Source organism: Paractinoplanes lichenicola (assembly GCF_016785085.1).
Classification (GTDB): domain Bacteria; phylum Actinomycetota; class Actinomycetes; order Mycobacteriales; family Micromonosporaceae; genus Actinoplanes; species Actinoplanes lichenicola.
This window is the reverse complement of sequence record NZ_JAENHO010000021.1, coordinates 1-57,671: the sequence shown is the minus strand read 5'-3', so window position 1 is coordinate 57,671 and position 57,671 is coordinate 1. Positions and strand designations below refer to the sequence as shown.

General features: G+C 71.1%; 45 protein-coding genes and 2 pseudogenes (1 of these 47 running past the window's edge). 19 read left to right on the top strand and 28 right to left on the bottom strand.

What is annotated here, in order from left to right; translation table 11 throughout:
• From JKJ07_RS46130 to JKJ07_RS46090, 8 genes are all read right to left on the bottom strand, one after another.
• Window positions 1-538, bottom strand: the 5' portion of a protein-coding gene (locus tag JKJ07_RS46130) for an ABC transporter ATP-binding protein (protein ID WP_203078134.1). It extends 164 nt beyond the left edge of the window; the window shows 538 of its 702 coding nt (coding positions 1-538); it begins with the start codon at window positions 536-538; its stop codon lies off the left edge, out of view.
• Window positions 535-1,719 carry an efflux RND transporter periplasmic adaptor subunit gene (locus JKJ07_RS46125; protein ID WP_203078133.1) on the bottom strand — a complete coding sequence of 395 codons (1,185 nt, stop codon included), beginning with the start codon at window positions 1,717-1,719 and terminating at the stop codon, window positions 535-537. The genes JKJ07_RS46130 and JKJ07_RS46125 overlap by 4 nt, the downstream gene beginning before the upstream one ends.
• Window positions 1,720-1,840: 121 nt before the next feature.
• The gene (locus JKJ07_RS46120) at window positions 1,841-3,376 is read right to left on the bottom strand and encodes a sensor histidine kinase (RefSeq protein ID WP_203078132.1); all 1,536 of its coding nucleotides are present in this window, start codon (window positions 3,374-3,376) and stop codon (window positions 1,841-1,843) included.
• A gap of 1 nt (window position 3,377) precedes the next feature.
• Entirely contained in the window at window positions 3,378-4,130 is a 753-nt protein-coding gene (locus JKJ07_RS46115; protein ID WP_203078131.1) for a response regulator transcription factor, read from the bottom strand.
• An 81-nt stretch (window positions 4,131-4,211) separates the two neighbouring features.
• Entirely contained in the window at window positions 4,212-5,549 is a 1,338-nt protein-coding gene (locus JKJ07_RS46110) for an efflux RND transporter periplasmic adaptor subunit (protein WP_203078130.1), read from the bottom strand.
• 268 nt (window positions 5,550-5,817) lie between these two features.
• Complete coding sequence (locus JKJ07_RS50830; RefSeq protein ID WP_307834794.1) at window positions 5,818-7,125, bottom strand: RNA polymerase sigma factor; 1,308 nt, start codon at window positions 7,123-7,125, stop codon at window positions 5,818-5,820.
• The gene (locus tag JKJ07_RS46095; protein WP_203078129.1) at window positions 7,122-7,529 is read right to left on the bottom strand and encodes a YciI family protein; all 408 of its coding nucleotides are present in this window, start codon (window positions 7,527-7,529) and stop codon (window positions 7,122-7,124) included. Before JKJ07_RS46095 ends, JKJ07_RS50830 begins: the two co-directional genes overlap by 4 nt.
• A 13-nt stretch (window positions 7,530-7,542) precedes the next feature.
• Complete coding sequence (locus tag JKJ07_RS46090; protein ID WP_203078128.1) at window positions 7,543-8,034, bottom strand: pyridoxamine 5'-phosphate oxidase family protein; 492 nt, start codon at window positions 8,032-8,034, stop codon at window positions 7,543-7,545.
• A 393-nt stretch (window positions 8,035-8,427) separates the two neighbouring features.
• Between JKJ07_RS46090 and JKJ07_RS46085 the strand changes: the two genes are divergently transcribed.
• Window positions 8,428-8,979 carry a hypothetical protein gene (locus tag JKJ07_RS46085; RefSeq protein WP_307834793.1) on the top strand — a complete coding sequence of 184 codons (552 nt, stop codon included), beginning with the start codon at window positions 8,428-8,430 and terminating at the stop codon, window positions 8,977-8,979.
• Window positions 8,980-9,034: 55 nt separating this feature from the next.
• On the opposite strand, the gene JKJ07_RS46080 is transcribed toward JKJ07_RS46085, so the two are convergent.
• Entirely contained in the window at window positions 9,035-9,508 is a 474-nt protein-coding gene (locus JKJ07_RS46080) for a hypothetical protein (RefSeq protein WP_203078127.1), read from the bottom strand.
• A 113-nt stretch (window positions 9,509-9,621) separates the two neighbouring features.
• Window positions 9,622-10,614 carry a LacI family DNA-binding transcriptional regulator gene (locus JKJ07_RS46075; RefSeq protein ID WP_203078126.1) on the bottom strand — a complete coding sequence of 331 codons (993 nt, stop codon included), beginning with the start codon at window positions 10,612-10,614 and terminating at the stop codon, window positions 9,622-9,624.
• 56 nt (window positions 10,615-10,670) lie between these two features.
• Between JKJ07_RS46075 and JKJ07_RS46070 the strand changes: the two genes are divergently transcribed.
• Both JKJ07_RS46070 and JKJ07_RS46065 read left to right on the top strand, forming a co-directional pair.
• On the top strand, window positions 10,671-13,091 hold the full coding sequence (locus JKJ07_RS46070) for a glycoside hydrolase family 3 protein (protein WP_203078125.1): 2,421 nt from the start codon (window positions 10,671-10,673) through the stop codon (window positions 13,089-13,091).
• A 65-nt stretch (window positions 13,092-13,156) separates the two neighbouring features.
• On the top strand, window positions 13,157-13,813 hold the full coding sequence (locus tag JKJ07_RS46065) for an FHA domain-containing protein (protein ID WP_203078124.1): 657 nt from the start codon (window positions 13,157-13,159) through the stop codon (window positions 13,811-13,813).
• 6 nt (window positions 13,814-13,819) lie between these two features.
• Here the strand turns inward: JKJ07_RS46065 and JKJ07_RS46060 are convergent, their stop codons facing one another.
• Window positions 13,820-14,563 (bottom strand): SDR family oxidoreductase, encoded by a 744-nt coding sequence (locus JKJ07_RS46060; protein WP_203078123.1) that lies wholly within the window; start codon window positions 14,561-14,563, stop codon window positions 13,820-13,822.
• Window positions 14,564-14,680: 117 nt separating this feature from the next.
• Between JKJ07_RS46060 and JKJ07_RS46055 the strand changes: the two are divergent.
• Window positions 14,681-15,538, top strand: a pseudogene (locus JKJ07_RS46055) (LysR family transcriptional regulator); the annotation flags it as partial.
• Between the two features lie 18 nt (window positions 15,539-15,556).
• On the opposite strand, the gene JKJ07_RS50820 reads toward JKJ07_RS46055, so the two are convergent.
• From JKJ07_RS50820 to JKJ07_RS46035, 5 genes are all read right to left on the bottom strand, one after another.
• Window positions 15,557-16,909 carry an MFS transporter gene (locus tag JKJ07_RS50820; protein ID WP_236031295.1) on the bottom strand — a complete coding sequence of 451 codons (1,353 nt, stop codon included), beginning with the start codon at window positions 16,907-16,909 and terminating at the stop codon, window positions 15,557-15,559.
• Window positions 16,910-16,936: 27 nt separating this feature from the next.
• Window positions 16,937-18,727 carry a LamG-like jellyroll fold domain-containing protein gene (locus JKJ07_RS46050; RefSeq protein WP_307834792.1) on the bottom strand — a complete coding sequence of 597 codons (1,791 nt, stop codon included), beginning with the start codon at window positions 18,725-18,727 and terminating at the stop codon, window positions 16,937-16,939.
• A gap of 269 nt (window positions 18,728-18,996) precedes the next feature.
• A complete protein-coding gene (locus tag JKJ07_RS46045) occupies window positions 18,997-19,560 on the bottom strand; it encodes a histidine phosphatase family protein (RefSeq protein ID WP_203078121.1) in 564 nt (187 codons plus the stop codon).
• Between the two features lie 51 nt (window positions 19,561-19,611).
• Window positions 19,612-20,199, bottom strand: a complete 588-nt coding sequence (locus tag JKJ07_RS46040; RefSeq protein ID WP_203078120.1) for an FMN reductase — start codon at window positions 20,197-20,199, stop codon at window positions 19,612-19,614.
• Entirely contained in the window at window positions 20,196-21,281 is a 1,086-nt protein-coding gene (locus JKJ07_RS46035) for an LLM class flavin-dependent oxidoreductase (RefSeq protein ID WP_203078119.1), read from the bottom strand. The genes JKJ07_RS46040 and JKJ07_RS46035 overlap by 4 nt, the downstream gene beginning before the upstream one ends.
• 591 nt (window positions 21,282-21,872) lie before the next feature.
• Between JKJ07_RS46035 and JKJ07_RS46030 the strand changes: the two genes are divergently transcribed.
• Genes JKJ07_RS46030 through JKJ07_RS46015 form a run of 4 tightly spaced genes read left to right on the top strand, consistent with a single transcriptional unit; the run spans window position 21,873 to window position 26,436 of the window.
• Window positions 21,873-22,655, top strand: a complete 783-nt coding sequence (locus tag JKJ07_RS46030; RefSeq protein ID WP_203078118.1) for an SCO2525 family SAM-dependent methyltransferase — start codon at window positions 21,873-21,875, stop codon at window positions 22,653-22,655.
• A 43-nt stretch (window positions 22,656-22,698) separates the two neighbouring features.
• Window positions 22,699-24,561, top strand: coding sequence for an SCO2524 family protein (locus JKJ07_RS46025; RefSeq protein ID WP_203078117.1), 1,863 nt, complete (start codon window positions 22,699-22,701; stop codon window positions 24,559-24,561).
• 1 nt (window position 24,562) lies between these two features.
• The gene (locus JKJ07_RS46020) at window positions 24,563-25,480 is read left to right on the top strand and encodes an SCO2523 family variant P-loop protein (protein WP_203078116.1); all 918 of its coding nucleotides are present in this window, start codon (window positions 24,563-24,565) and stop codon (window positions 25,478-25,480) included.
• On the top strand, window positions 25,465-26,436 hold the full coding sequence (locus JKJ07_RS46015; protein ID WP_307834791.1) for an SCO2522 family protein: 972 nt from the start codon (window positions 25,465-25,467) through the stop codon (window positions 26,434-26,436). The genes JKJ07_RS46020 and JKJ07_RS46015 overlap by 16 nt, the downstream gene beginning before the upstream one ends.
• Here the strand turns inward: JKJ07_RS46015 and JKJ07_RS46010 are convergent.
• Together JKJ07_RS46010 and JKJ07_RS46005 are read right to left on the bottom strand one after the other, a co-directional pair.
• Window positions 26,421-27,374, bottom strand: a complete 954-nt coding sequence (locus tag JKJ07_RS46010) for a DUF6879 family protein (RefSeq protein WP_203078115.1) — start codon at window positions 27,372-27,374, stop codon at window positions 26,421-26,423. The two genes, JKJ07_RS46015 and JKJ07_RS46010, sit on opposite strands and share 16 nt — an antisense overlap.
• On the bottom strand, window positions 27,371-28,312 hold the full coding sequence (locus JKJ07_RS46005) for an SCO2521 family protein (RefSeq protein ID WP_203078186.1): 942 nt from the start codon (window positions 28,310-28,312) through the stop codon (window positions 27,371-27,373). Before JKJ07_RS46005 ends, JKJ07_RS46010 begins: the two co-directional genes overlap by 4 nt.
• A 288-nt stretch (window positions 28,313-28,600) precedes the next feature.
• Between JKJ07_RS46005 and JKJ07_RS46000 the strand changes: the two genes are divergently transcribed.
• Window positions 28,601-29,563 carry an FAD-dependent oxidoreductase gene (locus JKJ07_RS46000; RefSeq protein WP_203078114.1) on the top strand — a complete coding sequence of 321 codons (963 nt, stop codon included), beginning with the start codon at window positions 28,601-28,603 and terminating at the stop codon, window positions 29,561-29,563.
• Between the two features lie 39 nt (window positions 29,564-29,602).
• On the opposite strand, the gene JKJ07_RS45995 is transcribed toward JKJ07_RS46000, so the two are convergent.
• The 4 genes from JKJ07_RS45995 to JKJ07_RS45980 all read right to left on the bottom strand — a co-directional run bounded on the left by JKJ07_RS45995 (window position 29,603) and on the right by JKJ07_RS45980 (window position 34,379).
• A complete protein-coding gene (locus tag JKJ07_RS45995; RefSeq protein WP_203078113.1) occupies window positions 29,603-30,931 on the bottom strand; it encodes a carbohydrate-binding protein in 1,329 nt (442 codons plus the stop codon).
• A 64-nt stretch (window positions 30,932-30,995) separates the two neighbouring features.
• Window positions 30,996-32,066: a winged helix DNA-binding domain-containing protein gene (locus JKJ07_RS45990; RefSeq protein WP_203078112.1), complete on the bottom strand. Its 1,071-nt coding sequence runs from the start codon at window positions 32,064-32,066 to the stop codon at window positions 30,996-30,998.
• 33 nt (window positions 32,067-32,099) lie between these two features.
• A complete protein-coding gene (pgi, locus tag JKJ07_RS45985; RefSeq protein WP_203078111.1) occupies window positions 32,100-33,737 on the bottom strand; it encodes a glucose-6-phosphate isomerase in 1,638 nt (545 codons plus the stop codon).
• A 57-nt stretch (window positions 33,738-33,794) separates the two neighbouring features.
• The gene (locus JKJ07_RS45980) at window positions 33,795-34,379 is read right to left on the bottom strand and encodes a TetR/AcrR family transcriptional regulator (protein ID WP_203078110.1); all 585 of its coding nucleotides are present in this window, start codon (window positions 34,377-34,379) and stop codon (window positions 33,795-33,797) included.
• A 67-nt stretch (window positions 34,380-34,446) separates the two neighbouring features.
• Here JKJ07_RS45980 and JKJ07_RS45975 point away from each other — a divergent pair, with 67 nt between their 5' ends.
• Together JKJ07_RS45975 and JKJ07_RS45970 are read left to right on the top strand one after the other, a co-directional pair.
• A complete protein-coding gene (locus JKJ07_RS45975; RefSeq protein WP_203078109.1) occupies window positions 34,447-35,259 on the top strand; it encodes an SDR family NAD(P)-dependent oxidoreductase in 813 nt (270 codons plus the stop codon).
• A gap of 45 nt (window positions 35,260-35,304) precedes the next feature.
• Window positions 35,305-37,342, top strand: a pseudogene (locus JKJ07_RS45970) (ArnT family glycosyltransferase).
• A 372-nt stretch (window positions 37,343-37,714) separates the two neighbouring features.
• Here JKJ07_RS45970 and JKJ07_RS45965 read toward each other — a convergent pair.
• Both JKJ07_RS45965 and JKJ07_RS45960 read right to left on the bottom strand, forming a co-directional pair.
• Complete coding sequence (locus JKJ07_RS45965; RefSeq protein WP_236031282.1) at window positions 37,715-40,426, bottom strand: putative bifunctional diguanylate cyclase/phosphodiesterase; 2,712 nt, start codon at window positions 40,424-40,426, stop codon at window positions 37,715-37,717.
• A gap of 224 nt (window positions 40,427-40,650) precedes the next feature.
• Window positions 40,651-42,177 (bottom strand): CBM96 family carbohydrate-binding protein, encoded by a 1,527-nt coding sequence (locus JKJ07_RS45960; RefSeq protein ID WP_203078108.1) that lies wholly within the window; start codon window positions 42,175-42,177, stop codon window positions 40,651-40,653.
• A 162-nt stretch (window positions 42,178-42,339) separates the two neighbouring features.
• On the opposite strand from JKJ07_RS45960, the gene JKJ07_RS45955 reads away from it, so the two are divergent.
• Complete coding sequence (locus tag JKJ07_RS45955; protein ID WP_203078107.1) at window positions 42,340-43,518, top strand: dipeptidase; 1,179 nt, start codon at window positions 42,340-42,342, stop codon at window positions 43,516-43,518.
• Here JKJ07_RS45955 and JKJ07_RS45950 read toward each other — a convergent pair.
• Window positions 43,515-44,195, bottom strand: a complete 681-nt coding sequence (locus tag JKJ07_RS45950) for a response regulator (RefSeq protein ID WP_438871513.1) — start codon at window positions 44,193-44,195, stop codon at window positions 43,515-43,517. The genes JKJ07_RS45955 and JKJ07_RS45950 overlap by 4 nt on opposite strands.
• Window positions 44,196-44,215: 20 nt before the next feature.
• Complete coding sequence (locus JKJ07_RS45945; RefSeq protein ID WP_203078105.1) at window positions 44,216-45,448, bottom strand: sensor histidine kinase; 1,233 nt, start codon at window positions 45,446-45,448, stop codon at window positions 44,216-44,218.
• A gap of 131 nt (window positions 45,449-45,579) precedes the next feature.
• On the opposite strand from JKJ07_RS45945, the gene JKJ07_RS45940 reads away from it, so the two are divergent.
• From JKJ07_RS45940 to JKJ07_RS45925, 4 genes are all read left to right on the top strand, one after another.
• Complete coding sequence (locus JKJ07_RS45940) at window positions 45,580-46,479, top strand: ABC transporter ATP-binding protein (protein ID WP_203078104.1); 900 nt, start codon at window positions 45,580-45,582, stop codon at window positions 46,477-46,479.
• Window positions 46,476-47,258 carry an ABC transporter permease gene (locus JKJ07_RS45935; RefSeq protein WP_203078103.1) on the top strand — a complete coding sequence of 261 codons (783 nt, stop codon included), beginning with the start codon at window positions 46,476-46,478 and terminating at the stop codon, window positions 47,256-47,258. Before JKJ07_RS45940 ends, JKJ07_RS45935 begins: the two co-directional genes overlap by 4 nt.
• 69 nt (window positions 47,259-47,327) lie before the next feature.
• Window positions 47,328-47,594, top strand: a complete 267-nt coding sequence (locus JKJ07_RS45930; protein ID WP_203078102.1) for a hypothetical protein — start codon at window positions 47,328-47,330, stop codon at window positions 47,592-47,594.
• Between the two features lie 39 nt (window positions 47,595-47,633).
• Window positions 47,634-49,811: an immune inhibitor A domain-containing protein gene (locus tag JKJ07_RS45925; RefSeq protein ID WP_203078101.1), complete on the top strand. Its 2,178-nt coding sequence runs from the start codon at window positions 47,634-47,636 to the stop codon at window positions 49,809-49,811.
• Here JKJ07_RS45925 and JKJ07_RS45920 read toward each other — a convergent pair.
• Entirely contained in the window at window positions 49,793-50,488 is a 696-nt protein-coding gene (locus JKJ07_RS45920) for a cyclase family protein (RefSeq protein WP_203078100.1), read from the bottom strand. The two genes, JKJ07_RS45925 and JKJ07_RS45920, sit on opposite strands and share 19 nt — an antisense overlap.
• 57 nt (window positions 50,489-50,545) lie before the next feature.
• Here JKJ07_RS45920 and JKJ07_RS45915 point away from each other — a divergent pair, with 57 nt between their 5' ends.
• Entirely contained in the window at window positions 50,546-51,175 is a 630-nt protein-coding gene (locus JKJ07_RS45915) for a MerR family transcriptional regulator (protein ID WP_203078099.1), read from the top strand.
• Complete coding sequence (locus JKJ07_RS45910) at window positions 51,172-53,616, top strand: VIT domain-containing protein (RefSeq protein WP_203078098.1); 2,445 nt, start codon at window positions 51,172-51,174, stop codon at window positions 53,614-53,616. The genes JKJ07_RS45915 and JKJ07_RS45910 overlap by 4 nt, the downstream gene beginning before the upstream one ends.
• A 42-nt stretch (window positions 53,617-53,658) precedes the next feature.
• Here JKJ07_RS45910 and JKJ07_RS45905 read toward each other — a convergent pair whose 3' ends face one another.
• Complete coding sequence (locus tag JKJ07_RS45905) at window positions 53,659-55,404, bottom strand: alpha/beta hydrolase (protein WP_203078097.1); 1,746 nt, start codon at window positions 55,402-55,404, stop codon at window positions 53,659-53,661.
• A gap of 267 nt (window positions 55,405-55,671) precedes the next feature.
• On the opposite strand from JKJ07_RS45905, the gene JKJ07_RS45900 reads away from it, so the two are divergent.
• Window positions 55,672-56,655 carry a ricin-type beta-trefoil lectin domain protein gene (locus tag JKJ07_RS45900; protein ID WP_203078096.1) on the top strand — a complete coding sequence of 328 codons (984 nt, stop codon included), beginning with the start codon at window positions 55,672-55,674 and terminating at the stop codon, window positions 56,653-56,655.
• Window positions 56,656-57,671: the final 1,016 nt, after the last annotated feature.

The following is a 57,671-nucleotide window of genomic DNA, read 5'->3' as shown; positions in this document are numbered from 1 at the left end:
AGCGGGTGTCGAGGTTGCCGGTCGGCTCGTCGGCCAGCAGCAGGGCGGGCTCGGTGACCAGCGCCCGGGCCACGGCGACCCGCTGCTGCTGGCCGCCGGAGAGCTGGTTGGGCTCGTGGCGCGCCCGGTCGGCCAGCCCGACGAGGTCGAGCGCGGCCATCGCCCGGCGGCGGCGCTCGCGGGGTTTGACCCCGGCGTACGCGAGCGGGAGCTCCACGTTGGCCACTGCCGACGTACGGGGAATGAGGTTGAAGGCTTGGAAGATGAACCCGATGAGCCGGTTGCGGGCGAGGGCGAGCTGCCGGTCGGCCAGGCGGCTGACGTCGACGCCGTCGAGCAGGTAGGCGCCCGAGGACGGCACGTCGAGCGCGCCCAGGATGTTCATCAGGGTCGACTTGCCGGAGCCGGACGAGCCCATGATCGCCACGTAGTCGCCGCGCTCGACGGTCAGCGACACCCCGCGCAGCGCGTGCACGGTCGCCTCGCCCTCGCCATAGATCTTCTTGAGGTCGCGGACGTCGAGGACCGGCCGGCTCATCGTCCGCCCCCGCCCGCCGGGAAGCCGCCGCCGCCGGGACCGCCGCCGCCACCGAGGTTGCCGCCGAAGCCCCCGCCGCCGGGGAAGCCGCCCTGCTGCCCGGCGCCCGTCGTGGTCGTCGTGGCGGTCAGCACCACCTGCTCGCCGGCGTCGACCCCGGAGGTGATCTGGGTGGCGCTGTCGCCCTCGAGCCCGATCTCGACCTGCCGCACCTGCTGGGCCCCGCCGGCCACGACGGTGACCGAATGCCGGTTGCCGACCGTGGTGATCGCGGCCGAGCTGACCATCACCGCGTCGGCGACGCTGCCCGTGGTGACCGCGACGCTCACCGTCTGACCCGCTTTGGCGCCGCTCGGCACCTTGTCGAGCGAGAGCGTCACCCCGTACGTCACCACGGTGCCGGACGTCGTCGCCGAGGGGTCGACAGCGCTCACCTTGGCCGTGGCCGTCGTGCCGCTGAGCGCGTTCCACGTGACCGTCGCGGCCTGCTTCTCCTTGAGCTTGGTCGCGTCGGCCTCGGCGAAGGCGGCCGTGATCTGCATCTTGGTCAGGTCCTGGATCTCGACGAACCCGCTGCTGCTACTGCTGCTGCTCGACTGCTCTCCCCCGGTCTGCCCGCCGCTCGACTGGGTGCTTCCGCTGCTGCTGCTGCCCAGCGTGCCGTTCACCGCGGTGACCGTGCCCGCCATCGGCGCTTCCAGCACGGTGCCGTCGACCGCCGCCTCCGCCTCGTCCACGGCCAGTTCGGCCTGCTGCACGGCGTTGTCGGCGATGGACGTGTCGGAGCCGGCGTCCTCGGCCCGCTCCAGCGAGTCCCGGGCGGCGTCGAGGTCGGCGTTGGCCGCGTCCAGGGAGCGCTGCGCGTCGGCCGGGTCGACCTTCGCCAGCACCTGCCCCTTGGTGACTTTCTGGCCGACCCGCACATTGATCGCGGTTACCGTGCCGCCGGTGCCGAAACTGGCCGTCGCCGTGCTCGCGCTCTCCACCGTCCCGTCCGCGGTCACGGTCTTGGTGACGGTCCCCTGCTGAACGGCGACCGTGCGGGTCGCGGCGTTCGCGGCCGGGGTGGCGTCAGGCCCGGCGAGGGTCCGGTAGGCCCAGAAACCCCCGGCCGCGAGGACGACGCCGAGAGCGGTGTTGACCACCACCACGGGACGTCGCAGGTTGAGGCGCGCTGACATGCCGGACACTGTGTCGGCCCGTCCTCGGAGCAGCTTCCGCACAACCTCGGAGCCACCTATGAATTAAGGCCTGTTTCGTGGCTGGGGCGGGGCTGCTGCCACCCCAGCCACGAAACAGGCCTTAAGTCGGCAGCAGCACCCGGAAGGTCGCGCCGCCGCCGGGGGTGGGTTCCAGCTCGACCCAGCCGCCGTGGCCGTGCACGAAGGCAGCCACGATCGACAGGCCCAGGCCGGAACCGCCGCCCTTGCCGCGGTAACGGCTGGAGTCGGCGCGATAGAGGCGCTCGAAGACGCGCGGCGCGTGCTCCTCGGGGATGCCGAGGCCGTTGTCGCTCACCTCGAGCAGCGCGAACCGGTCGGCGGTGGGTGACTGCGGGCCCGAGACGACGACGCCGGGGGCGGGCGGCCGGGGCGCGGACAGCCCCACCCGTACGGTGATCTCGGTGTCGGGCGGCGTGTGCTGCAGGGCGTTGGCCACGAGGTTGGTCGCGATCTGACGCAGCGCGTGCTCGTCGCCCAGCACGGTCGGTGGCTCGAACGTCTCCTCGTCGTCGTTCAGGCTCACCAGGTGCACGACCCGTTCAGGCGCGCGGGCGTGCGCGTCGCGGACCGTGTCGACGGCGACCTCGAGCAGGTCGACGGGCTTGCGGGCGAGCGGGCGCTGCTGGTCGAGCCGGGCCAGCATCAGCATGTCCTCGACCAGCAGGCTCATCCGGCCGGCCTCGGATTCGATGCGGTCGAGGGCCGGGCCGGGCGCCACCCCGCCGCGGCGGTGCAGCTCGGCGAAGCCCTTGATCGAGGTGAGCGGGGTGCGCAGCTCGTGCGAGGCGTCGGCCAGGAACTGGCGCATCCGGCTCTCGGAGGCCGTACGGGCGCTGACCTCGGCCTCGATCCGGCCCAGCATCGAGTTGAGGGCCAGACCCAGCCGGCCCGGCTCGGTGTGCGGGTCGGCGCCGGTGACGCGGCCGCTGAGGTTGCCCCCGGAGATGTCGGTGGCCAGGCGTTCCATGTCGTTCAGGGGGCGCAGGCCCAGCCGTACGACGAAGGCCGCCCCGAGACCGAGGAGCGCCAGCACGAGCAGGCTCACCCCGCCCAGGATCAGCATCAGCAGGTTGATGGTCTCCTTGAGGTCGACCAGGGAGACGCCGCCGACCGCGAACCCGCCGATCCGGTCGTTGCGCACGGCGATCATCCGCCACTTGCTGCCGTCCGCCGCGACCACCGTGTACGGCTGGCGGAAGCCCGGCGAGTCGGCGGCCTTCTCCAGCGTGGGCACCGCCGGCAGGTCGTCACCGGCCGAGGAGATGCGCGTGACCTCCACCAGGCCGTTGCCGACGAACAGGTATTTCAGCTGGTCGGGACCGAGGATCTTGACGTGGCCGCCGCCGCCCGGCGGGCCCGCGAAGACGTCGACCTGCCCGCTGCGGCGCACCTCGTCGGACTCGGGCACGGCCTGCGACAACGGGCCGGCCATGATGCGCAGCTGGTCGTCGATGCGCTCCTGCAGATAGCTGCGGATCAGCACCAGACCGGCGACGTTCGCGACGAGCAGCCCGAGCGCGGCCAGCCCGGCCACCACCAGCACCAGGCGCGAGCGCAGGGTCCAGTGCCGCCAGCGCCGCAGGCCCTTCCAGTTCCCCCGTGAAAGCGTGATCATCTCAGTCGTCGCTGCCGCGGGGCAGGCGCAACGCGTAGCCGACGCCGCGCACGGTGTGGATCAGCGGCGGCTCGGTCTTGTCGATCTTGCGGCGCAGGTAGTACACGTACGACTCGACGATGCGGCCGTCGCCCCCGAAGTCGTACTTCCACACCCGGTCCAGGATCTGCGCCTTGCTGACCACCCGGCCCGCGTTGACCAGCAGGTATTTGAGCAAGTTGAACTCGGTCGGCGAGAGGTCGACCGGCCGGCCCGCCCGGCGCACCTCGTGGGCGTCCTCGTCCATCTCGAGATCCGCGTAGCGCAGCACACCCCGCTCGCCGGGCGGCTGGAGGCCGGGCTGGGTGCGGCGCAGGATGGCCCGGATCCGCAGCACGACCTCCTCCAGGCTGAACGGCTTGGTGACGTAGTCGTCGGCGCCGGCCGAGAGCCCGGACAGGCGATCCTCCAGGGCGTCGCGGGCGGTCAGGAACAGCACCGGCACCCGCGAGCCGGTCGCCCGCAGCCGCTTGGCGATCTCGAAGCCGTCCAGGTCGGGCAGCATCACGTCGAGCAGCACGAGGTCGGGCTCGAACTCCTGCACCGCGACCAGCGCCCGGTGACCGGTCTCGGCCACCCGCACGTCGAACTCGACGAGACGCAGGGTCGCGCTGAGCAGCTCGGAGATGTTCGGCTCGTCGTCGACGATCAGCACCCGGGCGGCACGGGCCGGGGCCTCGCCGAGAGCTATCGAGGAGCGGGAATCAGTCAGCACCCCGAAGGAGTATCAACGGCACCTAGGAATTCCCTATGAACTTGTGCTGAGTCAGCTGGGTCCCTGTCAACTTGCTGACAATCACCACGACCGTACGATCTCGTCGCCCTCGGCCAGGCCCTTGGTGATCTCGGTGTATTGATCGCCACGCAGGCCCACCGAGACCTCCGTACGGGCGCCGTCGCGGAGCACCGTGCCCCGGTCACCCGCCACATCGTGCACGGCGGTGGTCGGCACGCGCAGCGCCTCCTCGGTCGCTCCGGTCGTCACGCGCACCGAGGCACTCTGCCCGACCAGCAGATCCTTGGGCGAGGAATCGAAGGACAGCAATACGCCGAACCGGACCAGGGTGCCGTCGCTGGTGCCGACCGGGTCGACCTGCACCACGGTGGCCTGGAACTCCTGGCCCGCGCGGTCGGCCAGCGTGACCACGGCCGGCTGCTCGACGGCGAGCCGGTCGGCGTCGGCCTCGGGGAAGGCCGCGCTGATCTGCATGTCGTAGACATCGGCCAGCGTTATAAATGCGTTACCTGCCGTGACCTGGCTCCCGACCTTGCCGCCGACGGTGAGAATCCGGCCGGCGATGGGCGCCTTGATCGTCGCCCCGGCCAGGGCCTCCTCGGCCTTCTCGAGCGCGGTGGTGGCCTGGGTGACCCGCTGCTGCGCACTCAGAATGGCGTCCCCACTCTGCTGTCCACGCTCGGTGCCGCAGGCGCCGCCGCTCTCCGCACCCCCGGTCGGGTTGCCGCCGGTCGGAGCGCCGCCCGTCGATCCGCCCCCGCCAGCCGACGTGCCACCCCCTGTCGCGCCACCTCCCGACGCGCCACCTCCCGACGCGCCACCTCCACCCGGCGAACTACCCCCATCCGACGCGCCACCCCCACCGGGCGAGCCACCCCCACCTGTGGGGCTCGCGGTCTTGGTCGGCGTGGTGGTCGTGGGGCGAGCCGACGGCGTGCCACCGGCGGTGGGTGTGGCCGATGGCGACGGATAGGCCGCCGGGACGTTCGCGGCGCAGGTGGGTGCGGCCGACGCGGCGTCCTCGGCTTCGTCCAGCGCGTCCTCGGCGTCGTCGAGGGCGTCCCGCGCGTCGTCCACGGCCTCGGCGGCATCCGTGTCGTCAACTTTGGCGAGCGCCTGCCCGGCCGTGACAGTGGTCCCCGCCCGTACGGAAATGCTCTCCACCGTGCCCGCCACCGCGAACGACAAGCTACGCGTCTGCGCCGGCTGGACAGTCCCGGTCGTCGCGACCGCACTGGTCACCGCACCCCGGTCCACCGCCACCGTCGCCGCCGCGACCGGCTTGGCCACCGCGTCAGCCGTCAGCGCCCGCACCACTCCGAAGGCCACCAGCGCGAGCACCACGACCGCCGCCGCACCCCAGACCCAGCGCCGACGACCGGCCAGTGCTTCACCCATGGCCCGGAAGTGTGGCCGCCGGTCCTCGCGACCGCCTTCAACCCACCTCGGAGTTGCCTCGGAGCCGAGCCGCCACCCGGGTGAGGTCGTCGCGCCTCAGGGCCGGGCAGCGGCCCAGGTCAGGTGGTTGCGCGTCGGGCGCGGGGCGTGATTGGGGTCAGGTGGTCGCGCCCCGGAACCGGGCAGCGGCCCAGATTAGGTGATCCCGACTCGGACCGGGCCGCGACCCGGGTCAGGTCGTGGCGCGTCGGAGCCGGGGCGCGACCGGTCAGGTGGTTGCGCCGCGGAGGCGGGCGGCGGCTCGGGTGAGGTGGTCGCGTTCGGGCATGTTGGTGGCTGCGTAGGCGGCCTCGGCGTAGAGGTCGGCTGCTCGTTCGCGGTCGCCTGCTCGTTCCAGCAGGTAGGCGCGCACCGCGAGGTAGCGGGGCACCGCGGGGTCGACCTTGTCGAGTTCGGCCAGGCCGGCTTGGGGGCCGTCGGCCTCGCCGATGGCGACCGCGCGGTTGAGTCGCACCACCGGGCTGGCGGTGAGCTCGAGCAGTTCGTCGTACCACTCGACGATCTGGACCCAGTCCGTCTCGGCGGCGCTGGGGGCGTCGGCGTGCAGGGCGGCGATCGCGGCCTGGGCCTGGTATTCGCCGAGCCGGTCCCGGGCCAGCGCGGCCTGCAGGATGTCGACGCCCTCGGCGATCAGCGTGGTGTCCCAGCGCGACCTGTCCTGCTCGGCGAGCGGCACGAGCCGGCCGCCGGGGCCGGTGCGCGAGGCCCGGCGGGCGTGGTGCAGCAGCATCAGGGCGAGCAGGCCGGCCACCTCGGGCGCGTCGGTCGCCGCGGCCAGCTGGCGGGTGAGCCGGATCGCCTCGGCGGACAGGGTCTGTTTCGTGGCTGGGGTGGGTGCGAGGCCGGGTCCAGATTTCGTCTGGTGGTGGCCCGGGGAAGCCTGGCTCCCGGGGTTGGAACCGGGCTTTCCCGGGACGCCGCCAGGCGGGATCTGGGCCCTGCCGCAGCCCCGCCCCAGCCGCGAAACAGACCCTGGGTCGACGTCGCCGCCGTAGCCCTCGTTGAACACCAGGTAGAGCACGCGCAGCACGGTGCCTAGCTCGCCCGGGCGGTCCAGCGGCTGCCCGGCTAACTGGCGTTTGGCCCGGGTGATCCGCTGGGCCATGGTCGCCTCGGGGACGAGGTAGGCGGCTGCGATCTGCCGGGTGGTGAGGCCGCCGACCGCGCGCAGGGTCAGGGCGACGGCCGTCCCGGGTGACAGCGACGGGTGTGCGCACAGGAAATACAGCCACAACGAGTCGTCGGTGGACTCGGCTGGACCGGGCACGGGCTCGGCCTCGACGGCTAGCTCCCGCCGCTGCCGGGCGGACTCCGATCGTACGGAATCAAGGAACTTGCGCCAGGCGGCGGCGACCAACCAGCCCTGGGGGTCTCGGGGCGGGTCGTCGGGCCACGTCTCCAGCGCGCGGATCAGGGCCTCCTGCACGGCGTCCTCGGCCGCGGCGAAGTCCGCCCCGCGCCGCACGACGATGCCGATCACGGCGGGGACGAGCTCGCGGAGGAGGGCGTCGTTCACTCGGTGACCGTGGGCGGCGCGGTCATGAACGGGCGGACCTCGAGCCACTCCTGGATCGGCCGGCCGCCCGCGCCGGGGGCGTCCGACAGCTCGGCGGCCAGCTCCAAGGCCCGCTCGTACGACTCCACGTCGATGATCATCCAGCCCGCGATCAGATCCTTGGTCTCGGCGAAGGGGCCGTCGGTGACGGGCGGCCGGCCCGCGCCGCCGGAGCGGACGAACGTGCCCTGCGTGGAGAGCGCCTGCCCATCGACGAACTCACCGGTGGACTGGAGCTTCGCGGCCCAGTCCTGCATGTAGCGGACGTGCGCGGTGACCTCGTCCGGGGTCCACCGGTCCATCGGCACGTCGTTGGTCGGCGCTGGGGCGCCCCGGTAGTGCTTGAGCAGCAGATACTTGGCCATCGGAACAGTCCTCTCAGAGCTTCGCGGCGCGCTCGCGGACGAGCTGCTCGACCGCGGTGGGCAGGGTGGTCTCGAAGTCGATCAGTTTGGCCCAGGTCGGGGTGACGACGATGCGCACCATCCCGTCGTACAGGGAACGCACCTCGGCCTCCCACCCGACGCGCTGCTCGGGCGTCATCTTGTAGCTGCCGTTCATCTGCAGGAACTCCTCGGGGATGCCGTCGACGACGTCGAGCTCGGCCCGGCCGCGGATCAGCAGGATCTTGGGCGGGTGCACCTCGGTGTCGATCGTCAGGGCGACCGCCGGGTTGTGCCGCAGCGAGGGCAGCTTCGGAGAGTTCTTGGTAGTGCAGAGGACGATCTGCGCGCCGTTCCAGGTGAAGGCGATCGGGATGCTGCGCGGGGTGCCGTCCTTGGCCACGTAGGCCAGCCGGGTCAGGTCGCGGGCCAGCAGTTCCCGGCTGAGCGGGCGGGTCAGGACCTCGGTGATCTCGTGCTGTTCCATCGTCGTCGGCTCCTTGTGATGTCGTCTCGCATCGGGGACGAAGCCGACGCGGGGATCTCGACATCAACCGCGGAACTTTTTCCGAAGGCGCCCGCGGCCGGGCCCGACGGGGCGCGACCGGGAGGTGCGGGGCGCGGCCGGGAGGTGCCGGGGCGCGACCGCGAGACGCTGGGGCGCGACCGCCAGGCGCCGGGGCGCGACCGGGAGGTGCCGGGGCGCGACCGCGAGACGCCGGCGACAGTCTCCGCCGGGAGCGACCACAGGCTCCGCACAGCGGCTTCGAGCGAACTCCGAGGCGGCGCCGACGCGGTGGCGAGGTCGGGCCGCTTGGGTGGGGCGGCATCAGAAACCGGCACAGCGTCCGGCGATCTTTGGGCGCGGAAAGAAGGCATCGTGTTCAGAGACAAGTCTTACCGCCGCGCGGCGGGGCTGCTCGTCGCATCGGCTGCGATGGCGCTGGCCGCGGCCTGCGGCGGCGATTCCGGGGACACGAACGGCGACGGCGCGAACAGCGGCGGGCAGAACGGCGCATTCACGGCGTATACGGATTGCCTCAAGAGCAACGGCGTCACGATCACGATGCCGTCGGGCGGTCCCCGCGAGGGCGGCCGGCCCTCTGGCGCGCCGGGCGGATTCCCCTCCGCAATGCCTCGGCCCTCGGGCAGCGCCGGCCCAGGCGGTCGTGGCTTTCCTGGCGGCGGCATGTTCGGCAAGCCGGACGACGTCGACGACGCCACCTGGCAAAAAGCGCAGGAGGCCTGCTCATCTCTCCGCCCGTCGGGGCGCCCCGGCGGCCGGGGCAACGGCCAGAACGCCGCCTATCAGAACTGCCTCGAGGAGAACGGCGTGACCGACCCGTCGAAGCTCGACACGACCGACGCCACGGCCAAGAAGGCGATCGAGACCTGCAAGGTGCTGCAACCCACGACCGCGCCCAGCGCCTGACACATTCTCCGCGTCGGCGTTGCCGCACCCCCCGTTGTGGCAACGCCGGCGCGGTTCAGGCCCGGCGGCCCTGGGTGTCGAGGCGGGACCAGCGGTCGGCCAGGTCGCGCCGGCGGCAGGCGACCAGATGCCCGGCCAGGATCGCGGGCTGCCCGCCGCGCACGCAGGCGTCGGCCCCGGCGGTGAGCACCGCGGCGACCAGCTCGGCCGGGGCCTCCTCGTCGACCAGAGCGACGATCATCGTGCGGCCCGGCAGCACCCGGCGGGCGGTGGCGACCTCGCGCTCGGTGGCCCCGGCGAACAGCACGATCTCGTCGGGGCGCAGGTCGTCGAGGTCGCCGGCCCGGCGCACGGACCAGCCGCGGGGCAGATGCTGCGGCAGGCCGGCCACACGCCCCGGATGGCCGAAGTACGCCACGGCGGGCAGCGGTCCCCGCGTACGGGGAAGGGTTGCGGGGTTGATCGGCAGGTCGGTCGCCGTGGCGGTGAAGTCGTGCGTCGCCGTGTTGCGATTGAGCTGAACCAGCATGGCGTTCCCCCTGAGTGCGAACCGTTCTGACACCCCACACGATTCGCCCGCCGGCTGAGTCACCCGTGTGCTCTGCCTGTGCGTTTGTTGTGCACTTGATCGATGCCGGTTGATCAGGCGGAGACCCGGCGCACGACCCGCACGATGTCGGCGGCGGGCAGGTCGGGAGCGGCCCGCCCGCTGATCGCGGCGACGACGGTGGCCGCCAGGTGGGCCCCGACGACCGTCTGATCCGTGGTCACGGTGGTCAGCGGCGGGTCGGCCAGGCGGGCCGGCGGGATGTCGTCGACCCCGATCACCGCGAGGTCGTCCGGCACCGTCAACCCTTCCCCCCGTACGCCGGCCAGGACCGCCAGCGCCACCTCGTCGTTGTACGCGCACACGGCCGTCACCCCGGTCGCGCGCCACCGCCGTACGGCCTCGGCGGCGGCCGCCGGGTCGAGCGGGACGGTCAGCCCGACCGGCGTGGGCAGCCGCAGACCGGCGCAGGCGGCCCGCACCCCGGCCAGCCGCGGCTCGGCGAAGAACCGCACGCGCTCGTCGTCGGGGTAGGCGAAGCCGAGGCGGGTGTGCCCGGCCTGGGTGAGGTGCTCGGCCTGGCGGCGGCCGACCAGCTCCTGCGGCACGGCCAGCGAGCGGCCCTTGCGCCGGCTGACCGCCTCGACGATGGCGACCCCGGCCGAGCGCATGGCGGTGATGTCGGCCTCGGAGAACTCCGTGTACGCGATCACGGCGGCCGGGGTGATCGCCTTCCAGAGCTCGGTCATCGGGCGCTCCTCGCGGTTGCCCGGGTGCACGACCAGGGTCAGGCCGTGCCGGGTGAGCGCGGACGAGAGCCGGCCCAGCATCGAGCCCACCTCGGGGCCGATCGGCCAGTCGGGCAGCAGGCAGAGCACCACGTCGGAGCGGCCGGTGCGCAAGGTGCGGGCGGCGGCCGAGGGGGAATAGCCCAGGCGCGCGGCCGCGTCGAGCACCCGGGTGCGGGTGCCGGCCGAGATAGTCTGGCGGGGCGTGTCGTTGAGGACGTAACTGACCGTGGCCCGCGAGACCCCGGCCAGCCGGGCGACGTCGGCGCTGGTGACCCGTTTGGTGGTTGACTCACTCATGGGATCGCCGCCTCCTCGTACTGACAATCCCAACTTACACGTGTAACCATGAGGAGATGAGTTCCGACCTCGTCGCCCTCGTCAAGTCACTCGACCTGCGCGCCAAGGTGCGCCTGCTCACCGGCGCCACGGCGTTCACGCTGGCCGACGAACCGGCGATCGGGCTGCACGAGATGCGCTTCTCCGACGGGCCCACGGGCGTACGGGGGCTGAAATTCACCGGCGGGCGGGTGGTGACCCTCTTCCCCAACGCCACGCTGCTCGCCTCCACGTGGGACGAGCAGACCGCGTACGAGGTAGGCAAGCTTCTCGCCGAGGAAGCCGCCGCGCAGGAGATCCACGTCGTGCTGGGCCCGACGATCAACCTGCACCGCTCCCCGCTGGGCGGCCGGCTGTTCGAGGCGTACTCGGAGGATCCGCTGCTCACCGGGCGTCTCGCCGCCGCGTACGTGCGGGGGATGCAGGACAGCGGCGTCGCGGCCTGCCTCAAGCACCTGGTCGCCAACGAGAGCGAGACCGACCGCAACACGGTGAGCTCGGTGGTCGACGAGCGGACGCTGCACGAGCTGTATCTGCTGCCGTTCGAGATCGCGGTGCAGGACGCCGGCGCGTGGACGATGATGGCGGCCTACAACGACGTGAACGGCGTGGCCGCGACCGAGCAGAACTACGTCAACAACGAGGTCGTCAAGCGCGACTGGGGCTGGTCCGGGCTGATCATGTCGGACTGGTTCGCCACGAAGACCGCCGGCCCGGCCGCGAACGGCGGGCTCGACCTGGTCATGCCCGGTCCGGACGGGCCGTGGGGCGACGCCCTGGTGGCGGCGGTCGAGGCGGGCGAGGTCGACGAGTCCGCGATCGACGACCACGTGACCCGGCTGCTGCGGCTGGCCGAGCGGGTCGGCGCGCTCGGCGAGCCCCGCGCGTGGCCCGTCGACCTGCCCAACCCCGATTCCCCCGTACGCCGGGAGCAGCTCACGAGGCTGGCCGCGCGCGGCATCACCGTGCTCAAGAACGACAACGACCTGCTGCCCCTGAACCGCTCGGCGAACGTGGCGCTGATCGGCCGGCACGCGACCGAGACGATCGACATGGGCGGCGGGTCGGCCGCCGTGAACGCGCCCTACCAGGTCAGCGTGGCCGAGGGCCTGACCGCCCTCCTCGGCGACCAGGTCACGGTGATCGACGGCGTCGACGTGCGCACCCGCCCGGTCCCGGCCCGCGACGGCTTCCTGACCGCCCCCTCGAACGGCCGCCCCGGCATCGACGTCATCCTCTACGACGCCACCGGCACCGAACTCGAACGACGCTTCTGCCCCCAGTCCAAAACAATGATCGGCATGGACGACGACTTCCCGGGCACGGTCACCTCAGCCCGCCTGCTCGCCGACGTCCACGCCCCCACCACCAGCACCTCTTCCGCTGCCGGCTCCCCCGCCCCGAGCACCGACGGGCGGGTCGAGCTGGGCGTTTTCGGTGTTGGTGAGTGGCAGATTGTGGGCGGCGAGTCCTTTGTGCTGCGGTCAGCGGGCGGGATGGGCGAGGAAGTCCTGACGCCGCCCTATCGCACCTTCACCCCGTCGACCGCCCCCGAGCGTCTGGAGGCCACCGTCGCCATCGACGGCATGGGGCTTTTCGGACTTGTCGGTAATGTGGCACCGCGGGAGGCGTCCGACGTGATCGATGATGCCGCGCGGGTCGCGGCCGGGGCCGACGTGGCGGTCGTGGTCGTCGGGCTGACCGAGGAGCAGGAGACGGAGTCGGCCGACAAGAGCACGCTGCGGCTCCCCGGCGCCCAGGACGCGCTGGTCGAGGTCGTCGCCACGGTCGCCGCCCGTACGGTGGTGGTCGTCAACGCGGCCACCCCCGTGCTCATGCCCTGGCTCGAGCACGTCGAGGCGGTGCTCTGGGCCGGGCTGCCCGGGCAGGAGGGCGGGCATGCGGTGGCCGCGGCCCTGCTCGGCGACATCGAACCGGCCGGCCGCCTGGTCACCTCGTTCCCGGCCGCCGACGAGGCCTCCCCCGCGTGGTCCGTGACGCCGGTCGACGGCGAGGTCGCGTACGGGGAAGGCACTTTCATCGGATATCGCGGACATTTCGCGGGGCGGGCGCCCGAGCCGGCGTTCTGGCTGGGTCACGGGCTCGGGTACGGCGAGTGGGAGTACAGCGACGTGCGGCTGGTGACGGGTGACGCGCCGTCGATCACCGTGACCGTGCGGAACGTCGGCAAGCACCCGAGCCGCGAGGTGGTGCAGGTCTACCTGCGTCCGGTCGAGCCCGACGAGCCCGTACGGCTGGTGGGGTGGACGGCCGTCGAGGTCGAGCCGGGCCGGTCGGCGCGCGTCGTGGTCCGCACCGATCGCCGCATGTGGCGACGCTGGGACGCCGAGTCACATTCCTGGGGCGGTCGGCTCGCCGACGGCGGAGAACTGCTGGTCGCGCGGGGTCTGGGCGACATCCGGGCGACAGTTTCCTGATCGCGGCGGCCGCGCCTGGCATACTCGTTGCCTGCCGTGCCGTACGACTCGTCTGGACTCACGCCGTGACCGCTGCGCCCGAACGCCTGGGGCTCGAGGACATCGAGCTCCAGGCCGCGGTACGCCCGGAAAACGTGCTCGACGCCATGCGGCGCGAGGCGGAACGGCACAAGGCCCTGCTCGGCGAGGGCCGCACGCTGGTGCCGAACCGCTACACGGTCGGCCTCGCGCCGTACGACCACCGCCGCTGGGCGCCGCATGCCACCCAGCTCGCGCAGGATCTGGCCGTCCGCCAGGCCGCCCTGATCGCCGACCAGGCCTGGATCGTCTACGGCGACGTCTCGGTCGAGATCTTCGTGCTGGACGATCTCGACACCGGCACGTTCCGGGTGGCCGCCCTGCTCGAGCCCGACCCGCCCTCGCTGGTCGCCTTCAGCGACGAGGCCGTGGCCACCCTGGTCAGCGCCGAGGGGCAGGTGTGGCCGCTGTCGCCGGGCCTCACGGTGCTGGGACGCGACCGCTCCTCCGGCGTGCGGCTGCGCGACCCGGGAGTCTCCCGCCGCCACCTGATCCTGGAGACCACCGACGACCGCATCACCCTGACCGACCTGGGCTCGCACAACGGCACCCGGGTCAACGGTCACCCGGTGGCCGCGGTCGACCTGCGCCCCGGCGACGTCATCGAGATCGGCGGCACCCAGCTGACGCTCCGCTCGGCCTGAGGCGGCTCAGGCGCCGAGACCGCTGCCGCCGGCCACGGCCAGGTGCTGGCCGGTGATGTAGGCGGCGGCGGGCGAGGCCAGGAAGGCGACCGTCTCGGCGACCTCCGACGCGAGGCCGAGGCGCCCGAAGGGGATGCGCTCGGCCATCGACGCGGTGACCGTGGCCAGCATCTCGGCCGGCATGCCGGACTTGGCCCAGATCGGGGTGTCGGTGGCGCCGGGGCTGACGGCGTTGACCCGGATGCGGCGGGGCGCGAGCTCGAGGGCCAGCGAGGGCACCATGGAGAGCAGGGCGCCGCGGCTGCCGGCGGTGACGCTGCCGCCGGGAATGCCGAGGGTGACGCCGACGCCGATCGTGACGATGACCGAGGCGTGATCGGCCAGCAGCGGCAGGGTCTTCTGGAGGGTGAAGAACTGCCCCTTGGCGTTGGTCGCGAACACCTCGTCGAAGAAGGCCTCGTCGACCTTGTCGAGCGGGGCCGGGCGGCTGATCCCGGCATTGAGGAAGAGCACGTCGAGCGAGCCGAAGCGCTCCTTCGCCTCGGCGGCGACCCGGTCGGTGTCGGGCAGGGACCGCGCGTCGGCCCGGATCACGGCGACGTCGCCGGGAAAGTGGTCGCGCGCCTCGGCCAGCGTGGCGGGGTTCTGGCCGGTGACCATCACCCGGTAGCCGCGTTCGTGCAGCAGGTCGGCGGTGGCCCGGCCGATCCCGGTGGTGCCCCCGGTGATCAGGGCGGCAGGTGCGGGCATGATGCCCTCGCTTTCTCGTGGGTGAGCTTCCACCCTGCGCCCGGTGATCGCCGGCGGGCCAATGAATGATTCGTATCCGGTAATACGATTTGCGCATCACCGCAGTAGAGTGGCCGGATGACGGACGACGCCGACCTCGACCTGCGGCTGGTGCACGCGTTCACCGTGGTGGCCGAGCACCGCCACTTCGGGCGGGCCGCCGAGGCGCTGCACACCACCCAGCCGTCGCTGACCCGCCAGATCGGCCGGCTCGAGCAGCAGATGGGCGCCCGCCTGCTCGACCGGTCGCCGCGCGGCACCACCCTCAGCGAGGCCGGCGAGATCTTCCTGCCACTGGCCCGGTCCCTGCTGCGCGCGGCCGGGCAGGCGAAGATCCGCACCCGGGCCGCCGCCCAGCCGAGCCGCATCACCATCGGCCGTACGATGAATTTGATCGTCACGTCCGCCGTCGCCGAGCTGCGCCGGCGGCACCCCGACGCGGAGGTCCGGACGGTCCACCTGGACTGGAACGAGCCCCGCCCCGCCCTGCTCGACCATCGCGTCGACGTGGCGCTGACGCGGCTGCCGTTGCGTACGGAAGGGTTGCAGGTGACCGTCCTCTACGACGAGCCGCGCGTCCTGCTCGTCCCGGAGGGCCACCGGCTGGCGGGCAAGGAGAGCGTCACCCTCGACGACATCGCCGACGAGCCGATGCCCCGGGCCGACGATCCGGAGTGGAACGCGGTCTGGCGGGTCGACCCCCGCCCGGGCGGGCGGCCCGCACCCGGCGGCCCCCTCCTGCGGCACGCCGAGGACAAGGCCGAGCTGGTCGCCGCGGGCGAGGCCGTGGCCATCATCCCGGCCGGCGAATACGTGAGCCGCCTGCGCCCCGGCCTGACCACCGTCCCCCTGGCCGGCGTCGACCCGGCCCACGTCGTCCTGGCCACCCGGGCCGGCGACCGCGGACGCCTGGTCAGCGCCTTCCGCAAGCTGGTCACCGACCACGTTCGCGACTCAAGCCCGTCCCGTGATGACGTTGCCGGCGCTGCGGGGCAGGCGGAACGCCTCGATCGCCGGGAAGATCAGCAGGATCGCCAGCACGATGAAGGCGACCCGGAACGAGTCACCCACGCGTAGGAGCAGCGCTCCCAGAGCCACCCCCAGCCCCGCGCCCAGTTCCTGGATCGTCGACATCAGGGTGTTGGCGCTGGTCATCCGGGGCGGGGGCACGTCGGCGAAGGCGATCGTGTTGTAGGTGGTGAAGCCGGTCGACCGGAAGACGCCGCTCAGCAGCAGGACGGCCAGCGTGACGACCAGCGGGGTGCCGGCCTCCAGGAAGGCGATGCCGGCCAGGCAGGCGGCGGAGGCCAGCACCGAGCCGAGCATCACCGTACGGATGCCGAAGCGGCGCATCAATGGAGTGGTGGCCGGCTTGATGCCGATGTTGCCGGCGAACAAGGCGATCACCAAGAACCCGGCCTGGGCGGCGGTCCAGCCGAAACTGAGCTGGAACAGCAGCGGCAGCAGGAACGGGATGGCGGTGATGATCGCGCGGAACAGCGAGCCGCCGACGGCCGTCGCGCGGTAGGTGCGTACGCGGAAAATGCCCAGGTCGACGAGCGGGTGGGCGGACCGCCGGAGGTAGGCCGTGGTGACGGCCAGCGCCGCGGTGGCCAGCACGAGCAGGCCGATCGCGAGCGGCCAGCGGGGGCGCTGCCCGGCGATCAACTCCAGGCCGGCCACCAGCGCCGCCGTGCTCGCAGCGACCAGCAGGAAACCGCGCCAGTCGAGCGGGCGGGGCCGGTCGGCGCGCACATCCGGGACGAGCCGGCGGGCCAGCACCAGCGCGGCGATCCCGAGCGGCACGTTGATCAAAAAGATCAACCGCCAGGACGCGTACGTGCTCAGGACGCCCCCGAGCGCGGGGGCGATCAGCGGGGCCGCCAGCGCGGGCCAGGTCAGATAGGCGATCGCGCGCACGAGGTCGGTCTTGGCCGTCGTGCGGATCACGACCAGGCGGCCGACCGGCACCATCAGCGCGCCGCCGACCCCCTGCAGCACCCGGGTGCCGACCAGCATCGGCAGGCTGACCGCGAGGGCGCACCCCACCGAGGCCACCGTGAACACGACCAGCGCGGCGGCGAACACGCGGCGGGCCCCGAACCGGTCGGTCAGCCACCCGCTGATCGGGATGAGCACGGCCAGCGTGAGCAGATAGGCGGTGATCGCCACGTTCACGCTGACCGGCTCAACCCCGAGATCCTCCGCGATGTGCGGCGCCGCCGGGGCGATCACCGTCGCGTCGAGGATCTCCATGAAGAACGCGCCCGCCACCAGCAGCGCAAGACCCCGGGCCCGACCGTCCATACCTCGATCATGGGGCCGCCCACCAGGTCAGCGGTAGTGGCCCCCGGGCAGGAACTGGGCCGGGCGCAGGGCGCGGGCGGTGATGCGGACGTCGCCGATCCAGCCGTAGAAGCCCTGGCCGTATTTGAGGTCGAAGGACGTCGCGCCGAGGGTGAAGGGGCGGCCGACCGTGGCGATGCCCTGGGCGGGCTGGGTGGGGTTACGGGCGATCTTGGAGCCGTTCACGTAGACGAGCGAGCGCTTGCCGTCGTTGACGACCGCCAGGTGCTGCCAGACGCCGGTGGGCAGGGCGTGGCTCCAGTGGGTCGGGTTGTGATCGCCGACCTCGGAGTAGAGCACGTACTGCAGGAACCGCTCGCCCGAGATGTTCAGGCTGCACGTGGGCTCCAGGTCGGACCAGCCGCTGTGCTTGCCGGCGTCGCCCGCGCGGCCCTCCCAGCTCAGGATGCCCATCCAGGAGTGGTCGCCGACGAACGGCTCGGGCAGCTTGACGAAGGCCTCGATCGTGTAGCCGTCGAGGAACTTCGCGCTGTTCAGCGGCGCGTTGCCGGCGGTCTGCAGGATCGCGCCGCGGTCGGGGCCCTTGCCGCCGTCGAAGCGCAGGCTGGCGTGGGCGGGGGCGCCGACGTGGTGCTCCTCGGAGACCGTCAGCGTCTCGGCGGTGCTGTTTGCGAGACGCCGTACGGTCAAATGGTTGCCCTTGCCGCTGAGGTCGCGCACGGTCGCGCCGTCGGCGACGCTCTGGCCGGCCTGGTCGAAACGCCAGTAGGCGGCGGTGTGCCGGTCGACGACCTGGGCCGCCGGGCGCGGCGCGGGCTTGGGCTCGGGGAACCGGGCGTCGAAGTCGAACTCCAGGCTGAACCGGTCGACGTCGCCGGTCAGCTCGATCGTCTCGGACTCGAGCGGGGTCCGCTTCTCGGGGTCACGGGCCAGGAACCAGGGCGCGAACGTCTCCACGTCGATCCGGTTACGGCCCAGGTCGAAGCGGTACAGCCGGATCATGCCGGCGCCGCCGTAGTAGCGGTCCTGGTAGTTGGTGATGTGCACGTGGACGTCGTTGCCCTTGGCGTTCTTCAGGGTCGTGCGCCCGGGCGGCCAGTAGTGCCCGTTGAGGGTCAGGAAGATCTGATCGTTGTCCTTGATCAGGTTGTCCCAGAGCCGCTGGCCGTTGCCCGACAGGTACGCCTTCCCGGCGTCGTCGGCGTACGCGAGGTCGTGGGTCGTGACGACCGTCGGGTTCTGGTGCTGGTTCATGATCGACTTGGCCCAGGCGATGCCGCTGTCCGAGATGCGCCAGTCGAGCGCCAGGATCAGCCACTTCTTGCCGGCCGCGGTGATCAGGTGGGCGCTGTTGTAGCCGTCCTTGGACGTACCGAGGAAGGTCTTGGACTTGCTCTGCCGCTCCGGACCGAAAACGCGCAGGTAAGGGCTGTCGCCGCGCTGGTCGTCCTTCGAGCCGTCGATGTCGTGGTTGCCGGCCAGCACGCTGTACGGCAGCTTCCCGTCGATCTTCGTGAACGTCTGCCCGGCCAGCACGATCTCCTGCTCGGTGCCGTGCTCGGTGACGTCGCCGAGGTGCGTCAGGAAGGCGATGTTGTCCTCGGCCCGCTGCTCCAGCAGATAGCTGAAGGTCTCCTTGAGCGGCGCCGGGTCCGAGCTGTCGGCGTCGAACAGATATTGGGTGTCCGGCAGCACGGCGATCGCAAACCGCGGATCATCCTGATCGAACTTGGCCGGCGCGGCGTGGGCCACCTCGGGGGCGGCGGTCGTCACGAGCGTCGCGGCCGCGGCCGCCTTGAAAAGATTCCGTCGTTCCACGCCGATCAATATGTCGGCCGTCGATCAACACCAGGCAGCCACACCACAAACTTCAGACGGCGCCTTTCCGGGCCTTGGGATCGGTCCAGACCGAGGCCTGATCCCACAGCCGCTGGAACATCTGGGCCCGTTCGTCGACGCGGCGTGTTGATGGCGTTACCACCGGGGACATCCCGGTCGTGCGCTACGGCCCGGTGTTTCGCCGGGCCGGGCAGGGAACCCCGGTTCCGGCCCGTTGCGGTTGTGGGAGGCGACGAGCGTACGGGAATCTAGGCGTTCCAGGAGTCGATCGCCGGGCGCCCATGGTCGAACCCGAGGATCGACAACGTCGCCGTGCCCAGCTTGAAGCGGCCGCCGTACTCGGCCGGCAGCCCGAGCCACCGCGACCCGACCACCCGCAACGCGTGGCCGTGCCCGATCAGCGCCACGTCTCCCTCGTCCAGCAAGGGCCGGGCCTTTTCCAGCACCCGATCGATCCGCTCGGCGATCTGGGCAGGCGATTCGCCACCGGGAGCCCCGTCGCGGAAGAGCCACCAGTCCGGATCCGTCTCATGAATCGTGGCCGAGGTGATGCCCTCGTACTCGCCGTAGTTCCACTCGGCCAGGTCTTCGGTGGTCTCCGTGACCGAGAGGCCGGCCAGCTCGGCCGTGCGCAGCGCCCGCCGCCGGGGGCTGGAGATCACCGCCACGAAGTCGCGGCCCTTGATGCGGGGCGCGACGGCGCGGGCCTGGCGCTCGCCGTCCGCGGTCAGATCGAGGTCCGTGTACGACGTGTGTTTGCCGTTCGCGCTCCACTCGGTCTGCCCGTGCCGGATCAGCACGATCTCGCCCATGACGGTGACTCCTTAGTCGGCTGGCTTCTTTCTACCCCGCCGCCGCGTGTCTTACAGGAGGTCCTTGAAGTCGACGGTCAGCGCGAACGGGTCCACGACCGTGACCGGCTCGCGACGGCCCACCTCGGCCACCAGTTCCGAAGCGGCCCGGGTGATGCGGGACTGCAGATAGCCGTCCGACGAGTCGGCGCCCCAGTCGTCGGTGGCCGCGAACACCGCCGTCGGCACCACGACCGCCCGCAGGTACGCGAACATCGGCCGCAGCGCGTGTTCCAGGGCCAGCGAGTGCCGGGCCGTCCCGGCCGTGGCCGCGATCAGCACCGGCTTGTCGACCAGCGCGTCCTTGTCGACCACGTCGAAGAACGACTTGAACAGCCCGCTGTAGCTGGCCGTGAAGATCGGCGTGACCGCGATCAGGCCGTCCGCGCCGGCCACCGCGTCCAGCGCCTCTTTCAGGGCGGCGGGCGGGAAGCCGGTCAGCAGGTGGTTGGCGATGTCGTGGGCCAGGTCGCGGAGCTCGATCACCGTGACGTCGAAGTCGTTGTCCTTGACAGCCGCTGCCGTCAGCTGGTCGGCCAGCAGCCGCGTGGACGACGGCTGGCTCAGACCGGCGGAGACGACGACGAGTTTGCGGGTCATGCGGTGACCTCCTGGGCCTTCAAGAGCATCGAGGCGTGGGTGGGCGCGTCCGGCACGTGGGCCGGCTTGAGCGAGGCGAACTCCTTGCGCAGCACGGGCACGACCTCCTCGCCGAGCAGGTCGAGCTGCTCGAGCACGGTCTTGAGCGGCAGCCCCGCGTGGTCGAGCAGGAACAGCTGGCGCTGGTAGTCACCCACGTATTCGCGGAAGCCCAGCGTGCGCTCGATGACCTGCTCCGGGCTGCCCACGGTGAGCGGCGTCTGGCTGGTGAAGTCCTCCAGCGACGGGCCGTGGCCGTAGACCGGCGCGTTGTCGAAATACGGCCGGAACTCCTTCACCGCGTCCTGGCTGTTCTTGCGCATGAAGACCTGCCCGCCGAGCCCGACGATGGCCTGGTCGGGGTCGCCGTGGCCGTAGTGCGCGAACCGCTCGCGATAGAGCGCGATCATGCGCTGGGTGTGCTCCTTCGGCCAGAAGATGTGGTTGGCGAAGAAGCCGTCGCCGTAGAAGGCGGCCTGCTCGGCGATCTCGGGGCTGCGGATCGAGCCGTGCCAGACGAACGGCGGGATGCCGTCGAGCGGGCGCGGGGTCGACGTGAACGACTGCAGCGGCGTACGGAACTTGCCCGACCAGTCGACGACGTGCTCCCGCCACAGCTTGTGCAGCAGCGCGTAGTTCTCGATGGCGAGCGGGATGCCGGCCCGGATGTCCTTGCCGAACCACGGATAGACCGGCCCGGTGTTGCCACGCCCCATCATCAGGTCGACGCGGCCGCCCGACAGGTGCTGCAACATCGCGTAGTCCTCGGCGATCTTCACCGGGTCGTTGGTGGTGATCAGCGTGGTCGCGGTGCTCAGCAGCAGCTTGTCGGTCTGCGCGGCGATGTAGCCGAGCGTGGTGGTCGGCGACGACGAGAAGAACGGCTCGTTGTGATGCTCACCGAGCGCGAAGACGTCGAGCCCGACCTCCTCCGCGTGCTTGGCGATCGTCACGATGTTCTTGATGCGCTCGTGCTCGGTCGGCGTCTGCCCGTTGGTCGGGTCGGTCGTGATGTCGCTGACGCTGAAGATTCCGAACTGCATGACCCGCTCCCTCTGCCCCCGGGACCCGATGAGCCCCGCGTACTGCCACCCTCAACCTCTTTGATCGGGCAACTATTTCAAAATCAAAGAACTCACGCTGCGGCGGAGGTCACATTCCCCGTACGCTCGTCGCCTCCCACAACCGCAGCGGGCCGGAACCGGGGTTCCCTGCCCGGCCCGGCGAAACACCGGGCCGTAGCGCACGACCGGGATGTCCCCGGTGGTAACGCCAGAGACGAGCGATCCTCGAGCGCGATCCGGAGGCGTACCCGGAGGATTGACGGACACGGGTGGTAGGGGGATTGCCGACTTCCCGCTGGATGACGGACATTTAGGGCGGCAATGTTGTGGCGGGCATGTAACGCTCGGAAGTCGTGGGTGAAAACGACCGAAAACTCATCCGAACGGTGACCGGGCGGCGTATCGCTAGGGGAGGGCACATGTCCTAATGTGCAACCCGGCAACGGCGGACGGCTGGAGGATGCGGAGTGACTAGACCGCAACTTACAGTTGAGGAACTGGCCAACTGCGGCACGTTCCCGCGTTCGACCGCCGATCACGTCTGCAGCTGTGCGTCGGAAGGAAAGTCCTGTGGCTGAGAGCGATCCACGTTTGCTGGCGCCGCCTGCCGACGTCGTCACGCCCCTGGTGGGCAACGGCGATGTGGACTGGGACACTTTCGACTCACAGGCTTACTTCAGTCACAACTATGGCGAGCTGCGGCCCGACGACGCCCGCATCATCGAGATCGTGGCCGGCTTCTTCGAGCGCAACGCACCCGGGCGCAACGCCATGCGGCACGCGATCGATGTGGGCGCGGGCGCCAACTTGTATCCCGCGATGGTCATGCTGCCGTACTCCGCGCGGGTGACCTTGTTCGAGCGGGCCTACACCAACCGGGTGTGGCTCCAGCACGAGCTGGCCGAGCCGCACGGCTCGTGGCGCGAGTTCTGGGACAAGATCGCCTCCGGCCGCCCGGAGTACCAGCCGATCAGGAACCCGCTCGGCGTGCTGCACGACCGGGCCGTGGTCGAGAAGGGCAGCGTCTTCAGCATGGCCCCCGACCGCTACGACCTGGGCACCATGTTCTTCGTCGCGGAGTCGATCACCACCCGGACGGATGAGTTCCAGCGCGCCGCCCGCAACTTCGTCAGGGTGCTGCGGCCGGGGGCCCCGTTCGCCGCCGCGTTCATGCGTGACTCCTCCGGGTATGTCGTGAAGGGACAGTTCTTCCCCGCCTGCTCGATCGGCCCGGAAGACGTCGAGAAGGCCCTTGCCCCGGTTGCGCGCAACGTGGACATTGAGATGGTGGAGAGCAACGACCTCCGCGAGGGTTACGGCGGCATGATGGTCGCGACCGGGCGGAAGAAGTAGCGCTCCAACACAGGCCCACGGACGGGTAGGTGACGGCGCACACATGCAGATCCAGCCACGCCAGCAGCTTCTCGACATCTGGCGATCAACGGCACGGGTGTCCTATCACGACGGTGAATGGTTCCCGGGCGGGCGCAGCGGCAACAACTCGATCAGCGATGCCGAGCAGCTGCTCTGCATCATGGCCCCGGCCACCGAGATCCCGCTGTTCCGGCTCGATCGCCCCGACGCGGTCGCCAACGACGTGCTCGACACGTTGCGGCCGGTCGGCGACAACCTGCAGATCCCGCAGCGGCTGTTGCGGGCGCTGCGCAGCTACATCGACCGGTACACCGATCCCGACGGCACCCCGGTCTTCTCCGGCGACTCGTATTTCTCGGTCGACGAGGACGAGGGGGACGGCCCCGGCGTCGAGATCAAGCAGGAGCAGCGCGAGCTCGACGTGGTCGACTCGTTCTCGATCTCGGTCACGCTGATGCTGGCCACGATCGGGTTCACCAAGATCTTCCGGCAGGTCGTCACCCGGGCGTCGCTGCTCAAGCAGGTCGACGAGCTGGAGCGGGCGGCCAACGTGCGGCTGACGGCGGCCATGGCCGGCCTGCTGCGCAGCTTCACGGTCAACGTCTTCACCGCCGAGAGCAACTCCGGTCGTGAGCTGCTGCGCACGGTCAACCAGGAGCGGCGGCCCAACCATCAGGTCGCCGACGAGCTCCGCGAGGCGCTCCGCGAGATCAACGCCCGCCTGCGGGACGACGTCACGATCGGTTCCGGCGCCGCCGAGGGCAACGAGCTCGACAATCCGAACCGGCTTTTCGAGTGCGGCTGGTCCTGGGGGGTCGTCAAGGAGGCGCCCGAGATCGAGACCTCGGCCATGATCGGCGAGCAGCGCGCCGGCGCCGCGCAGAACGCGCCCTACCTCTACTTCACCACCGTGGCGATGGACGCGATCCAGGCGCTCTCGTCGGAACGCACCCGGCTGCTCGGCCTGCTCGACAGCGAGCAGGCCCGCCTCGCGCAGTCGTTGCAGCTGCGCTTCGAGCTCACCCGCTCCTACTGGGCGGCGATCGCCACGTTCGGGTCGGGCCGCTGGCCGATCGAGGACCTGCCGTGGCGCACCACCGATGGCATCGAGTTCGACTACTTCAGTCTGCTCGTCACCGGCGTGGTCATCCAGAACATGCAGGTCGTCCGGCCGACCAACACCGAACTGCGCCGGGTGGCCGAGGTGCTCGAGGAGCTGGCCAACCGCGGCCGCATCACCCGCCGGTCGACGGAGCCCGAGTCCGCCGTCAACGTGCACTATCCGGGCCTGCACTTCCCGCTCGAGGGCAGCGAGGACAACGGCGGCCCCCGGCTGGCCTGGACGGTCGCCGACATCTCGCCCACGCTGTTCAAGCGGGCGCTGACCCTGGCCGACATGGTCGACGACGGGCCGATCCGCTCGCGCCTGCTCGACCTGGCCGACGCGATCTGGTCGCACCTGCAGGAACGGGTGCTGCGCGAGGGCGACGACCACGGGCTGTGGGACAGGCCGGCCGGCGCCTACAAATACCTGCCGGACGAGGTCCGCGAGGTGTCCTGGTATTACACGAAGCGCGTGGTCGACTGTCTGGTCGTGGCGGCGCGGCTGATCAACAACCCGCCGCTGCGCAGCTCCCTGCTCACCCAGATCGCGGCCGACCTGCTCAACGAGGCCGACCACCTCTACGACCGCGAGCTGCTCAACGGCACGACGACCCGCGGCGAGACGTTGCGGGTCGAGCTGGAGCGGATCGGCACCGAGCTGCGGCGGGCGCGGGCCGTGCGCCGCGAGCGGCCCGGCGTGGCCGTGGCGGTGACCGAGGAGGTGCTGCGCAAGCTCGACCGGCTCTCCGCGGCGCGGCGGGCCGACAGCGGGGTCAGCTGAGATGATCCTCTTCGCCACCTCGGACAAGGGCGGCACGGGCCGCTCGGTGACCAGCAGCAACCTGGCCTATCGGCACGCGCTGCAGGGCTACGACGCCTGCTATCTCGACTTCGACTTCGGCTCCCCCACGTCCGGCGCGATCTTCGACCTGCCCGAGGCGCTGGCCGGCGTCGAGGAGGGTGGCCTGCACAGCTATCTGATCGACGGCACGCCCGAACCGCGGCGGATAAACGTGTGGGCCGACTCGCAGCGGGAGGCGCTGCGCAACCGCCCGGCCGGGGCGGGCCGGCTGACGCTGGTGCCCGGCGACGTGGGCCGCGGCGAGTTCAGCTCGCAGCCCGGCGTCGTCGAGCGGTGCGTCACGCTGTTCCAGCGGCTCGACGAGGAGTACGACCTGATCCTGGTCGACCTGAGCGCCGGCCGGTCCTACGCGACCGAGATCGTGCTGGCCGCCACGCAGACCAAGGCGCTGCGCGACGTCGAGGCCCGCTGGCTGGTCTTCCACCGGTGGACCCGGCAGCACATCATTGCGGCCAGCGGCCTGGTCTACGGCCGGCACGGCATCATCGAGACCGGCGGGCATCTGGGCCACGACCCCGAGGCGCTGCGCGAGGCGATCCGCTTCGTGCGTACGGCGGTGCTCGACCCGTCGGCGCCCGATCAGGCCGGCCTGCGCCCCGAGCAGCTGGCCTGGCTCGACGTCTGCAACAAGCGGCTGCAGGAGCTCGCGGCGCGCAAGGGCGTCGGCCGGCTCAACATGATCGGCGAGGTGCCGCTCGACCCGGTGCTGCAGTGGCAGGAGCAGCTGCTCTCCAACGACGACGTGTGGCTGCACCGCACGGCCAACGAGCGTACGGTGGCCGCCTTCGAGGAGCTGTCGAAGAAGATCGTCGACGAGAACGCGTGGGTCGGTCTGTGACGACCGCCGACGAGCTGGCCACCGAGCTTGGCGGGCCGTCCGCGCCGGTCCGCTCGGTTGCGTTGTCGCACCTGTCGCTCGAGCTGGGCCACCTCTACATGGAGGATTTCAACGAGGGCGAGTCCCGGCTGCGGCAGCATTTCGACCGCGTACGCCCGTGGGCCGAGACCGCCGTGCGGCAGACCGAGCAGTCGATCACCAAGGGCCGCCCGCGGATCAGCACGTGTTTCCTGATCGACGACTACTTCACCCGGTTCTCGTCGCCGCGCGAGGTCGTCACCATGCTCGTGGCCGCGGCCGGGGCGGCCGGGCTGACGATCGACTACGTGGCCCGCGAGTCGGGCTGCGCGCGGGCGGGCGAGGTCGACGTGGCCCGCCTGGTGCAGGAACACCTGGTCGACGAGCCGGCCGAGGGCGCCAACGGGCGGCCCGCGACCGGCGTGACCGGCTGGCTGAGCAACGGCGAACGCTCCCCCGGCACGTCGGCGTCGGCGATGGCCGCGCCCCGGCAGTGGCGGCCGCCGCGGCAGAGCGCCGTCCGCAACCACTCGATCTTCGTCGACGTCGAGCTCTGGGCCGACCAGCCGGACGGCGGGCGGCTGTGGTCGTGCCCGTTCCTGGCCGCGGTGTGGCAGCTGCAACGGCTCGGCCTGCTGCGGCACCTGGGCCATCCGATCGCCGACCCGGTGCCGGCCACGCCCGAGACGCTGCCGGTCGAGTGGGAGATGATGGCGCCGATCGTCCAGCTCAACCCGAAGGCCGCGCCCATGCGGGCCTATCGCACCTTCACGGCGCTGGATTCGCGGTTCCTGCCGATCGAACTGGCCGTGCGCACGATCCTCGGCAACGTCGCCGTCGACCCGGTGGCCGCGGAGCAGGTGCTCAAACGGGCCAAGGGTGAGGGGATCGACCTGCCGGACGAGACCGTCGGGCGGATCGGCTACGCGTTCCTCTGAGCCGTCAGCTCGCGGGAGACCTCCCACAGTTCGCGGAACAGCTGCGAGCACTCCTTGACGCGCGCGTCGTTGAGCACCAGCCGCGTCTCGGCCACCTGCGCGAGCTGCGGATCGCTGATGGTGGGCGTGGTCTCGTAGGCCAGGATGTCGTCGAAGACGATCAGGTCGCGCAGCTGGACCTGCAGCGGGGTGGGGACGGCCGACCGGTCGAGCAGCCGCACGTCGATCGCCATCTGCCGCTGCTCCTCGTACGCCCGGAGCAGGTCGCTGTCGCGTTCCATCTCGGGCCGGTCGAGCACGAAGATGCGCCGCACCCGCTTGCCGGCCCGGGCCGCGCGGCGCTGGGCGTCGAGGTAGCGCTGGCCGATCTCGCTGTTCCACAGGTCGTGGTCGACGGCGGCCAGGCTGATCGCGTCGACGCTCTCGGTGGCGTGCCGGGTCAGCCCGAGCAGCCAGTCGCGGTCCTCGCCGTAGTAGGTGACCGTGCCGCCCTCGGAGAGCTGCTTGAGGAAGTCCGACGTCTCCTTGATCTTCGCCTGGACGAACTGGTAGACGATCGGCGGCGAGTCGGGCGAGATGGCCGTCGAGTTGCGCACGAGCTGGGTCACCAGGTCGGTCTGCAGCGCCGAGGCCTCGACCGACCCGAACAGCTCGGTCGCCTCGTTGATCTTGGAGAAGGCGTCGCCGACCAGTTGCTTCATGGCGGCCATGCCGTCGGTCTCGAGCTTCTCGACGGCGGCCAGGCGCTTCTCGAACTCGACCAGGAAGCGCACCATCAGCACGATGCCGCCGATCAGGATCGACAGCATGATGCAGATCGCCTGCGGCTGGTTGAGCCCGTTGGTGATCAGGAACGTGGTGCCGCCGGTGCCCACCGTGACCAGGGCCGTCCGGATCACCCCGGACCCCTCGCCGACCTGGCGTGCCGGAACGCTCACCGGGCCGGCTCCCCTTGGTTCGACCGCGCGTCGACGGCGGCCAGGGCGACCAGGTCGCGGATGCGATCGCGGAGCAGCTTCCACTGGTCGCTCAGCGCGTCCCGCCGCTCGACCTGCTCCCACAGGTCGCGGGCGAGGTCGCTGCGGCGGCCGGGCAGCCACAGGTGCAGCAGGTGCTGGACGGCCGGGCGCAGCCGGCGCAGCGACTCGTCGAACGGCAGGATGCCCAGCTCGGCCCGCTCGACCAGGCTGTTGACCGAGGTGAGCAGCCAGTCGTGCAGCGCCAGATCCTCGCCGAAGGCGACCAGCCGCCGGGGCTCAATGCCGGCCGGCAGGGCCACGCGCAGCACCCGCAGCTGGTCGTCGTGCACGGTGAGCCGGGGCGGGCCGGGGGTCTCGGCCTGCTCGATGACGAACCGGAGCCGGGTGCGGGGCAGGCGCAGCCGCTCGCGGGGGCGGCCGTCGGCGGGGACGGCGCTCTGCACCACGTCGGAGGCGCGGCCGGCGATCTCGCCCAGGTCGAGGGCGGCGGGATCGCGGGCCGGGGCGGCGAACGCGTCGGCCAGCTCGGCCGGGCGGGCCCGTCCGACGGCCTCGATCACGCCGGGGCGGGCCAGGTAATGCGACCAGGGTTCGCGGGCGCTGCCGGTCGCGGGGGTCAGGGCGGCCCAGGCCGTGCCCTGCACGATGTGGCCGCCCACGACGGCGGCGCGCTGCAGCACGGTGCCGATGCCGCGGACCTGCCGCGCCGAGGCGGCGGCGCCGAGCGGGCAGTCGACCCCGACGGGACGGTCGGGCGAGCGCACGTACGCGCGCGGACGGTCGAGCCGCAGCACCGGCTCGCCCGCCACCAGGTCGACCAGGAGCGCGGCGTCGCTCGCCCTCATGGGGCCACGACCGCGCAGCAGGCCGGTGTGGACCTCACCCACGATGAGCACGTCAGGCAACCCCCATCTTCGACGGCACGGGGAACCTGGGGAGCGTACGCACCACGATGTGGGTCCGCTCTCCAGCGGCGCGTCCCCCGGGCCGCATGACGCCAGCCGTTCGATTGGAACGCAAAGGTCGGCGGATTGCAACACCGTGGGTGATCGCACACGAACGGTGAGTGGTATTGCCTACCATCCATTGTGCTGAGTGACAAGGTTCGCGCGCGAAAAGCCGCAGTGCCCGGAGAAATTCTCGCGTCCGCGCGCCGGGGGATCGATCGCCGTTAGCTTCGGAAGGTGACCTCAGACCGACCCGATGTGCTCGTCGTCGGCGCCGGTGTGTCCGGCCTGACCACGGGCGTCCGCCTGGCCGAGAGCGGCGTGAAGGTGCGCATCCGCGCCGAGCAGGAGCCCTGGGAGAGCCATTCGGCCGCCGCGGGCGCGATCTGGGACCCGATCTACGCCAAGCATCCGAGGGTCGAGCAGTGGGCCGCCCGCTCCTACGAGGTCTTCGTGGAGCTGGCACAAAATCACTTCCCGGGCGTACGGGTCATCGACGGCGTCGAGGCCTCCCGCGTGCCCATCCCGTCGCCGGACTGGGCGGTCGGGCTGCCCGGCTATCGCGAGTGCGTGCCGGCGGATCTGCCGATCGGCTTCGTGAGCGGCTGGCATTACACCGCGCCGATCATCGACATGCCGTCCTACTTGCACGAGCTGCAGCGGCGGCTGATCGTCGCGGGCGGCGAGCTGGTGTTCGGGCAGCGCCTGCAGACGCTGGGCGATGCGTTCGACGACGCGCCGATCGTGGTCAACTGCAGCGGCGTGGGCGCGCGCGAGCTGGTGCCCGACCCCGAGGTCCAGCCGATCCGGGGGCAGCTGGTCGCCGTACGCAATCCGGGCCTGACCGACTTCTTCGCCGAGCACACCGACGAGCTGGGCGAGATGACCTACCTGCTGCCCCAGGGCGACACGCTGCTGCTGGGCGGGAGCGCCGAGAAGGGCGAGGCCTCGGCCGTGCCCGACGACCAGATCGCCCGCGACATCGTGGCCCGGTGCAGCCTGATCTTCCCGGCCATCGCCGACGCCGAGATCGTCGGCCACCGCACGGGGATCCGGCCGTCCCGCCCCGAGGTACGCGTGGAGCACGAACCGCTGGGCAACCGGCACCTCGTTCACAACTACGGCCACAGCGGCGCCGGCGTCAGCCTCTCGTGGGGCTGCGCCGACGACGCCGCCGAGATCGTTCTCGGGCTGCTCTGACGGCCGGGCCGGCGTTGCCGCGCCGGCCCGGACACTCTCCTAACGACCCTGCAGGCGCTTCACGTTGTCGCCGAACGTCCAGCCGCGGGAGCCGTCCCAGTTGATCGACCAGGTCATCAGGCCCTTGATGCCGGGCACGCTGTTGTAGGCCTGGGTGACCAGCGACGGGTCCATGTAGCCGCCGCCCGCGCCGGGCTGGGCGGGCAGGCCGGGGACCTGCTTGTCGTACGGGATCCGGATCGTCGTGCCCTGGATGGTCAGCCCGTTGGCCAGGCACTGGGTCTGCACGGTGAAGCCCTGAACCGTGCCGGCGCCGTACGAGTCGCCGCCGCAGCCGTACATCGAGCCGTTGTAATACTGCATGTTGAGCCACCACAGGCGACCGTTGTCCAGGTACTTCTTGATGATCGGCAGGTACGAGCCCCAGATCGAGCCGTACGTGACGCTGCCGCCGGTGACGTATGCCGTCTCGGGCGCCATGGTCAGGCCGAAGTTGGCGGGCATGGCGGCCAGCACGCCGTCGATGATGCGGATCAGGTTGGCCTGCGAGGTCGACAGCTGGTTGATGTTGCCGCTGCCGGTCAGGCCGGTCTCGATGTCGATGTCGATGCCGTCGAAGCTGTACTGCTTGAGGATCGGCACGATCGTGGTGACGAACCGGTCGGCCACGGCGGCCGAGCTCAGATCGATGCCCGCAGTGGCGCCGCCGATCGACATCAGGATCGTCGCGCCCTGCTGCTTGGCCGCGCAGATCTCGGCCACGGTGGGCACCCGCACGCCGGCGTCCATGCCGTTCTCCCACAGCACCGTGCCGTCGGAGCGGATCACGGGGAAGGCGGCCATGAGCACGTTGTAGCCGTGCTGGGTGATCCGGCTGTCGTTCATCGGGATCCAGCCCATGCCGGGGTGCACGCCGTTGGCGGCGCCGTCCCAGTTCTCCCAGTAGCCCTGGAGCACCTTGCCGGCGGGCTTGCCGCGCACGGCACAACCGGTGGGCGGGGGCGTGGTGGGCGGCGGGGTGCTCGGGGGCGGCGTGCTCGGGGGCGGGGTCGTCGGCGGTGGGGTCGTGGTGGGCGGCGGGGTGGTCGGGCCGCCCGTGCAGGAGCCGAGGTCGCGCCACAGCGTCGGCGTCGCGGCCGGGTTCCAGCCCGTGCCCGCCCAGGCGGTGTGCGTGACGAGCGCCTGATAGAGGTGGGCGTTGTAGGTGACCTGCTGGCCCGCGGTGTAGGTCGGGCCCTCGCGCCAGACCGTGGCCGAGCAGGCCACGGCGGCGGACGCGACTCCCCCGCCGGCCACGGCGACGGCGAATCCGCCGGCCGCCACTCCGACCGCTACGGCCAGCGCCAACACTCTCCGACGGACACCCATGGCGACTCCCTAGACGCGTCTGTGACTTGCGTTACGCACATCATGGAGTTCACATGTTTAAATATCAAGGGTTCTTAACAGTCAGCGGCAAACCGAGATAGGCCGCGTACGGCTCGAGGGCCTCGGCTGCGGCTTTGCGGTCGGATGCGGTGAAGGTCGTCAATGGGTCGACGGTCACCGTGACGCCCTTCTTGGTGAGCGTGCGGGTCCAGGTCGCACGGACCCGGCCCGCCTGCACGAGCGTCGACCGGAAGACGCCGTTGCCACCCGGGACGACCGCCTCGAAGTCGTCGGTCATCAGCGAGCGGTCCTTGTAGCCCAGCATGTATTCGTCGAAGCCGGGCAGCGCCAGCCACTCCCCCGGGCCGAGGTCGGGAGCGTCGGCCGCCATGATCATCTCGACGCCGTCGACGTCCACCGTGGTCAATTGGTCACCGGCGGCGGCGATGCCCGCGCGGCAGTCGGTCATCGTCAGGCCCGTCCAGCCGACCAGGTCTTTACGCGGGGCCGGGCCGTGGCTGCGGAAATAGCGCAGGGCGATGATCGCGAGGGCTTCCTCGCGCGCGGGGCGGCGGGGCTCGGGCACCCACTCGTCGAGCAGGACGAACGTCTGCTCCTTGCCGACGTGGGGCGCGATCGCCGTGACCCCGCGCTGAGCCGCATACCAAAGCAGGTGATAACCCCGCTGGCCGGCGACCTCGACGCCGCCGTCGGTCAGCGCGGTCAGGCACTCGGAGCGGGCGAGCCGGCCGCCACCCTTGAGGGACGTGCCCAGGATCTCGACGGCGCGATCGACCGTCGGCTCGTCGAGGCCGAGCGTCTCGCGGCGCTTGTTCGCCCCGGCCAGGGCACGTACACCCATCAGGTCGAGCATCCAGTGGGCGTCGGCCGCGGGCACGAAATGGACCGTGCCGCGCATGGGCCACGTACGCAGGACGGTTTTGTCTTCCAGAGCGTCGTTGACCTGCTCGAGGGACCAGCCGGGCAGGCGGCAGCCGAGCGACCACAGGGCGCTGTTGACGTCTTGCGCCTGCATCGCGCCGAACCACTCGACCACGCCCGCGACGTCGCCCGGAGCGTTGCCGCGCAGCAGCAGGCTGGTCATCCGCAGGCCCAGGGCCGTCGACGAGTTCATGCCGACGACCCTAGAGCCCGGGTACGACGTTTTTCAGCGGCCGCGCTGCGAGCGGTACAGCTTGATCAGCGCGTTGGTCGACGAGTCGTCGTCCGTGGCCGGCGCCGACGACGAGGTCAGCTTGGGCGCCAGCTGGTTGGCCATCACCTTGCCGAGCTCGACACCCCACTGGTCGAAGGAGTTGATCTCCCACACCGTGCCCTGGGTGAACGTGATGTGCTCGTAGAGCGCGATCAGCTGGCCCAGGACGGCCGGGGTCAGCCGCTCGGACAGGATCGTCGTCGTCGGGTGGTTGCCCTGCATGACCCGGTGCGGCGCGATCTCGGGCGACGTGCCCTCGGCGAGCACCTGGTCGAGCGTGCGGCCGAACGCCAGCGCGCCGGTCTGCGCGAAGAAGTTCGACATGAACAGGTCGTGCATCTCGCCGATGTCGTGGTTCGGCTTGCTGAACCCGATGAAGTCGGCCGGGATCATCTTGGTGCCCTGGTGGATCAGCTGGTAGAACGCGTGCTGACCGTTCGTGCCGGGCTCGCCCCAGAAGACCTCGCCGGTCTGGAACGGCGCGGGCGACCCGTCAAGCCGTACGGACTTGCCGTTGCTCTCCATCGTGAGCTGCTGGAGATAGGCGGCGAAGCGGTGCAGATATTGCGAATACGGCAGGACGGCGTGCGACTGGGCGCCCAGGAACGTGTCGTACCAGACGTTGAGCAGGCCCAGCAGGGCCGGCACGTTCGACTCGAGCGGCGTGTTGAGGAAGTGCTCGTCGACGGCGCGATAGCCGGCCAGCATGTCGGCGAAGTGCTCCTTGCCGACCGCGATCATGACGGACAGGCCGACCGCGGAGGGCAGCGAGTAACGGCCGCCCACCCAGTCCCAGAAGCCGAACATGTTCTCGGTGTCGATGCCGAAGTCGGCGACCCGCTTGGCGTTCGTGCTGACCGCCACGAAGTGCTTGGCCACCGCGTCCGCGCCGGCGCCGGAGCCCAGGCCGGCCAGCAGCCAGTTGCGCGCCTCGGTCGCGTTGGTCAGCGTCTCCTGCGTGCCGAACGTCTTCGAGCAGACGATGAACAGCGTCGTCGCCGGGTCGAGGTCGTGCGTCTTCTCGTGCAGGTCGGTGGGGTCGATGTTGGAGATGAAGCGACACTCGATCTCGGGCGCCTTGAAGTCCTTGAGGGCCTCGTACGCCATCACGGGGCCGAGGTCGGACCCGCCGATGCCGATGTTCACCACCGTCTTGATGCGCTGGCCGGTGTGACCCGTCCACTCGCCCGAGCGCACGCGGTCGCTGAACGCGCCCATGCGGTCGAGCACCTCGTGCACCTCGGCCACCACATCCTGCCCGTCGACCACCAGCGAGGCGTCGCGGGGCAGGCGCAGCGCGGTGTGCAGCACGGCCCTGTCCTCGGTGACGTTGATGTGCTCGCCGGCGAACATCGCGGCGGTGCGCTCGCGCAGCCGGGCCCGCTCGCCCAGCGCCACCAGGGCGGTCAGCACTTCGTCGTTGACCAGGTTCTTGCTGTAGTCGACGGTGAGGTCGGCCACCTGCGCGGTCAGCCGCTCGCCGCGCTTCGGGTCGCTGCCGAAGAGGTCGCGCAGGTGCACCCCGTTGAACTTCTCGGCGTGGCCCTGCAGCGCAAGCCACTCGGCGCTGTCGGAAACGTGTTCGCTCATCTGTCCTAGTCTCTTCCTCGAACCCGGACTCTCGTCCTCATCCTGGCACGAATCGTGTCAGTGCGACGGTGACGCCGTGGAGATCACTTGGTGGACGACGCGTTCCATCGTGGGCATCACTCTTTCCGGATCCTCCCCCGCCGTCTGCAGCGCCACCCGGAAACAGGCGATCCCGAGCTGCGCCGCGAGCAGGGCCAGCTCGGGGTCGGCGCCCCGGTTGAGCAGCGCCGCCTCGAGCGCCTCGGCGATCCGCTGCATCTTGCGGCCGGCGCGATCCTGCAGCTCGGGGACCGTCGCGATCAACCTCTGCCGTACGGGGAACATCGCCTTGTCGCCGAGGACGATGTCGCGCTTGGCGTAGGCGAGCTCCCACAGCTGCGACAGCGCGGTGGGCAGATCACGCGGCGGCGGCTCGCTCGTGCCGGAATCGGCGGCGAACTCCTCGATCAGGCGCTGCTCGTCGGCGAACAGGACCTCCTGCTTGTCGCCGAAGTAGCGGAAGAACGTCGTGCGGCCGACCTGGGCCCGCTCGGCGATGTCGGTCACCGAGACCTGGGCGAAGCCGCGCTCGGCGTACAGCGCGAAGGCCGCCTCGACGAGCTGCTCCCGGGCTCGCTGCTGCTTGGCCTCGCGCAAAGTCATGCCGCCAGCCTATCAAATTGGTACCGAGTACCGTATGGTACTGAGTACCAAACGCTTTGGAGGCGAGATGACCACCCTTCTCATGAACGGCGCGAGCCGCGGCATCGGCCTGCACGCCGCCCGGCGCCTGCTCGAAGACCACCCGGGCCTGCGGCTGATCGTGGTGGCCCGGGGCGAGCAGCCCGCCCTGCCCCGCACCACGGTGATCCGCGGCGACCTGACCTCGCTCGACAGCGTCCGCAAGATCGCGGCCCAGGTCACCGAGCCGCTCGACGGCTACATCGGTAACGCGGGCGTACAGATGACCACCGCCACCACCACGACCGTCGACGGGTACGAGACGACGTTCGCGGTCAACGTGCTCGCTCACCACCTGCTGCTGCGGCTGCTGCCGCTGACGACCCGGGCCCGCGTGGTGATCACCGGCAGCGACGCCCACTTCGGCGACCTGCGGCACAACCTCGGCATCGTCCCGGCGCCGACCTGGACCACGCCCGGCGAGCTGGCCCGGCCCAACCCCAAGCTCAAAGGCCGGGGCGCGTACGCGACCAGCAAGCTCGGCGTCCTCTACCTGGTGCACGCCCTCGCGCGGCGCGGCGTCGACGCGTACACCTGGAACCCGGCCTTCACCCCGGGCACCGGGCTCGTCCGCGCCGACCGGATCGGCGACGTGCTCTTCCGGCGGGTGTTCCCGCTGTTCCCGGGCGTCAACACGCCTCAACGGGCCGGCGATCAACTGGCCGCGGCGGCGGCTGGACCTGCGCCCGGGCCCGCCGGCAGCTACATCGACCGGGCCACGGTGACGTCCTCGTCGACCGAGTCCCACAACCAGGCGCGGGAGGAGGAGCTGTGGGCCTTCTGTGAGAAGGCGACCTCATAGAACCAGCACAGGGCCGGCACAGGCCGGGCGTCGAGTCTTGCCGGCATGACGACCTTGTTGGAAAAGCCCTCGACCGTACGCAGGCACGCGGCGCCGGCTGTTCGCGGAGATCGCCGGTGGCCCGTTCTGGTGCTGCTGCTCGGCACGGCGGTGCTCTACCTGTGGGACCTGAGCGCCTCCGGCTGGGGCAACAGCTTCTACGCGGCCGCCGCCCAGGCCGGCGCGCAGAGCTGGAAGGCGTGGCTGTTCGGCTCGCTCGACGCCGGCAACGCCATCACGGTCGACAAGCCACCCGCGGCGATGTGGGTGATGGGACTGTCCGCGCGCCTCTTCGGCGTCAACAGCTGGGCGATCCTGGCCCCGCAGGCGCTGATGGGGGTGGCGAGCGTCTGGTTCCTGTACGCGGCGGTCAAGCGCTGGTCGGGGCAGGCGGCCGGGCTGGTCGCGGGGGCGGCGCTGGCGCTCACTCCCGTGGCCGTGCTGATGTTCCGGTACGACAACCCCGACGCGCTGCTCGTCCTGCTGATGACGGCGGGGGCCTACACGACCGTACGGGCTGTGGAGAAGGCCTCGTGGAAGTGGCTGGCGCTGACCGGCGTACTGCTGGGGTTCGGTTTTCTCACCAAGATGATGCAGGCGTTCCTGGTGCTGCCGGGGTTCGCGCTGGTGTATCTGCTCGCGGCGCCTGCCGGGCTGGGGCGGCGTCTTCGTGACCTGCTGGTCGCCGGGGCGGCGTTGGTTGTGTCGGCGGGGTGGTATGTGGCGCTGGTGTCTTTGTGGCCGGCTTCGTCTCGGCCGTATATCGCGGGGTCTACCAACAACACTTTGTGGGAGCTGGCCCTGGGCTACAACGGGCTGGGCCGCATCGTCGGCGGCTCGGGCAACGGCGGCGGAGGCGCCTCTTTCGGCGGCTCTACGGGCATCGGGCGGCTCTTCGGCAGCTCGATGGGGCTGGAGATCTCTTGGCTGTTGCCGGCCGCGTTGATCGCGCTGGTCGCCGGGGTGGCGTTGACGTGGCGGCGTACCGGCTTCCTGCGCGCCTCGATCCTGATGTGGGGTGGGTGGACGCTCGTCACGGGGCTGACGTTCTCGTTCATGAGCGGGACGATCCACCCGTATTACACGGTCGCGCTGGCCCCGGGGATCGCCGCGCTGGTCGCCGTGGGTGGGCGGGCGATGTGGGAGCGGCGGTCGATGCTCTGTGCCCGCGGGGTGCTGGCGGGCATGGTGGGGGCTACGGCGGTGTGGGGGTGGGTGCTCCTGGGGCGTATTGACTGGCTGCCTGTGCTGCGGTGGGGTTCGCTGGTGCTGGGCTTGGCTGCGGCGTTGGTTTTGCTGGTGCCGTTGCGGCGGCTCGCGGTGGTTGCGCTGACTGTGGCGATCTTGTCGGCTGGGGCTGGTGGGGCCGCTTATGCGGGGGCTACCGCTACGGTCGCCCCATAACGGGTCTATTCCTTCGTCCGGGCCGTCGTCGGGTGGGCAGGGTGGGGGCTTCGACCGCAATGGGGGGCCGGGCGCTTCCTCATCCGGCTCGGCTGCTCCGGACGGCTCGGCTGCTTTTGACGGCCCGGCTGCCTCTGACGGCTCGGGTGCCTCCGACGGCTCGGCTGCCTCTGGCGGCTCGCCCTCTGGCGGCTCGGCCGCTGCTGATGGCTCGCCTTCTGGCGGCTCCGCTGCTTCTGACGGCTCGTCCGCGAGTGGGCCGCCGAGCGGAGGCCGAGGCGGTATGGGCGGCCAGTCCACCAACAGCGAGCTGACCGCCCTCCTGAGGGCCAGCACCGCCAAGTGGTCCGCCGCCGTAAGCGGAGCCACGTCAGCCGCCGACCTCGAACTCGCCAGCGGCACCGCGGTCATCGCCCTCGGCGGCTGGAACGGCAGCGACCCCTCCCCCACCCTGACCGAGTTCCAGGCCTACGTGGCCGCCGGCCAAATCCACTACTACATCTCGGGCGGCGGCATGGGCGGCGGAGGCGGCGGCGAGTCCACACAAGCCAGCCAGATCGCCACCTGGGTAGCCGACAACTACACGGCCACAACCGTAGGCGGCACCACGGTCTACGACCTCACCCAGGCAGCCGGCTGATTAATCGCAGTTCAGGAGCCCCGCGTCCCGCCAAGACGCGGGGCTCCGCCGCGCATCACCAACGTCACACCACCACAAACCCAGATAGCGCGCATTCACGCCCCCGAGTGACCTGTGGACAACCCATTTCCAAGTCCCCCCGCCAGGTAACGTCCCCGCTTGCCCTTGGGTGGGCGGGGGAGGCGGTGGCACCCCAGAAGATCAACCAGGCTTATCCACAATCCTCGCTTGTCCACAGGGCACGCCGCAGAGATCGGCCGCAGCCGCGACAATGGCCACTGGCGGCGGTCCCCCGGTGGAGGGCGGGCCATGTAGCGGGCGGGCCATGCAGTAGGCGGGCCATGCAAGCGAGCGAGCCACGCAACGAGCACGCTAAGAACGCGGCCCAGCCACAGCAAAAGCCGCCAACCCGCCCTCCAGCAAACCCCCCGCCGCAGCAGCGGGCACGGGCCGCGACAAGAAATACCCCTGGGCGTAGTCGCATCCCATGCCCCGCAGCACCGCGAGCTGGGCCTCGTTCTCGATCCCCTCGGCCACCGTCCGCATGCCGAAACGCCGGCCCAGCCGGATGATCGTGTCGACCAGGGTTTCGTCCTCGGCGTCGCCCGCGCCCAGCCGGTCCACGAAGGAGCGGTCGATCTTCAGGACGTCCATGGGAAAGCGCCGCAGGTAGGCCAGCGACGAATACCCCGTGCCGAAGTCGTCCATGGCCAGCATGACGCCGAGCGCCTTGAGGCTGACGATGCGGGACAGGTTTTCGTCGGTGTCGGTGAGCAGCACGCTCTCGGTCATTTCGAGGCACAGTTGGTCGGCCGGCATCCCGGTCTCGGCCAGCACCTCGGCCACCGTCGAAGCCAGGTCGCCGGCCTCGAACTGGCGGACCGACACGTTGACGGCCATTTTGAGCGGGCGGCCCCACGCGACCGCCTGGCGGCACGCCTCGGCGAGCACCCAGCGGCCCAACGGCACGATCAGGCCGGTCGACTCGGCGATGCCGATGAACTCGAGCGGGGGCACCATGCCGCGGGTGGGGTGCTGCCACCGTACGAGGGCCTCGAAGCCGATGATTTCCCCCGTGGCCAGGTCGACGGTCGGCTGATAGTGCAGCAGCAGCTCGTCACGGTCGAGGGCCAGGCGCAGGTCGTCGGCGAGAGACAGCCGCTGCATGAGGGCGTCGTGCATGGCCGGGTCGTAGGCCGCGTAGACCCCGCCGCCCGCCTCCTTGGCCTTGTACATGGCCAGGTCCGCGTTGCGTTGCAGCTGTTCGATGTCGGTGGCGTCGGCGGCCGAGGCGATGCCGATGCCCGCGCCCACGTGCAGTTCCCGGCCGTCGACGATGAACGGCTGGTCGAGGCGTTCGAGGATGTCGACGGCGAGCGCGGCGGCGTCCGTGAGGGTGATGGCCGCGAACTCGTCGCCGCCGAGGCGCGCGACCGTGTGCGGGGGCGGCACCACATCGAGCAGGCGTGCCGCCACTTGCACCAGCAGCTGGTCGCCGGCTGCGTGCCCGAGACTGTCGTTGACCTCCTTGAACCCGTCCAGGTCGAGGAAGAGGATCGACACCTCGTCCTGGAACGCCGCGGCCAGCCGCTCGCGGAAGAGGGCCCGGTTGACGAGACCGGTCAGCGCGTCGTGGTATGCCTCGTGCCGGAGCTGGTCCTGCAGCTGCTGGGCGTCGCTCACGTCGCGGGTGTTGAAGACCAACCCTTCCACGTACGGGTCGTCGAGCAGATTGGTGATGGTCATCTCGGACAAACGCCAGGAGCCGTCCTGGTGGGGCAGCGTCACGGTGAACGTGTGGACGCCGCCGGGGCGGCCGAGCACGTTTTCGATCGCCGCCTGGATCCGGGGCGCGGCCCGTTTCCCGACGATGTCGACGAGGCGCCGGCCGACCAGCACCGCCGCGGGGAAGCCGAAGATGCGCTCGACGGACGAGCTCTGGTAGCGCACGGTCGAGTCGGCCTCGAGGATTGCCAGCGAGTCGGAGCTCTGTTCGACCAGTGCCCGGAAGCGCTGCTCGCGGTTGGCCACTTCCGCCGTACGGCCGATGACCCGTTCCTCGAGACGACGGGCGAGCTGGCGGTTGTCGAGCACGAGGATCAGCCCGCGCAGCATGATCAGGCCGATCGACGCGAACCGGCACCACGTGAAGACGGGTGAGCTGGCGTGGCCGGTGGCGAGCCAGAACGTGCCGGAGGCCACGGCCGCGAGCACCGCCGCGTACGGGAGGAACAGACTGGCCGGACGGCGCGCGACGCCCGCGTCGGGTTCGGGCTCCTGCTCGGTCAGCCGGCCCATGCCCGCCGCGCGAATGCCGGCCAGCAGCAGCATCCCGTAGCCGGCGAGCCCACCCGCCGCCGGCATCGACAGCCAGCCGGTGACGTTGTCGGCCAGCATGCGCACGGCGGTGCTGTCGCCGAGCGCGATCAGCATCAGGCCCACGCTGACCAGGACGAGCGTGGCCGAGCCACGGTAGCCGCGGCGCCAGCGGGCGAGGGCGGCGATCGCGACGGTGCCGAGCACGACATCGGCCACGGGCAGGGCGATCAGCAACGTGTTGCCGTCCGCCTCGGCCGGCGCCAGGACGAAGTTCCAGCTCGTCATGAGCAGCGAGCTGCCCACCAGCAGGGCGTCGACGATGCTGCGCAGCCGGGACAGGCGGGACTGGTCGGGGGTCGGGGTGATGAGCAGCGTGCCGGCGATGATCGTGGCCATCGCGATGTGCCCGGCGCCCTGCGGTCCGTCGACGAGGATGCCCACGGCCTCGGCCAGGGCGCCCGCGCCGAGTCCGAGCCAGGCCCACCGCGTACGGGCTTGGCGCAGGCGCATGACGTACACGGCCATCGCGGTGACGCCGAGGGCGGTCAGCGCGGTCAGGCCGGCCAGCACGCCCGAGCCGGCCACGGTGGCCAGGGCGAGCGAGACGAGCAGTACGAGAACGGGGTGGGCGGCGCCCGACATCGCGTCCCTCCCCTGGTTGTCGCGTCCGGCGCCCCAGAAGATCGGGTTTTCGGGCGACCACTTGAGAGATCCGGGGAACAGGAACGGCGGCTCCCCCCGTACGGGGAAGCCGCCGCGAACCAAGAAGCGTCAGTTCACTTCTTCTTCTTGTTCTTCTTGTCTTTCTTCTTGTCCTTCTTCGACTTCTTAGCCATGGTGGGACCCCCTTTCGACCTCTGCTCGATCGGGCGCGATCCAGCGCCGGGCGTTAACGTTACGGAAATTCCAGACGTCCGGGAGCCTTACGAAGATGAACAACTTGTGCTCAAGATAACTGGGACATCGGGCGTATCGCCATGTAACAGGCGTCAGCCGAGCTTGACCTTGAAGATCGGGTCGGCGGCCAGCTTCTTGAACGCGGCCAGCGCGGCCGGGGTGCTGTCGATGCTGATGTCGCGGTCGCCCTCGTCGTCCTTCTTGGTGTCGAAGTACACGATCGCCTTGATGCCGGGCCGCTTGGCCAGCTCGGGCAGGACGCTGTTGTAGACGGCCGACTTGTCGTTGACCTTGCCGACGCGGTGGTAGGCGCCCCACTCGGCGACCATGATCGGCTTGGCGGCGTGCTGGGTGATCGACCAGTCGTAGAAGCCGAGGCCGCCACCGGTCGGGGCGCGGTCGAGCAGGTCGTTGAACTTGCCGGCGTGGTAGTAGCCGGGCTCGACGCTCACGTAGGAGTCGAGACCCATCCAGTCGACGACGTCGTCACCGGGGTACAGGTCCTTCCACCACGACTGGGCCATCCACTTCTCGTTGCCCATGTACGCCATCACGTTGACGACGTTGGTGACGCCCTGGGCGCGCAGCCGCAGGATCGTGTGGCGGTACATCGCCGCGAAGTCCTTGGCCTCCATGCCGGAGCCGGCCTTGGCCACGACGTCGTTCTCGGGCTCGTGGTTCAGAACCAGGAAAAACTTCTTCCCGTACGCCTTGGCGCGCGCGGCGAAGGCGTCGATGCGCTTGTCCTGCTGGCCCTGGGCCACCTTCGCCCACGACGAGCCGTACGCGATCTTCCAGTTGGTCAGCAGCACCCGCGGGGCGGCGGCGTCGCTGGTCATCGCGATCTCGGCCTTGGTCGGGAAGTTCTCGTCACCCTTGTGGTACGTGTGGAAGATCGTGGAGGTGCGGCCGCTGAGCTTCTCCCAGTCCTTGAGGGCCTGGTCGCGCGGCGCGGTCGTGAAACCGCCGGCCGCGGCGCCCCAGAGCACGCCACAGGAGGGCACCAGCTTCGCGTCGGTCACACAGTCACCGGCGGGCTTGGGCGTCGACACCACGGGCGGCGACACGTCGGTGTCGGTCTTGACCTCGAGCACCGGGGCGCCGGTCTTGGCCTCGGCCGACTGGAAGCGCACGGCCGCACCGGTCGAGGACAGGGCGAAGGCGTACGTGCCGGGGCCCTTGACGACCTTGCCCAGGTCGAACGACAGGGTCGAGCCGGGGACGGCGCTGCCCAGCACCGAGCCCAGCGCCGGGGCGGTGGCCGCGGTGAGCTTGCCCTCGGTCCAGGCGGTGTTGGCGACCTGACGGATGGCAACCGTGCTGGCCGAGGGGGCCTGCGTGGTCAGCACGAGGCGCGCGCCGGCGACCTTGGTGCCCGCCGGGACGGCGAACTTGAGGAACGAGGTCTTGGTCTCCTTGCCGGCGATCCCGGCGACCAGCTTGGCCTCGCCACCGAAGGCGACATTCGTACGGGCGCTCGAGACGTACGCGTCGTCGCCCGCGGCAAGCTTCAGGGTGGTCCCCGCGGCGGCCTGAGCCGGGCCCGCGGCCGCGACACCGGCGGCACCGGCGATGACGGCGGTCAGCACCGAGTACTTCTTCAGCTTGGAACGACGCACTTTGAATCTCCCCCGCTCTGTCCGGCTGTTGTCAGCCGGGCATGTGAAAGAGATTCCGGCACGCCAGGTGCGCGTCCAGTGCCCGTACCGGTGCGGTCAGGTTGCGGGGGCCGTTTTCCTCAAGTCTTGCTTTTCGGTGCCTCGCACGGGTAGCCAGAGACCATGGAACTGATCATCGACGGGCACAACGACCTGCCCATGCAGCTACGCGGACGCTTCGGGTATCGGGTCGAGGGGCTGGACCAGGAGCGGCCCGAGCTGCAGACCGACATCCCCCGGCTGCGCGCGGGCGGCGTCGGCGGGCAGTTCTGGTCGGTCTACGTGCCGGGCGACCTGAGCGAGCCCGAGGCCGTGGTGGCGACGATGGAGCAGATCGACGCCGTCTACCGGATGGCCGCGGCCTACCCGGACGACTTCGCGATCGCGTACAGCGCCGACCACGTCGAGCAGGCCATGGCCGCGGGCAAGATCGCCTCGCTGCTCGGGATCGAGGGCGGGCACAGCCTGGCCACCTCGCTCGGGGTGCTGCGAGCCTTCGCGCGGCTGGGCGTGCGCTACGTGACCCTGACCCACAACGAGAACCTCTCGTGGGCCGACTCCGCCGTGCGTGAGTCCCGGGTCGGCGGGCTCAACGACGAAGGGCGAGCCGTCGTACGCGAGATGCAGCGGATCGGCGTCCTGGTGGACCTCTCGCACGTGGCCCCGGTGACGATGCACGCCGCGCTCGACACGGCGTTCGCCCCCGTCATCTTCAGTCACTCCGGCGTACGCGCCCTGCACGACCACCCGCGCAACGTGCCCGACGACGTGCTGACCCGGCTGCGCGACAACGGCGGCGTCATCCAGCTGACCTTCGTCGCGCCGTTCGTGTCGGCCGAGTCGCGAGCCTGGATGGCCGCCGCCGACGAGGAATGGCAGCGGCTCGGCCCGCCGTCGCGCCCGGCCGAGTGGCCGCGGGCCCCGCGCCCCGGCGAGGACCCGGCCACGCTGCCCGACTGGCCGGGCCCGGACCGGCTGGTCGAACCGGAGTTCGCGTCGTGGCTAGCCGCCAACCCGCGCCCGCCGGTGACCGTCGCGCAGGTGGCCGACCAGGTCGAGCACGCCCGCGACGTGGCCGGCGTCGACCACATCGGGCTGGGCGGCGACTACGACGGCACGCCGGAGCTGCCCGACGGCATGGGCGACGTGTCGAGCTATCCGCTGCTGCTGACCGAGCTCGCCGGGCGCGGCTGGTCGGACGACGACCTGGGCAAGCTGGCCGGGCGCAACATCCTGCGGGCCCTGCGCGAATCCGAGCGCCTGGCCGAGGAGCCGCTCTGGCCGCCGGTGCCGGCCCGCTAGACCAGCCCCGCGTCGTGCACCAGGATCGCCACCTGCACGCGGTTGTTGAGCTCCAGCTTGATCAGCAGGCGGGAGACGTGGGCCTTCACGGTCGCGACCGACATGTGCAGGTCACCCGCGATCTCGGCGTTGGACCGGCCCTGCGCGAGCGCCAGCGCCACGTCGCGTTCGCGCTCGCTGAGCTGGTCGAGCCGGGCGGTGGCGCGGGTGCGCGACGGCGGGGCCGGTGCGGCGACGTGCGCGATCAGCTGCCGGGTGATCGTGGGTGAGAGCATGGCCTCGCCCGCGGACACCCGGCGGACGGCGCGGAGGATCTCGGCCGGCGGCGTGTCCTTGAGCAGGAAGCCGCTGGCCCCGGCCCGCAGCGCGCCCAGCACGAACTCGTCGGCGTCGAAGGTGGTCAGCACGATCACCTCGGGGGCGCCGGGGCGGGCCCGCAGCGACTGGGTGGCGGCGAGCCCGTCGACGCGCGGCATCCGGATGTCCATCAGCACGACGTCGGGCTCGTGGCGCGACACCGCCCCGGGCACCTCGGCGCCGTCGGCCGCCTCACCGACCACGATGATGTCGGGTGCCGCCGACAGGATCATGCCGAGCCCGGCGCGCACGAGCGCGTCGTCGTCGACGATCAGCACCCGCACCGGCTGACTCCCGTCAGCGTCCGCTACGTCGGCCATAGTCGCCTTGCTGTCGTCCGCTATGTCGGCCATGGCAGCCATGCTGTCAGAGCGAACTCGTTCTGCGGCGTGCGGCCGTGGCTCAGCCGGCCGCCGGCCAGCGCCGCCCGCTCGGTCAGCCCGATCAGGCCCGTGCCGGTGCCCGGGATCGACGTGCCCGGCCCGCCGATCGGCCACGGGTTGCGGATGTCGATCACCAAGCCGTCGCCCGCCGAGCCGGCCACGTTGACCCGCACGACGGCGCCGGGCGCGTGCTTACGCGCATTCGTCAGGCCCTCCTGCACGATGCGATAGGCCGTGCGGCCCGTGCCGGCCGGCACCGCGGCCGGCTCGACCTCGACGTCGAGGCTGACTTTGACGCCCGCCGAGCGGGATTCCTCGGCCAGCGCGGGCAGCTCGCCGAGAGTCGGTTGCGGCGGCTCGGGCGCGCCCTCGGGCCGGTCGTCGCGCAGCACGCCGATCACCTCGCGCAGGTCTTGCAGGGCCTGATGGGCGCTGGCCCGGATGACCCCGGCCGCGTTGGCCACCTCGTCGGGCGCGGCGTTCGGCTTGATCTCGAGCGCGCCCGCATGCAGGCTCAGCAGCGAGATGCGGTGGGCCAGCACGTCGTGCATCTCGCGGGCGATGCGGTTGCGCTCGGTCGACCGGGCCTGCGCCACGCGCAGCTGCTGCTCGGCCTCGGCGCGCTCGGCGCGGTCCCGATACGACGCGACGAGCTGGCGGCGGGAGCGCACCACCATGCCCCACAGGCAGACGATCACCAGGAAGACCGTGCTCCAGGCGGTCGTCTCCCAATAGTTGCGGCCGGTCTCGGGGCGGATGAACGGGAAGACGGCGTTGGTGGCAGTGATGCTGACGAAAAAGAGGGCGAGCACCGAGAACTTGCGGTGCACGGCGACGGTGAAGAGCACGATGAGCAGCGTGAAGCCGGCGGCCACGGTGAAGATCGAGATGACCACGCAGAATATCGCCAGCGGGATCAGCAGTGTCGTGCGCCGCCACCACAGCCCGATCGCGGCCACCGTCGCGCACGCGAAGTCGGTCCAGATCAGCCAGGCGGGGTTGCCGGCCTGCTCGACCAGGAACGACGGCGTGGGCTGGAGCAGGTCATACGTCCCGTACGCGGTGAAGCCGAAGCCGAGCAGGAAGACGAGAACGTCGATCAGCCAGTCACGGGTCGACCTGCGGCCCGAATCCGACGCCTCGAGCGCGGAGGGCAGCAGCCACCGGTAATCCTGGCTGAGTTTTCCCACGTCCGAGACTCTACGGGCGGGCGGGAGACCCCGGATACCGACCAAAGTCGGTGTTGGTCCTAGACCAAGGTTCCGGGTGACCGACCTCCGGCCGAAGCGCCGGCCCACCCGGCGGCCGCAGGCTTGACTGCATGATCACGGTCGAGAATCTCACGAAGAGGTACGGCTCGCACAACGCCGTCAACGACGTGTCGTTCACCTGCGAGCCCGGCACGGTGACCGGCTTCCTGGGCCCGAACGGCGCCGGCAAGTCGACCACGATGCGCATGATCTGCGGCCTGTCCACGCCGACGTCGGGTTCGGCCACGGTCCGCGGCGTGCCCTACCGCCGGCTCGGCAACCCCGGCCGCGAGGTGGGCGTCCTGCTCGACGCGTCGGCGCAGCACCCCGGGCGTACGGGGAAAGAGGTCTTGACGCTGGCCGCCATGACCATGGGCATCGACAGCAAAGAGGTGCCGCGCGCGCTCGACCGGGTGGGGCTGAACACGGTCGCGGGCAAGCGCCGGGTCCGGGCCTACTCGCTGGGCATGCGGCAGCGGCTCGGCCTGGCCCTGGCCCTGCTGGGCGACCCGGCCGTGCTGATCCTCGACGAGCCGGCCAACGGTCTCGACCCCGAGGGCATCTTCTGGATGCGCGGGCTGCTGCGCGACTTCGCCGACCGCGGCGGGTCGGTGCTGCTCTCCTCCCACCTGCTGCGCGAGGTCGAGGCGGTCGCCGACCGGCTGGTCGTGATCGGCGGCGGCAAGATCGTGGCCCAGGGCGACAAGGCCGAACTGCTCGCCCAGACCGGCACCCTGGTGCGGGCGGCCGACCCCGCCGCGCTCGCGATGGTGCTCGACCGGGCCGGGCTGCCCGGCACACGGACGACCGACGGGGCCGTCGTGGTGCCGACCGGCTCCGAGGTGATCGGGCGCGCCGCCGCCGACGCCGGGCTCGTCCTGCTCGAGCTCAGGCCGGCCGGCTCCGGTGGCCTCGAGCAGATGTTCCTCACCCTGACCGCCGGCGATTCCGTCAAGGAGGCTGTCCGATGACCGCCGTTCTCGAAACCCCAGCCCCCTCCGTACGCCCGGAGGTCCGCTCCCCCGGCCTCGGCCGGCTCACCCTCGTCGAGCTGCGTAAGCTGGCCGACACCCGGGCCGGGCTCTGGCTCCTGATCATCATCGCGCTGGCCACCGTGGGCACCTCGGCGATCCTGATCGGCTGGGCGCCCGACGAGGAGCAGAACCTCGAGGGCTTCTTCGGCCTGGCCCTGCTGCCCTCGGCCGTGCTGCTGCCGGTGCTGGGCATCCTGTCGATGACCGCCGAATGGTCGCAGCGCACCGCGCTCACCACCTTCACGCTCGTGCCGGCCCGGGAACGGGTGATTGTGGCCAAGCTGGCGGCGGGCGTGCTGATCGCGCTGCTCTCCACCGTGGCGATGATGGTGATCGCGCTCGCGGCCACCGCGCTGGCCGGCGTCCTCGGCGGTGACGGCGGCTTCGACATCCCCGGCTCGCTCATCTGGCAGGGCGCGGCCATGCAGGTCGTCTTCATCCTGATGGGCCTGGCCTTCGGTGCTCTGCTGCTCAACTCGCCGCTGGCGATCGTGCTGTATCTGGCCCTGCCGATGGTGTGGGGCATCCTGGGCGGCACGATCAGCGCCCTGGCCGACGCCTCCCGCTGGCTCGACATCAACACGACGACCTCGGCGATGACCGAGGCCGGCATGACCGGCGGCGAATGGGCCCGGGTCGGCGTCTCGGCCGCCGTATGGGTGCTGCTGCCGTTGGTGGTCGGCGTCGTGCGGGTGCTGCGCCGCGAGGTGAACTAGCGTCCGTCCCGGGCCCGGGGCGGCGCTCACCCCGGGTTTGACCACGGCCGGGCGAGGGTACGCGCGGGCATGCCCATCGGTGCCCAACCGCCCGGCCGGCGCGGCACGGTCGAAGAGCCGTACAGCCCGCTCAACCTGCGGCTGATCCTGGCCGCGTTCGGGTTCGTCGTCTGCACGGTTCTTGGGATCCTGCTGCTGCGCGCCGGATGGACGGTGCCGGGCTGGCTGCTGCTGGCCTGGGCGGTGGTGGCCGCGATCGACATGGTCGTCGTGCAGCTGCGCCGCCGGGCCCGCCGCCGCGCCGAGAGAGGGCGGGACCACTCGCTCTTCGAATAGCCACCGGGACGCTGCCCGCCACGGGTAGCGTCCTTTTTCATGAGCCGCGCCCGGTTTGCAGCTTTTGCCGCTGTCACGCTCCTCGCCGGCACCCCCGCCGCCCTGGCCCGGCCCGCATCCGCTGCCCTCCCCGCCCCGGTCAGCGCCCAGCCCGCCGCGCTCACCCAGCCCGCCCCGCTCACCCAGCCCGGCACCCAGCCCGCCGCGCTCGCCATGCCTGGCGCTCGGCCCCCAGCCGCCGATCTTGCGTCCGACACTCGCGAGCTCAGCCGGGAGCACCTAACACTCGACGGACGCCCCCTTCCGACAAGTCCGAAATATCGCCCGCGCGCACGACCGCAGGGCCGGGCGGCGGCGCAGTCCACTCCCGCGGTCGGAACCGTACGGGAATGGGTTGGTCTGGACGACACGACCGGCAACCTCTATCGCAAGAACTACACGCTGAAGGCGGTCGGCAAACACATCGAGGTGTGGGTCGCGCAGGACCTCGCTTTCCCCGCCACCGACTGCCGCAAGAATTCGATCGAGGTCACCGACCGCAACGTCGCCGACCTGGTCCGCGAGTTCGACGGCACGATTCATCCGAAGGAGACGGCCGTCTTCGGCACCCCGCCCGAGCGCAACGGCGCGGCGGCGACGATGGACGGCGACTTCACCGGCGACGGCGACAAGACGGTCACCCTGGTCGACAACATCCGCGACACCAACTACTTCACCTTCCCCAAGGCGGTCACCTACGTCGCCGGGTTCTTCTCGCAGCAGCTCAACGAGCTCTTCGACCGCAACGTCATGACCATCGACGCGTACGACTGGAAGCACCGCCTCGGCGCGCAGCCGGCCGACGACCCCACGGATGATCTCTGCACGAGCCGGCCCGCCCGGCCCCGCATGTACGAGGCGACCTTCGCGCACGAATGGCAGCACCTGCTCACCTATTACACCGACCCGCACGAGACGACCTGGCTCAACGAGGGGATGGCCGACTTCGCGCAGACGCTGACCGGCTATGTCGACGGCCGGGCCGGGGTGCACGAGCCGGGCAACGACACGCACCTGATGTGCTTTCAGGGCTGGGGGCCGATGCGCACGCGCTACAACATCAACCCGCGTGACTGCGGCGGCCCGCAGAACTCGCTGAACCTGTGGGACGAGGGCGCGCCGAGCGAGGTGCTGGCCGACTACGGCAACGTCTATCAGTTCATGCTCTATCTGCGCGACCGATTCGGGATCGAAGTGCTGTCGGCGCTGCACCGCGACGGCCTGCGGCAGGGACTCGCCGGGGTGCAGGCGGCGCTGCCGGTCGGCGTGGCGCTCTACGACGTGCTGCACGACTTCCAGCTGATGACGCTGCTGGACGGCGTGGCGGGGCCGGTCGCGGGCATCGCCGCCGAGCGGGTCACCGCGGCCTCGCTGCGCTCCGCGATCAACCTGGACAACCGGTCCGCGTACGACATGGCGGGCGCGGCGCCGAACGGGGCCGATTACGTGCCGCTGCCGACGCCCCTGAAGTCGGTCTCGTTCCGGGGCGCCAGCACGCTCGACCCGCTGCCGACCGGCTGGACGATCGCCGGCGGCACTCTCTTCTCGGGCAACACCGCGAACCTCGACTCGTACGCGGTCAAGCCGGTGACCATTCCGGCCGGCGAGCCGGTGCTCTCCCTGGAGACCTCCTACGCCACCGAGGAGCGCTACGACTACGCGTACGTGATGATCTCGATCAACGGCGGGCGCACCTATCACGCCGTCACCGGCGACCGGACCGTGCCCGGGCGGCTCGGACCCGCCCTGACCGGCGCCAGCAACGGCGTCGTCACGGCGAACTATCCCCTCAAGGCGTACGCGGGCAAGAAGGTGCTGCTGGGCCTGCGCTACGTGACCGACGCGGCCTCCGCCAACGGCGGCTGGCGGATCGGAACCATCACCCTGGCCGGCCGCAAGCTCAGCGACGGCACCTCGCTGGCCGGCTGGACGTCCCCGACCGCGCTGCGGCGCACCCCCGTCCACGCCTGGCACGTACGCCTGGTCGGACTGGCCCCCGACCGAGCCGCGGTGGTCCCCGTGAACCAGTTCAAGCGGCTGGCCTCGTACCCGAAGGTGGTGGCCGTCATCTCGCACGACGAGCCCACCGAATCCGAGAAGCGCTACGCCCCGTATCGGCTGGTCGTCAACGGCACCCTGCAGCCCGGCGGCTCCGGGGGTCATGGCAGCAGGCCGTAGATCAGCGCCGGGGAACCCGAGCCGGCGCGGTTGATCTGGCCGCCGCAGAGGATGTGGACGCCCGTCTCGGGCAGCGCTTGGAGATTGGCCAGGACCTCCAGGCTGATGCGATGTCGCTGGTAGACCAGGTGGGACACCGTGTAGGTGGCGTCGGCGCCGACGTCGGGGCTGAACGCGTCGGTGCCCGTGCCGCCGCGGTGGCCGAGGCGGCCCGTGTCGATCAGCCAGCGCGCGGTCTCGACAGCGAAGCCCGGATGATGCGGCGACCCGTCGGCGCCGGCGTTGGTGAACTCGGCCGTGCCCCACTTGGCGTCCCAGCCCGTCCAGATGATCACCATCGACTCGGCGGGGATGCGCCCGTGCGTCTCCTCCCAGGCCTCGATGTCGGCGATCGTCACGGCATAGTCGGGATCGCGGGCACACTTCTCCCGTACGTCGATTTTGACCGCCCCCAGATGCAGGTCGTCGAGGTCGAGCTCGTCGGCCAGCGGCTCGCCCTGGTTGAAGTGGCCGGGCGCGCCCCAGTGGGTGCCGGTGTGCTCGCCCTGGCGGACGAAGCGCAGGTAATAACCGTCGTTCTCGATCGTGGCGACCGTCTCGAGCTCGAAGGGCGGGTCGCCGGGGTAGACGTTTGTGGTGGCGGGGTCGTGCACGTGGGACAGGCTCACGAGTCGCATGCCGCAGCACCATACACTCATTGACAGTGTCACGATGACAGTGTCATAGTCGTGGGCATGTGGACGCTGGACGAGTTGGTAGAACGGGTGCGTGAGGCCCTCGAGGCCGAATACCCCGGCGCGCCGAACGGACGCGTGCGCGATGTGCCCGATCGCCGGGCCATCCGGTGGTATTCGACGATCGGCCTGGTCGACAAGCCGCTCGGCATGCGCGGCCGCACCGCTCTTTACGGCCCGCGCCACCTGCAGCAACTGGTCGCCGTCAAACGGCGGCAGGCCGAGGGTCTCACCATCGCCCAGATCCAGGCCGAGCTGACCGCAATCTCCCCGGCCCGCCTCACCGAGATAGCCCTCGTTCCGTCCAACCTCATGGTCACGATCGACGAAGAAGCGTTCGGGCAGCAGCACACCCAGCGCTCGCGATTCTGGGCCGACCGCCCCGCCGAGGCCCCCGCGCCGCCGGCCGACCTCCCGCTGCCCGCCCCGCCCTCGCCCGTCCGTTCGGTCGCGGCGAGCCAGGCATTCACTGGCCTGGCCCTCGGTGGCGGTGTGCTGTTGCTCGTTCCCGCCGCCGTCTCCGATGCCGACCGCGACGCCGTCGCCGAGGCCGCCGCCCCCTTGCTCGACCTGCTCACCGCCCGAGGCCTGACCACCGCCGACGGCTTGATCGATGGGAGTCCGTCATGACCTTTTCCGTCACCCCGATGGCGCCGGGGGAGATCAGCCGCATCCGGATCCTCCCCGACGCCGGCTTCGGCATGCTGCGCACCGACCGCGGCGCCCTGCCGCTCGACCGGCTCGACGTCCGGGCCCGCATCAGCGGCCTGGTCGCGCGCACGGTCGTGACCACCGAGTTCGTCAACGTGCACGACGACGCGCTCGAGGCGACCTATGTCTTTCCGCTGCCCGACCGGGCCGCGGTCACCGGCATGACGATGACCTGCGACGACCGCGTGGTCACGGCCGAGCTGCAGGAACGCGGGGCGGCCCGGGAGGCGTACGACCAGGCGATCGCCTCCGGCCGGCGCGCGTCGATCGCCGAGGAGGAGCGGCCCGACGTGTTCACGATGCGGGTCGGCAACGTCGTGCCCGGCGAGCGGGTCACCGTCGAGCTGAGCCTGGTCGGGCCGCTGCCCTTCGAGGACGGCGAGGCCACGTTCCGGTTCCCGCTGGTCGTGGCGCCGCGCTACATTCCCGGCACGCCGCTGCCCGGCAAGTCGGTGGGCGACGGCTGGGTGCCCGACACCGACGCCGTGCCCGACGCCTCGCGCATCACTCCCCCGGTGCTGCTGCCCGGCTTCCCCAACCCGTTGCGGCTGGGGGTCTCCGTCGAGATCGACCCGGCCGGCCTCGAGCTGGGCGAAGTGCGATCGAGCCTGCACACGGTGGTCGACCGCGACGGCGTCCTGACGATCGGTCCCGACGAGCGCGCCAACCGCGACTTCATCCTGCGCCTGCCCTACACCGGCGGCGGCCAGACCGCGATCGCCGTGCCCGACGAGTCCGCCGAGGAGCCCGAGGGCGTCTTCCAGCTGGTGGTGTTGCCGCCCGCCGACTCCACTCCCGCCCGCCCCAAAGACGTGGTGCTGCTGCTCGACCGCTCGGGCAGCATGGGCGGCTGGAAGATGGTGGCCGCCCGGCGGGCCGCGGCCCGGGTGGTCGACACGCTGACCGCCGCCGACCGCTTCGCCGTGCTCACGTTCGACCACCAGGTCGACCGGCCCGACGACCTGCCGGCCGGGCTGGCCGAGGCGACCGACCGGCATCGCTTCCGCGCCGTCGAGCATCTGGCCAAGGCCGGCGCCCGCGGCGGCACCGAGCTGCTCAGCCCGCTGCGCGAGGGGCTCGAGCTGCTGCGCGCGAGCGAGGGCCGCGACCGGGTGCTCGTGCTGGTCACCGACGGCCAGGTCGGCAACGAGGATCAAAACGTCCACGACGTCACGCCGCTGATCGGCACGACCCGCATCCACACCATCGGGATCGACCGCGCGGTCAACGCCGGGTTCCTGGGGCGGCTCGCCGCGCTGGGGGCCGGCCGGGCCGAGCTGGTCGAGAGCGAGGACCGTCTCGACGAGGCGATGGAGCACATCCACCGCCGCATCGGCGCCCCGGTCGTCACCGGCCTGAGCGTCACGGCCTCGGGCATGACGCTGGTCGACGACGACCGGTCGCCGGCCCGGCTGCCGGGGCTCTATCCCGGCGTTCCGCTCGTGGTGAGCGGGCGCTACACCGGCCGCCCGGCCGGCGAGCTGGTGGTCACCGGGCGCACGCGTGACGACCAGGAGTTCCGGACGACCGTGGCGGTGCGCGAGAAGCACGAGGCGGCGATCGAGGCCCAGTGGGCCCGGGCGCGGCTGCGCGATCTGGAAGACGCTTATGCCGCGGGCGACCCCGGCCTCGAGCGGCGCATCGTGGCGACCTCCCTGCGCTACGGGGTGCTGTGCCGGTTCACGGCGTTCGTGGCGGTGGACAGCCGGGTGGTCAACGAGGGCGGCGAGACGCGCCGGGTGACCCAGCCGGTCGAGTTCCCCGACGGCTGGGAGGCCATGGACGACGTGGCGGCGGCCAGCATGATGCCGATGGTCGCCGGAGCGGCCGCCCCGATGCCCGCGCCGCCTCCGTCCGCGCCGGGCCGGTTCGCCCCGGCCACCCTGGAGTCGATCGCCGCCCCGGCCGAGACGGGTTCCGGCGGCGTGGGTGGCGGCGCGGTGCTGGGCAGCCCGGCCGGCGACGGTGGCTTCCGGCGGGGACGCGTCGCCGCCCGCCCGGCGATGATGCGGGCCAAGGCCCAGGCCTCGTTCGGGGGTGCGCCGAGCATCGACGAGGTGCGCGTGCTGGCCGCGACCGAGGCCCAGCGGCTGCGTGACGCGGCCGGGCTGCCCGACTGGGAACGCCGCGATCTGCTGGACGACCTGGCCAGCCGGCTGCATGTGCTGGCCGGGTGGCTCGACGACCCCGAGTTCGCCCCGCTGAAGGACCTGGTGGCGACGCTCCGCTCCGACGCCGGAGTGGCCGAGAAATGGGCGGCGGCGACGGAGGTCCTGACCGCCTTTGCCGGCGACAAGACCCCGGCCCAGGCCGAGTCCGAAGACACCACTCCGGAGCGCAAGTCGTTCTGGAAACGCTGAGACGCCCCGCCCGCCGGCTGACTGCCGGCGGGCGCGGTGACCTCAGCGGACGGGCGGGAGGACCTTCGGGCTGTCCGCGGCGGGGAGGCCGTGGGCGGCGATCTCGGCCGGGTTGGCGGTGTCCAGCGTGAAGACGTCCTCGGCGGTCTCGTCCGGGTCGTCGCTCAGCTTCGTCCGGAACGGCTGGATGTCGCCGACGCAGGCCTTGCCCGGGGCCGGCAGGGCGCGCGTGAGCAGGTAGTGATCCATCGCGTTGGTCACGCAGGCCGACGTGCCGTAGGCGGTGTGGCCCCAGTTGGCGCTCGAAAGGAGGCGGCTGTGCGGAATCAGCTCGGCCGACTTGACCGCGTCGACGTAGTTCGTCGCCGGGTCCCAGAAGCTGCCGACGACCAGCACCGGGTTCTTGGTCAGGCGGTTGAACGGCCCGGTGTAGGCGTCCTCGTCGCGGACAGTCCACGAGTCGCGGGCGCACGCCGCGCTCGCCCACACCCAGGCCCGGCCGAAGTAGGGGGCTCGCTTATCGGCCTTGGCGCCCGCCTTCACCCAGGCGGAGCCGTGCGCGGGGTGACGGCCGTCGGTGCACATGACGGCGTTGTAGGCGTCGAACGAGTTGTCGTAGGGGAAAGCCCGGCCGATCGCCTTCTGGTGCGCCCGGGCCACGACGGCCACCTCGGCGCCGGTGGTCTTCGCGCCAGGCGTGGTGAGCCGCCAGAGCGCGGCCGCCATCTCGGTCACCTCGGCGCCCGCCTCGACGTCGTAGAGCGAGCTCAACGCCATGCTGACGAAAGCGGCGTAGGTGATCTTCTGGCCGCCCACGGTCAGCGGCTTGGCCTTGAGCCGGTCCGCGATGATCCGGAAGCGGCGCAGCGCCTGCCCGGAAAATGCGCACTTGTCCGAGCCGGCCGCGTTGCAGCGGCGCATGATCTCCTGCAGGGCCTTCCACGCGCCGTCGGCCGAGCGCAGCCGGTCGTCCTGCACCTGCCCCGCCGTGCGGCTGCTGCCGACCCACGCCCGCGGGTCGATCACGCCGTCGACGGCGATCGCGCGGAAGCGGTCGGGAAACATGTTCGCGTAGTACTGCCCGACCGCGGTGCCGTAGCTGAAGCCCAGGTAGCTGAGCTTGCTGTCGCCGACCGCCCGGCGCATGACGTCCATGTCCCGCGCGACCTCGGCGGTCGACATCGAGCCGGCAAGCTCGCGCCCTGCGGTCGAGCAGGCCCGGCCCTGCTTGGCGGCCGCCTTCAGGAAAGCCTTCTCCTGCTTGACCCCGTACGGGAAACCGGTGTTGAGCTTGGCCACGACGGGCTGCTGGCGGCCGGGGTCGCCGAAACAGTTGACGGGGTCGCTGAAGCCGACGCCGCGCGGATCCATGCCGACGATGTCGAAGCGCTCGAGCAGCGAGTCGCTCATGAAGTAGGGCGCGGCCAGGGCGAGCCCGACACTCGAGGCGCCGGGGCCGCCCGGATTCACGAAGAGGCTTCCGATCTTGTGCTTCTGGTCGCGGGCCTTGACGCGCAGCAGGGCCAGCGTGACCTTCCGGCCGTACGGGCGGTCGTAGTCGAGCGGCACCTGCGCGGTCGCGCACTGCGCCCACGTGTAGCACGAATACCAGCGCAGCTTCGGCGTCGCCACGGAGTCGACGCGACGGCGCTCCACCGAGGAGGTGCGGACGGTTCGCGACTCGGCGGCGACGTCCGGGGTGCCCGCGGCCGCGGCCGGCGCGATCAGCGCACCGGCCATGACCAGGCCCGCGACGCCCGCGGCGAGCAGGCGGGAGGGAAGCGACATGGGGACCTTCCTGATCGGCCGGTGCCCGTGTCGCGCCCGGATGAGCTGAAAGGTAGGTTCGCTGGAGATCAAGTTGGATCGCTGTCAGGGAGCAGGAAAGTTGCTGCCGGGTCAACTGTCGCCAAGCCGACTGAATGTCATCGATCACTGCCCGAACTGCCACAACGGGCGGAAAGTCGGATGTTCACGGGGCGGCGGATTCACGATCATCGCGGGTATGTTGGGCGGCCGATCGTCTTGTGCAGACTCGATGGCGGCGGGTGAAGCGTGACGGACGGTGACCAGAACGGCGAGCGGGATCCCCTGCTCGTGCGCCCGTTCGTGCTGCGCGATTCCGGCACGCTCGACGACGACGAATCCACCCAGACTTGGCCCTCGACGCCGGACGCCGCACAGCACACCAGCGCGGACGCGCCGACGGCGATCCTGCACCTACCGTTCAAGCGCCACGCCGCGGCCAAGCCCGGAACGGCCGGCAATCACCGGCGCCGCCTGCTGGTCATGGCCTCGGCTGCCACGGTCGTAGTGCTGGGAGCGGCCGCCGCCGGCTATGCGGCGCTGCGCTCCGAGGACGTGCGGCCATCGGTCGCCACCGAGCCCGGCGCCGAGATCCCCGCGGCAAAGGCCCCACTGCCCACGAGCGCGGCCGTCTCGCCGTCGATCTCCGGCACGTCGACCGGTCAGCCGGGCCGCACGAGCAGCACAAGTGGCGTCCCCTCGACGTCGTCGTCGGCGTCCGCGAGCGCCGGAGTCTCGGCACCCGGGGTGCCGCCCGTCGCCACCAGCCCGACCCCGATCTCGCTCACCCCCACATCGCCCGGCGGCGGCGAGAAGACGGCCCCGACGGGCGGCCCGCAGCTGGTCGCACCCGATCCCCCGTCAAGCGACCGCACCGCCGTGATCCGCGGCCAGAACGGCCAGTGCCTCGACCTGAACGGCGCGGTCGCAGTCGACGGCAATTTCGTGCAAACGTACGAGTGCAACAACTCGGTCGCCCAAACATGGACGCTGGCCACCGACGGCACCCTGCGCGTCATGGGCAAATGCGCCCTCCTGGTCGGCGGCGGCGCCGTCGAGGTCACCACATGCGACGGCCGAACCCCGGCCCAGTGGCGCGCCTCCGGCCAACGCCTGCTCAGCGCAGTAAACAACAACTGCCTCACCGACCCGGCAGGCGGCCGCAAGTCCGGCAGCCGCGTCGTAGTCACCGACTGCACCGGCTCCGCCAACCAGCGCTGGTCCCTCCCCTAGAGCTGCCGTGACTCCCGGCGGTCGTTAAGGCGCTCTCACCGGTTTCTCCAACGCCGCCCACCGGCCAGGGCGAGCAATGGAAGCGACCCGGAGCGACCGGTCCTGGGCGGCTTCCACCTGCCTCCGTCGCTCCCTGGCCGCTCCGCCGCCGCTGGCCCGCCCGTGTGTTTATCCGCCCCTGGCGCGCCGACCACGATCCCGTCCTGTTCTTCGCCATCTCGCTCCCCGCCCACCGCGTCACCTAACACGACCGACGGCACTCGCCGTCCGCTGTGACACCAGCAACCGAGCCACCTTCCAGCGTTTACTTGCCACGAACCACGTCACCCATCCACCCCGCTCCGCACCACGCCTTCCCGCGTTCGCCCACCCGCCAGAGCGACGCCACCCACCCGTCCCGCTCCGCACTACTGCTGCCCGCGTTTCGCTCACCCGCCGAGCAACGCCGCCCACCCGTTCCGCTCCACACCACCGCCGCCCGCATGCGCCCACCCGCCACGAACGACGCCCATCCATCCCGCTCCACACCACCGCCGCCGGCATCCGCCCACCCGCCAAGCAACGCCACCCACCAATCCCGCTCCACACCACCGCCGCCCACATCCGCCCACCCGCCAAGCAACGCCGCCCACCCATCCCGCTCCACACCACCGCCGCCCGCATCCGCCACCCGCCACGAACGACGCCACCCACCCGTCCCGCTTAGCCCACCGCCGACTACCCCCTGGCCTTCGGCCGCTCGCCGCCTGCCACGGTGGCGGGCCCGCCTGCTCGCAGCGGCTGATCGGTGTCGAGCGCGGATGTGCACCCCATTTGCCCGTCAGGCCGCCAGCCCGCCAGCCGATTATCTGCGGCTCCTTCTGCTCTCCAGCCCCTCCAGCCCCTCCAGCCCCTCCAGCCCCTCCAGCCCCTCCAGCCCCTCCCCCCCCCCCCCTCACATGGCCGCCCCCCCACCCCTCGTCCGCCCCCTCTCCCCTATTCACCCCGCTTTCCCGTTTTTCCGCCCTCTCCCCGTT

What these genes read in the sequence shown, in the direction of transcription:
- JKJ07_RS46125 (WP_203078133.1), bottom strand. Translation starts at nt 1,719, where the DNA reads ATGTCAGCGCGCCTCAACCTGCGACGTCCCGTGGTGGTGGTCAACACC.
- JKJ07_RS46120 (WP_203078132.1), bottom strand. Translation starts at nt 3,376, where the DNA reads ATGATCACGCTTTCACGGGGGAACTGGAAGGGCCTGCGGCGCTGGCGG.
- JKJ07_RS46045 (WP_203078121.1), bottom strand. Translation starts at nt 19,560, where the DNA reads ATGGGCGAGATCGTGCTGATCCGGCACGGGCAGACCGAGTGGAGCGCG.
- JKJ07_RS46025 (WP_203078117.1), top strand. Translation starts at nt 22,699, where the DNA reads ATGCAGATCCAGCCACGCCAGCAGCTTCTCGACATCTGGCGATCAACG.
- JKJ07_RS46035 (WP_203078119.1), bottom strand. Translation starts at nt 21,281, where the DNA reads ATGCAGTTCGGAATCTTCAGCGTCAGCGACATCACGACCGACCCGACC.
- JKJ07_RS45940 (WP_203078104.1), top strand. Translation starts at nt 45,580, where the DNA reads ATGATCACGGTCGAGAATCTCACGAAGAGGTACGGCTCGCACAACGCC.
- JKJ07_RS45980 (WP_203078110.1), bottom strand. Translation starts at nt 34,379, where the DNA reads ATGACTTTGCGCGAGGCCAAGCAGCAGCGAGCCCGGGAGCAGCTCGTC.
- JKJ07_RS45935 (WP_203078103.1), top strand. Translation starts at nt 46,476, where the DNA reads ATGACCGCCGTTCTCGAAACCCCAGCCCCCTCCGTACGCCCGGAGGTC.
- JKJ07_RS45930 (WP_203078102.1), top strand. Translation starts at nt 47,328, where the DNA reads ATGCCCATCGGTGCCCAACCGCCCGGCCGGCGCGGCACGGTCGAAGAG.
- JKJ07_RS46070 (WP_203078125.1), top strand. Translation starts at nt 10,671, where the DNA reads ATGAGTTCCGACCTCGTCGCCCTCGTCAAGTCACTCGACCTGCGCGCC.
- JKJ07_RS45905 (WP_203078097.1), bottom strand. Translation starts at nt 55,404, where the DNA reads ATGTCGCTTCCCTCCCGCCTGCTCGCCGCGGGCGTCGCGGGCCTGGTC.
- JKJ07_RS45925 (WP_203078101.1), top strand. Translation starts at nt 47,634, where the DNA reads ATGAGCCGCGCCCGGTTTGCAGCTTTTGCCGCTGTCACGCTCCTCGCC.
- JKJ07_RS46110 (WP_203078130.1), bottom strand. Translation starts at nt 5,549, where the DNA reads ATGGGTGAAGCACTGGCCGGTCGTCGGCGCTGGGTCTGGGGTGCGGCG.
- JKJ07_RS46060 (WP_203078123.1), bottom strand. Translation starts at nt 14,563, where the DNA reads ATGCCCGCACCTGCCGCCCTGATCACCGGGGGCACCACCGGGATCGGC.
- JKJ07_RS46040 (WP_203078120.1), bottom strand. Translation starts at nt 20,199, where the DNA reads ATGACCCGCAAACTCGTCGTCGTCTCCGCCGGTCTGAGCCAGCCGTCG.
- JKJ07_RS45990 (WP_203078112.1), bottom strand. Translation starts at nt 32,066, where the DNA reads ATGAACTCGTCGACGGCCCTGGGCCTGCGGATGACCAGCCTGCTGCTG.
- JKJ07_RS45955 (WP_203078107.1), top strand. Translation starts at nt 42,340, where the DNA reads ATGGAACTGATCATCGACGGGCACAACGACCTGCCCATGCAGCTACGC.
- JKJ07_RS46075 (WP_203078126.1), bottom strand. Translation starts at nt 10,614, where the DNA reads ATGAGTGAGTCAACCACCAAACGGGTCACCAGCGCCGACGTCGCCCGG.
- JKJ07_RS46080 (WP_203078127.1), bottom strand. Translation starts at nt 9,508, where the DNA reads ATGCTGGTTCAGCTCAATCGCAACACGGCGACGCACGACTTCACCGCC.
- JKJ07_RS45995 (WP_203078113.1), bottom strand. Translation starts at nt 30,931, where the DNA reads ATGGGTGTCCGTCGGAGAGTGTTGGCGCTGGCCGTAGCGGTCGGAGTG.
- JKJ07_RS45915 (WP_203078099.1), top strand. Translation starts at nt 50,546, where the DNA reads ATGTGGACGCTGGACGAGTTGGTAGAACGGGTGCGTGAGGCCCTCGAG.
- JKJ07_RS45975 (WP_203078109.1), top strand. Translation starts at nt 34,447, where the DNA reads ATGACCACCCTTCTCATGAACGGCGCGAGCCGCGGCATCGGCCTGCAC.
- pgi (WP_203078111.1), bottom strand. Translation starts at nt 33,737, where the DNA reads ATGAGCGAACACGTTTCCGACAGCGCCGAGTGGCTTGCGCTGCAGGGC.
- JKJ07_RS45910 (WP_203078098.1), top strand. Translation starts at nt 51,172, where the DNA reads ATGACCTTTTCCGTCACCCCGATGGCGCCGGGGGAGATCAGCCGCATC.
- JKJ07_RS50820 (WP_236031295.1), bottom strand. Translation starts at nt 16,909, where the DNA reads ATGGACGGTCGGGCCCGGGGTCTTGCGCTGCTGGTGGCGGGCGCGTTC.
- JKJ07_RS46020 (WP_203078116.1), top strand. Translation starts at nt 24,563, where the DNA reads ATGATCCTCTTCGCCACCTCGGACAAGGGCGGCACGGGCCGCTCGGTG.
- JKJ07_RS46095 (WP_203078129.1), bottom strand. Translation starts at nt 7,529, where the DNA reads ATGGCCAAGTATCTGCTGCTCAAGCACTACCGGGGCGCCCCAGCGCCG.
- JKJ07_RS46090 (WP_203078128.1), bottom strand. Translation starts at nt 8,034, where the DNA reads ATGGAACAGCACGAGATCACCGAGGTCCTGACCCGCCCGCTCAGCCGG.
- JKJ07_RS45950 (WP_438871513.1), bottom strand. Translation starts at nt 44,195, where the DNA reads ATGGCCGACGTAGCGGACGCTGACGGGAGTCAGCCGGTGCGGGTGCTG.
- JKJ07_RS45920 (WP_203078100.1), bottom strand. Translation starts at nt 50,488, where the DNA reads ATGCGACTCGTGAGCCTGTCCCACGTGCACGACCCCGCCACCACAAAC.